Genomic DNA, 55,040 nt, shown 5'->3' with positions numbered 1-55,040 from the left:
TGGGGAGCGAAGCTGCCGGTCGTGCATCGCTGGGCCTATGACTACAGTGTGCCGGGGATAGAACAGGATTTCGTTCCGCAAACAGTCTCCGCCGAGGAGCTGGAGCAGATGCGGCAACTGAGTGCCGGAACCAAGATAGCGGACGTTAAAACATGAGCAGGTTGCTATTGAGAAACGCCGACGGCGCTGACCCCGGCGGCAGCTGGAATCGCGATCCGGAGGGTATTCAGGCCGGCGAGGGTGCCGATCGAAACCAAACCGCAAGAATAGGCCTGCGCTTATTTCTGGTCGTGGTGAGTTCGTTATTCTTTCTCTTCTTGCTCGCCTTTATCGCCCGCTCACAAATGACCGACTGGCTACCCCTGACAGAGCCCTTGGCACCGTTAGCCAATCTCTGGCAGTTATGGCTGAATTCGGCTTTTCTGGTACTCAGTTGCGTCGCACTGCAGTGGTCGCGCATGGCCGCCCGACAGGCTCGACTGGGTGCAACTGTGATTGGGTTTGCATTGGGGGGCGTATTCGCCATTGCTTTTCTGGCGGGACAGATCTGGGTCTGGCAGCAGTTTGTCGCCTGGGGCTACTTTCTCGCCAGCAATCCGGCCAACAGCTTCTTCTACCTGTTGACCGGCCTGCATGCGCTCCACCTGCTGGGCGGGCTGATAGCCTGGGGCATAATCGTTGCTAAATTCCTGCATCGCGTGCCGTTGCCGCAACTCAGCGCCAGCGTAGAGCTGTGTGCCATCTATTGGCATTACTTACTGGGTCTTTGGTTCGTGCTATTCGCTTTGCTGACCAGCACGCCGCAAACCTATGAAGCGATCGCCAAATTCTGCGGCCTGAGGTGAAAAGCCATGGCATCGCACCCACTTGCCCCAGGCGAGTCCAGTTCATCCAATCCACCAGACTCACCACCATCACCGGGATGGCAGGGCATCGCCAGCGACTGGTCCTCGGATAAGGAGGCTTTCAAGCAGGTCTCTTGGGGCAAGGCGATGATGTGGATATTCCTGCTCAGCGATACTTTTATATTCACCTGTTTTTTAACCGGCTACATGTCGGTACGCATGACCATCACCACCGCTTGGCCGAACCCCAGTGAAGTGTTCGCATTGACGATCGGCGGTCAGGCGATCCCACTTATTTTGATCGCCATCATGACCTTTGTGCTGATCAGTAGCAGCGGCACCATGGCCATGGCAGTCAATTTCGCCTATCGCCGTGATCGTGCGAAAACCGCTGCCCTGATGCTGGCGACCGCTGCCTTGGGTGTGGCCTTCGTCGGCATGCAGGCATTTGAATGGAGCAAGCTCATCGCAGAAGGGGTGCGACCCTGGGGGAACCCTATGGGGGCGGCGCAGTTTGGGGCCAGCTTTTTCATGATTACCGGGTTCCACGGACTGCATGTGTCAATCGGCGTCATCTACCTCAGCATTGTGGCGATGAAAGTATTTCGGGGAGATTATGAGCGCTCCGGAAACTATCAGAACGTCGAGATAGCCGGGCTTTACTGGCACTTCGTGGATTTGGTGTGGGTGTTTATTTTTGCTTTCTTCTATTTATGGTAGAGGAGCACGGGTGATGGCACATGCTCAAGGTCAGCAACATCCAATCAGTTTGTACCTTAAAATCTGGGGGCTTTTATTCGTCCTCAGCACGTTGTCGTACCTTGTCGACTATTTTCACGTCCACGGCTACCTTCGGTGGTCCCTGATTATCACGTTCATGTTGTTGAAGGCAGGTTTAATTGTCTCCATCTTCATGCATATGGCCTGGGAACGGTTGGCCATGGTCTACGCCATACTCGTGCCACCGTTGTGTTTGCTGGTACTTGTCGGGCTGATGGCCACCGAGGCGGATTATGTTTTCCTTAGTCGGGTCATTTCCTTCGGCCAGTAAGCAGCTTCCGGATGGCCTTGAGTCTCTAGGGGCTAACCCGATATCACTCGCTTGAACTGATGCCATTTGTGCTGCCAGGCGACTGTCCAGTGGGGGGCTGCCGTTCCCGTACCGGCGATCTCCAGCATTGGATGATGTTCGATAACCCCATCCAATACCGACTCCTGATCCGGCTCGACATCTACGAAGAAAATATGTTTTCCCTCTGCTACCACCTGTTTAAAACTGCGGAAGTGAGTGTTTGGCACCTGGATACCAAAAAAACCGCCTTCCCAGATGCAGAAGCCACATACAACAATGGCAAGAAAGATAAAAGGCATCCAGCCTGCGGCAGATTCGGTCCAGCCCAGCCAATAGGCGCCGCCAAGAACCAGCGCCGCGAGTGGCACACCGATCACTGCACCAATTTCGCCAGAGTGGACAACATCCTGTTCCATTAACGAATTAACTTCGTGAAGGTGATGTTGTTCAACATCGGCAACGTGTTCGCTGAGCACATGAATTTGTTCGGGATTGATACCGCTGGCTTCCAGCTCGTTTTCAACGGCTTCAAGATCGTCGAGATTGTTGCTGATGTAATAGTGTCGATTCATGCCACACCTCCCATCTCGTGCTTGCCGTAGACCTCCTTTGTCTTGCAGCTGCCAGTCGAGATTTGCAGTCGGTAAAAGTACCCGTGGGGAACGTTGCACACTTCATGCAATCCGAAAGAAGTATAGCACCCGCTAGCACGTGGAAAAGGAAGCGTCAAGATCCAAAGGCAGCATCAAGGGGCTGGGGCGCCCCGACAAATTCTGTGTCGAAGTGCCGTCAGAAAATTCGCCCAACGAGGGCGGAAACAGGTGTCAGATACTCAATAAAATTCGGTAACAAACCTTCATCTTGCGAAAAATGTTAACCGGACTTTCAAAGCAGCCACTGCAAGCCCCTAAACCTCAGATACAAAAAAACCGGCCCTTGAGGCTAATGCCAGTCAGCAAGCGTGGCTGCACAAAGAAAGAATCAAACCAGGAATTGGGAACAACAGAGATTTCTTCCATCCATATCCGGGTCAATTTGTCCTATAAGATCGCCAGCTCGCAGCCTTCGTCAGCGCCTCCGACCTACCGAGGTACGAGCTACCGGCTTTTCATTGAACCCAGAATTTAATCAGAATTTTCATCATGCCCGTGCTGTCTGAAAATCAGGCGCATCCCTATAAGGAACACGGCTATGAAATTCGCAAAAGTCGCTCAGAAACTTGCCCTGTGGGCCGGCAGCCCCAAGACGTTCATGGGGGCGATCATTCTGATTTTTCTGTGGGGGCTGAGTGGGCCGATTTTTCACTTCAACGACACCTGGCAGCTGATCATCAATACGTCGACCACCATCATCACGTTCCTGATGGTGTTCCTGATCCAGAACACCCAGAACCGCGACACAGACATTTTGCATTTGAAGGTCGATGAGTTGCTGCGGGTGACGAAGGATGCGCAAAACGCGATGCTGGGGCTTGAGGCGCTGGACCTCAAGCAGTTGGAAGCGCTGAGAAAGCAGTATCGGCAACTTGGCGAGGGCGAAACGATTTCCCTGGACGGTACCGTCGTCCAGGAAAAAGGTAAGCAGGACTTGAATGAATGCTGATCGGGACATCGTGGGTGGCCCGAGGTCACCCGCGTACTTCGTGGGTTAGCGACTGGCTTGCAGCGCCTTGGCCATTTGCAGATGGCTCTGCAATTTGGGCAGGGTTTCTTCGGCGAAGGCTTTGATTTCAGGCACGTCGGTGGTCTGCGCTGCCTGTTGAAGCTGTTCGATGGCTTCCTGGGTGGTTTTCACCTGACTGGCCGCGTAGGCCTGGTCGAAGCTCGCGCCGTCCTTCACTTCCGGCATCAAGGCTTTGGCTTTATCGACGACCTCTTCGCGCGGGGCCACCGGTAAATCGAGCTGCTTGGCGATTTTCGCCAGGTGCTGGTTGGCGGTGGTGCGGTCGTTGATGACGACGATGGTGTAGTCCTTGACCTCTTTGGATTCGGTTTTCTGGTGCGCCAGGCGGCTGGCTTCGATATCGGCCATGCCTTTGGCCGACGCATCGTTAATGAATTCGGCGGGGGACTGGGCAAAGGCACTGCTGGCGCACAGGCCCAGCAACGTGGCAAAACTGGCATTGCGTAATCGGGTGGCCATCCGGCTCATGGTCGCGCCCTCCTCGTAAAAAATTCAAACGGGAGCTTACGCTCCCGCCTCTCAATCAAAACTACCTCAACCACTACTTCGACTTCTGACCACCTTTGCGGCCCATATCGGGCTTCGCAGGCTCTTTATCGACAGTCGTGGTGGTAGTTTTCCCACCTTTGCGACCGGCTTCAGACGCCTTCGTTCGATCGTTGGCGGAGTTTCCCGAGTTCGAGTTTCTTGAGTTAGGCATGATTCTCTACCTCTTGGTGATGATCGCGGCGAGCAGGAGCCCGCATAGAATCAGAATTTCGATCACCGCAAAGGTTTAGAAAAGTTGAAATCGCCGCGACGAACGGTGACGACACTCAGACCCCTGTGCGCAGGTGATGCTGGCGTTTGGCGGTGTACATCGCCTCGTCGGCGTGGCGGAACAACTGCTTTTCTTCGGTGCCGTGGTCGGGGTATCGCGCAACGCCGATGCTCGTCTGGATGATGAGGCTGTGGCCATCCAGGCGAAGGGGTTGAGCCAGGACCTGGCGGATTTTTCCCGCCACGCTGTCGGCGTCTTCCGAGGCATGGATGCTGTGCAACAACACTACAAACTCATCACCGCCGATGCGCGCCACGGTGTCGGTTTCGCGCACGCAGCCTTTGAGCCGATTGGCGACCGCTTGCAGCAGCATGTCGCCGACCGCATGGCCGTGGGTGTCGTTGACTTGCTTGAAGCGGTCGAGGTCGACGTACAGCAGTGCCATTCGGCCGGAGTCCGCCCGGGCCAGCGTCAACGAGGCTTTGAGCCGATCACGGAGTAACTCGCGGTTGGCCAGTTGAGTCAGTGGATCGTACTGGGCCATGCGCTGCAGTCGGGCATGCAATTGCTTGCGCTCGATCGCTGTTGCGATCTGGGCGCAAACGTACTGCAGCAGTTCCTTGTCCTGCTCTGTATAGCGTTCGCCACCCGGCACGCTTTTGACGATCAGCGCGCCGATGGTGCCGTTTTGCGAGTTCAACGGCACACCCAGCCAGCAAGGTGAATGCTGGCCCGCGACCAGCGCCTCAAACCCCGCCGGTGGATTGTCCTGATCCGGGGTCAGCAGAATCGGCTGGCCTTTGCGAATCACCTCGGCGCAGAGGCGCCCGGTGATCGCTCCGGGCTGCTCGGGTTGCAGCTCCAGGTCGCCCACGTGATAAGGGAAATTCAGCTGTGCGCAGTGTTCGTCATACAGCGCCACGGAAAAATTCAGCGCCGGCAGCCATTCACCGATGATCAAATGGATGCGCTTGAACAGCGCCAGTAAATCTTCCGCCGCGTGGGCCGCTTCGGAGATCGCATACAACGCCGCTTGCCGGGATTCGGCCTGCTTGCGCTCAGTGATGTCGCGTGCCACGGCGATGCGCAATTGGTCGACCTCCGACCAGCGTGCCGACCAGAGGATGTGCGCCACTCGGCCATCTTTGCGCAGGTAGCGGTTTTCAAAATTGAGCTTGGGCTCGCCGCCCATGATCTCCCGCGCGGCATCGAGGGTGCGCTGACGATCGGCGGGGTGCACCAGGTCGATCATCGGCTGGCCGATCAGCTCTTCGGGGGTATAACCGAAGATACGCTCGCAGGCCGCGCTGACAAAAACGAAGCGACCTTGTTTGTCGACCGCACAGACGGCGTCCAGCAAGAGATCGATGAAACTCGCCAACGGCGCGGAATTTCTGGTTGCCATAGTGCGGTGAGCGTGTCCGGACAATGCAGCAATAAAGAACCCTCCCTGCCCCATCAATGCAACTGACGCCTCCCTGCGATCAGCCTCACGCCTTGTTCGTCACCAGCCCCGGCAATGCATGCGCCAGGGCATTGATGGCGAATCCGATAAACATCACCCCACACAACCGGGTGATCAACAGCTCATGGCGCTGGTACAACCTGCGCACCTGCCGCGCACCGACAATGCCAATGAGGATAGCGTAGGCCATGAGGCCACCGACGAAGCTCAGGACAATCAGCCACGGCAGCATCGACCAGTGCAGCAATTCGGCACGGCTGGACAGCAGCGCCGTAAAAGTCGCTACCGCCACCGGGTAAGCCTTCGGATTGGTCAAGCCAAACAGAATACCGTGCCAGAACGGCTGCCGCGCCGGGCCCTGTGGTGCTTCGACACTGGTGCGACGGGCACGAACCGCGCGCAGACCGAGCCAAAACAAGTACAGCCCGCTGAGCACGCCCAGCACATCGAACGCAGTACTGCCGATTTCCCGCGCACCGACAATCGCGATCAGCGCGGTGCTGCACCAAACCACATCCCCCAGCAAATGCCCGCAGAGAAACCCCGCCCCTGCCCTCCGACCACGCGCCGCACCGATGCCGAACACCGCCAACACACCCGGCCCCGGCGTGATGCCGTAGATAAAGCCCGAGGCGAGAACAGCCATTAGCAGCGATGGGGTCATTGGAGGTCCTGTTAGCCTTGGTGAATGCACGCAAGTCTATCTCAGGTTCCCGGAACCCGACTTACGGATCGTCGAAGAACTTCATCCCGGCATAAGGCCGCTGCCGACAGGCTGCCAGCCGTGACGTCAGGTCACCGACATGGGCTTCAAGTTTGTGGCAGTTCGGGTCGAGGAAATAGAAGGACGCGCCTTCACTGCGGTTGTCGCGCCATTCCTGTACATGGGCGGCACGCAGACGCTCAACGAGCAGAGGGAAATCCGCTGCGTCGAGGCTGAAGGCATAGTGGGTGTAGTCAGCGGCGGGTTCAGGCTTGCGCAATGGATCGAGGGAAAGGCACAGCCATAGTCCCGGCAGAGAAAGGTAGGCGCCCGTGTCCCAGGTGGCTTCGACGCGAAGTTGCAGCAGATCTTGATAGAACGCCACGCTGCGGTTCAGGTCGGTGACGGCGAGGGTCAGGTGGTTGAGGCCGGTGAGCATTTTTTCAGTAACCTTTGAGTTCTTCAGGCACGACGTAGTGTTTGCCATCGTAGCTCAGCGTGATCTGTGTTTTTTTCAGATCGCTGGTTTTAGAAAGGCACTCCTCGCCTGATTTGAAGTTTTTCAGCACGGTGATGCTTGAAGTGACGATCAAGTCTACAAATCCGTTGTGAGTCGATTTGCCGATTTCGACGGTTCTGCGTATGTCCTGCCCCTGACCTGTGCAGTCGCCCATCCACTCACCCGTGTTCTTGGCAACCACCAGCCCCTCCAGCACTGGACGCAGGGTATTACCCTCCCTGAGGTACAACGCAAGATCGGTTTTGGAGTAGGGCATAGCACTCGATCGGTGACCAAAGTCCGAACGCAGACCAAAGGCCCGGACATCCGACGCCAGCTTGTAGCGCGCCGTATCAATGACAAGACCTTCAAAACCGACTGCGTCGGAATTGTAAGCTTCGTTCTTGCGGTAAGTGGCCAGCGTCTGGTCGTTGGTGGAATTGACGATCGACAGTTCCAGATCGAACATCCCGCCATCGTTTACGTCTTCGGAGACCGGCGTAAATGTCGATTTCGTCGCAATGGCTTGGTCTTTAAAAGCCGGCCATACCTTGCAGCGAGCCAGCGAATGCCCATCGAAGGGCAGTTCTTCGCAGGCCGCTTGAGCGTAGCCAGTCATGGTTAAAACGCTGAAGGCGAGGATTGGGCCGAGCAGTCTGGTGTTGCTAGTCATCACCAAACCACGCAGCGCCGAACATCCCATCAACCCGGACTTCAATGTCATTCCCCTGCTCCTTGTGTGCTTCAAAACCAGACAATTTCAGCAGCGCACTATCCCCGGCTCGGAGTGACCGTTCAACCAATTGTTACGACAGACGAATGGGGGTAGCGTCCTCCCCTGCACGACGCGGTAGTATGTTGTATTACAAACCACTACATCGAGACCGTCATGTCCGTCATGTCTTTACGCTTGCCAGACGAACTGGCCGATACGCTCGCCAACCTTGCCAAGGCCACCGGTCGCAGCAAGTCATTTCTCGCGGTGGATGCTCTGCGTGAGTATCTCGCGCGAGAAGCCTGGCAAATCGAGGAAATTCAGAAAGCGCTGAAAGAAGCCGATGCCGGTGACTTCGCAACGCCGGAAGAAGTGAATGCAATCGCCGACAAGTGGACAGCCAATGCGGGTTGAGTGGCTGCGTACTGCATTAAAGAATCTCGATGACGAAGCCGCGTACATCGCGATGGAAAACCCAAAGGCGGCGGCAGATTTCGTTCAAGCCATTCTCGCCAACGTTGATCACCTTGCTCGATTTCCCGCGACAGGCCGAGAAGGTCGCTTGCCCGGGACTCGTGAATGGGTTTTGCCCGACCGGCCGTATCTGATTCCCTATCGAGTTCGCCAAGGTCGCTTGCAAGCGCTTAGGGTCTTCCATACTCGGCGACTTCCCCCCACCAATTGGTAGATATCAGCGTGCGCCACCCTGAAGATCAATCCTGCCTGATCCCCTCCTCGATCCGCCCATTCAACCAATTCAAAGCCTGATCCCCGCCCCGCCGCTTGTGCCAAACCAACACAAACGTAAACGACGGAATGTGAAACGGCGGCGGGACCACGATCAACGACTGTTCATCGATGTTGAGCAACCCTCGGGAAGCGACGGTGAGGATCAGGTCTGTGCCGCTGATGAGTTCCGGAGCGACGCTCCAGTGCGGCAGGCTGATCGCCACGCGACGGCGTTCACGCAGGGCTGTCAGGGCCCGTTCGATTTCCGGGGTGCCGCTGCCACGCATTTCCAGCAGGACATGGGGGCGGGCGAGGTAGGTCGGCAGGTCGAGCACGCCATCGGCGGGCAGGCTGTTGCGGTCTGCCAGACAGGCGTAGTGCTCTTCGAACAGCGGGGTGCTGCGCAACTCGTTCGGCAACTCTGGAAAGACACCTGCCGCCACGTCGATGTCGCCGTTGAGCACCCCCTCGAGCATGCCTTCGCGGCTGGCATGGCTGATTTGCAGATCGATGCCCGGCGCTTCCCGGCGCAAGGTCCGTATCAACCCCGGCAGGACGATTGCAGCGCCATAGTCGGACATCGCCAGTCGAAACGTGCGCTTGGCGGTGGCCGGATCGAAGGTATTCGGTGCCAGCAGCGATTGCACTTGAGCAAGGGCTTCGGCCAACGGAGCCATCAACTCCAGGGCTCGCGAGGTTGGCACGAGGCTGGCGCCCGCCCGCACCAGCAAAGGATCGCCGAGCAGATCACGCAACCGCGCCAAGGCATGACTGACGGCCGGCTGACTCAGGTGCAGGCGCTCGGCGGCACGGGTCACGTGTTGCTCGCTGAGCAAGGCGTCGAGGATCACCAGTAAATTGAGGTCGACGCGCCGAAGATTATTCATCTGATGCATGTTCTGGATAGCTATTTGGAATTTAAATCTGCGCGACGAATACTCTAGAGTCCAGCAAAACCTGTTGGAGAATCTTCATGAGTACGTTGCATTGGGCCGGGCTGTTGCTACTGGCCGTGATAGCCGGGGCGGTGGTGCCTTTTCAAAGCGCAATCAACGCCAACCTCGGGCGCGGTTTGGGCCATCCGTTGTGGGCGACCCTCGCGTCGTTGTTGGTGAGTATTGTGGTGTTGTTGCCGGTTATGTTGGCGCTGCGTTTGCCGTTGCCGTCGCTGGCGTTCATCAGCAAGGCGCCGCTGTGGATGTGGACCGGTGGCGCGTTTGGGGTGTGCTTTATTTCGTTGGCGCTGATGTTGCTGCCCAAACTCGGGGCATCGGGGTTTATTGCTTTGGCGCTGGCGGGACAGGTGGTTGCCTCGCTGGTGCTGGATCACTTCGGATGGTTTGGGTTGGTGGAGCGGGAGATGAAGTTGCCGCGAATGGTTGGTGCGATTTTGTTGGTGGCTGGAGTGGTGTTGATTCAGTTCGGTACTTCGCCGGCAAAGGCGATCATTGCGACGTCTTGAAGATCAAAAGATCGCAGGCTGCGCCAGCGCCTACAGGGATGCGTGGTCCCTGCACGAACTGGGATAGCCGGCGATCTTTTAAAACTTGTCGAGCGTGCGCAGCTTCTACGGCAACCCCCACAGCAGCAGCGCGACGGCGATCAGTGCCGCGACGCCGATGACATACAGTGCCGGCGTGGTGCTGCCCGTCAGGTCTTTGATCCGCCCCACCATCACCGGGCTGATGATGCCGCCGAACTGGCCAAGGGTGTTGATCACTGCGATCCCGCCCGCAGCCCCTGCGCCGGCACCGGCCAGCAGTTTTGGCGGCAGGGTCCAGAAGCTCGGGATAGACGCGATGATCCCGGCACCAAGCAAGCCCAGCGCGACAATCAGGAAGGTCGTGTGGTTAGCGAAGATCCCCGCACAGAAGAACCCCACCGCGCCCCAAGGTCGACCACGCCATCCAGCACACCCTGAATCACCCCGCTGCTGGGGCGCTCTTCGAGGTCGGTCTTGACCTGAGGATGACGCTCGGAAAAGTCCCGCAGGTCTTCGGGCAGAAACTGAATGATCGCCGACAGGTTGGCGAGCATCCGCACATAACCGCGGATACCGTGGCTGTGTTCGCCCAGTTCGAGCCCCATTTTCTCGACGTTGAACAGCATCTGCCGAGCATGGTGCAACAAGGTTTCACCGGCCGGCGTCAGGGTCATGCCCTTGGCCTGGCGCACGAACAGACTGATGCCCAACGCTTCTTCCAACTCCATCAGCCGCTTGCTGGCCGCCGACACGGCGATGGCTTCACGCGCTGCGGCACGGGTCAGCGTGCCCTCCTCATGAACGGCGACAAACAGCTGGAGAGTGATCAGGTCGAGGCGGCGGATCAGGCTTTTTTGCAGCATTGAGGGGTCGATGACTTCTGTTCGACTGAGTCGGCAGGATAGCCCGGTTTCTACGCGACTCGGCAAAGCAAATTGCCCACAACATCAGGAGGCATCGCCCTACACATAAATCTCTTGTAACACTCAGCCGTACCGGAAACAGCCGATTCAAAGCCTCCGCCGCGCTCTGTAAAGTCTGGAAACACACACGAACTGCAACACACCCATGGATCGTTTCACTCAAGGAAAGTCATTTTCATATGGACCAGACAGCACAGGCGGCAAACCTCTACACCAACTACCGCAAAGTCATCGCGTTGGCCGATCACGATTGGGAGAGCGCTGAAGCCGGGAAAATTTCGGGGCTTAACGTCGAAATCAAAAGTGCCAACCGGATGCTCGATCAGCACGGGCGCGCGTTTCATCATTTCTGCACGACGTCGTACCTGGGCCTGGATCACCATCCCGACATTCTCGACGGCGCCATGAATACCCTGTGGGAAACCGGCACCCTTCGCGTCGCCAACTCAAAGAACCGCTGCAAGCTGGCAATTTTGGAACAGTACGAAACCGAACTGTCCGAGTTGTTCGGCGCCAGTTGCCTGAGCACCTTGTCGTGCAGTGCAGCGAGTGCCGGAATCCTGCCATTGCTGGCCAGCGGCGTGTTCACGGAAAACCGACCTCCCGTGATGGTCTTCGACCGGTTGGCGCATTACTCGATGAATCACCTCAAAGCCGCCTGCGCCGATGAAACCACGGTCGTGACCTGCCCTCATAACGACATGGATTTTCTCGAGAAGCAGTGCCAGCAACACCGCACCATCGCGTATGTCGCCGACGGCGCCTACAGCATGGGCGGGGTCGCGGACATGGACAGTCTTTTGTATCTGAAGGACCGCTACGGGTTGTTTCTCTATCTGGATGATTCCCACGCTCTGTCCGCTGTCGGAACATTCGGCGCAGGCCTCGTGCGCCCCAGGTTGCATGCCCTGGAGGATGACTGCCTGATCGTCGCCTCGCTGGCCAAGTCGTTTGGGGCCAGCGGTGGTCTGGTGATGCTGGGCAATGAACGGCAGAAGAGGCTCATTGCACGTTACGGCGGCCCCAGCAATTGGTCGCAAAGCCTGAACAGTGCAGCCATTGGCGCGGGCAGAGCATCCATCCAGCTTCATCGCACGCCTGAATTTGCCGCGTTACAGGAAAAACTTCAGGTTAATATCCGGCTGTTCGACAGCCTCATCCGAACCGATCAACACAACAGCAACATGGCGATTCGATTGGTCAACTGCGGCGAAGCAGCGCTGGCCAACAGCATTGCCATGGAACTGGCCAATCACGGTTTCTTCACCTCGGCCGTCTTTTTTCCGGTGGTCGCACAAGGCAAGGCAGCCATCAGAATCACCCTGCGCGCCGACATGGAGCCGACGCTGATCCGACACTTTTGTGAACTCATCACCGAGCTTTTACGCACTCGAGGCCGGGACATCGGCTGTTGAACTGAAACCAGGGAAGATTCAATGAAGAGCAGCACCACCCTCCTCGTCACCTGCTGCACGGTTTTCCTCGCGCAATTGGGCATGAGCATTTACCTGCCGGCGCTGCCGGACATGGCCCGGGATTTGTCCGCCGACGCCTCGCAGGTTTCCTGGGGGCTGGCGGTGTATCTGATCGGCATGGCGTTGCCGATGTTGTTTTGGGGCAGCCTTGGCCAGCGCATCGGCCGCAAACCGGTGCTGCTCGCCGCACTCGGCATCTACGGGTTGGGCAATCTGGCGTTGCCCCTGAGCCAGACGCTTGAATCGTTCCTGGCGTTTCGACTGGTTCAGGGCATTGGCGCCAGCGGCATTTCGGTCATGGCCCGGGTGCTGATCCGCGACAGTTTCCGCGGCGACCTGCTGGCCAAGGCGTTGTCCTGGATTTCGATTTCCTTTGTGGTGGCGCTGGGGATCGGCCAATACCTGGGGTCGATCATCCAGGTGGCGCTGGGCTGGCCAGCGATTTTCTACCTGTTGGGTGCTGTGAGTCTGATGATGGGGCTGGTCGTGGCCCGGGTTAGGTTCCCAATGCTGGCCGAGGAGAATGCCCCGTCATCCGCCTGGCCGAGCTATTGGCGCATTTTGCGTCATCGAGCCTTTCTGTTGCCGGCCCTCACCGGCGGCCTTGGGTACGGGGTGATTGTCGCGTTCAACACCGCAGCGCCGCTAATTCTGCAAGGGCCGTTCAACTGGTCGGCCGTGGAATACGGGTTGTTGGGCTGGCCGATCAGCGCGGCCTATTTTCTGGGGGCTTTGGGGGTCAATGGCTTTGTACTTCGCACCGGTCAACGCGGGTTGATAACGGCGGGTGTGGGGCTGGTGCTGGCTGGGAGCGCGGTGATGTTGCTGGGGAGTCTGGCGGGCACTTCAGTGGCGCTGCTGTTCTGGTTGCCCTATTGCGTTGCGGTGTTCGGCCAGTCTTTGACCTATCCGATCAGCCTGTCCCTGGCCAATGACGGTTCGCCGGTCGGCGGTGCGTATGCGATGGCGTTGAGTGGTTTCATTCATCAACTGATGGCTGCCGTTATCGGCGGGATCGCCAGTTTGATCGCGAGCCCGCAAGCATGGCCGTTGTCACTGTTGTGTACCTTGCTGGCGTTGGGCGCGATGCTCTGCGTAATGCTCGCGCCCGGCCGCAAAACTTCCTAAAAGGCGCTGCGGAAAATTTCCTCGATCTGGCGCTGATCCGCCACGCGAGGATTGGTCAGGCCACACGCGTCTTTCAAGGCATTGGTGGCGAGGATCGGGATGTCGTTGAGCTTGGCGCCGAGCTCACGCAAACCGGCGGGAATTTCCACGTCTTTGGACAGGCTGCGGATCGCCACGATGGCCGCCTGGGCGCCCGCTTCCGGGGTGAAACCGTGAACATCGGCGCCCATCGCAAGGGCGACATCGGTGAGGCGATCGGCGCAAACCAGCGCGTTAAAGCTTTGTACGTGAGGCAGCAGGACCGCGTTGCACACACCATGCGGCAAGTCGTAAAACCCGCCCAACTGGTGAGCCATGGCGTGGACATAACCCAGGGAGGCGTTATTGAACGCCATGCCGGCGAGGAACTGCGCGTAGGCCATGTTTTCCCGCGCGGCCATGTCACTGCCGTCGCGGACGGCCAGGCGCAGGTTGTTGCTGATCAACGTAATCGCATTCAGTGCGCAGGCATCGGTAATCGGATTGGCGGCAGTGGAAACGTAGGCTTCGATAGCGTGAGTCAACGCGTCCATGCCGGTGGCAGCCGTCAGGCCCTTGGGCATGGCGACCATCAGCGCCGGGTCGTTGACCGACAGCAGCGGCGTGACGTTGCGATCGACAATGGCCATTTTCACGTGACGGGATTCGTCGGTGATGATGCAGAAACGGGTCATCTCGCTGGCCGTACCGGCCGTGGTGTTGATGGCGATCAGCGGCAGTTGCGGTTGGGTGGATTGATCGACGCCTTCGTAATCGCGAATCTGCCCGCCGTTGGTCGCGCATAACGCGATGCCTTTGGCGCAGTCATGGGGCGAACCGCCGCCCAGGGACACCACGAAGTCACAGCGGGTTTCTTTCAGCAGACCCAGACCGCTCTCGACGTTGGCGATGCTCGGGTTGGGCTTGGCACCGTCGAAAATCACCGAATCGATGTCCTGCATCGCCAGCTTCTCGGCAATCATCTTCGCTACGCCCGCCTTGGCCAGCCCGGCGTCGGTGACGATCAGCGCCTTGCGAAAACCGTACTTGCGAATGGCGTCCATGGCTTCGTCGAGGCAACCGATGCCCATGATGTTCACGGCGGGGATGAAAAACGTGCTGGTCATGAGCGAGTCTCCTGGCTGAGGCCGAATCGGCAGCGCCGAACTGGCGGGTACCCACAGGATCGACCTATCGGTCATGAAGTAACTTGATCTGGCTCAAGTCTTGGGCGTGATAAAGTCGCCGCCCATCAGACCTTCTGCTTTGAGACTTTGAACGCAATGACCGATTTCCAGGATGTTGATGCCCAACTTGAAGACTGGAACGCCTTGCGCGCCACCGCCTCGTTCAGCGGCCTGCTGGTGGGCAACGGCGCCAGCCGCGCCGTGTGGGACGACTTCGGCTACGACTCGCTGTTCGAAAACGCCCGTACCGTGGAAGAAAAACCCCTGAGCCAGTCCGAGCTGAGCGTGTTTGACGCCCTGCAGACACGCAGCTTCGAACAGGTGCTCAGCGCACTGAAAACCACCAGCCGGGTCAACAAGGCCCTGGCCGTGAGCTCCGCCGCGCCGCGCAATCGTTACTACGCGATCAAGGAAGCGCTGATCAACACCGTGCACGCGGTGCACATCCCGTGGCGGCTGGTGGTGCCTTCGACGCTGGCGACAATCAATCAGGAACTGGGCCGCTACCGGACCGTGTTCACCACCAACTACGACCTGCTCAACTACTGGGCGACTCAACACCAGCCTGATGCGATCAGCGACCTGTTTCAGGGTGCAGAATCAAGCTTTGATCTGAGCGCCACGGCGACCGATAAAACCCGGCTGCTTTACCTGCATGGCGGGTTGCATCTGGTGCGCAATCAGGACGGTACGGCGCGCAAACTGATGTCGACCGAGGGCACGTTGCTCGGCAGTTTCGCGATCAACAACACGATCAAGACCCTCGACGACGTGCCGCTGTTCGTCAATGAAGGTCCGGCGCAGGACAAGCTCAAAACCATTCGCAGCTCGGACTATCTGTCGTTCTGCTACGACCAGTTACTTGGCCATGGTGACGGGTTGTGCCTGTTCGGTCATGCCTTGGGTGAGCAGGACAGCCACATCATCCACGCTTTGCGCGAGGCGAAACCGCAAGTGGTGGCGATCTCGATTTATCCGCGCAGCAAGGCGTTCATTCAGCACCAGAAGCGGCACTACGCGAAGGTGTTTGAAGGAACCGGGAGTGAGTTACGGTTTTTTGATTCGAAGACGCATGCGTTGGGTAGTCCGAAGCTGACGGTGCCGGTCGAGGTCTGAAGACCGTAAAGATCGTTCCAACGCGCTGCGTGGGAACGATCAGCGGTGTGTTTAGAGCACCGGCAAGGTCTTGTCCTTGATCACTGTGGTCGGCCCGTTGGTTTTTACGCTGGCGATGCCTTTCTCCAGCGCGGCAGCGGAGGTGTAAGCCTCGCTGCTACCGATGATCTCGTGGTTACCAGCCTTGAGGTTGAAGTAAGGATGGCCATCCTTGGTGGTTTTCTTCTCGTAGCGTTCATCCTTCGGGCTGTTGCTCTGAACCGACACGATGCCTTTTTCAGCGGCAGCACGGGTGGTGTACAGCTCGCTGGTCAGAATGGTTTCCGCGTTAGCGGCCTTCAGTACAAATTTGAACTGACCATTGCTGCTTTTGCTCACTTCATACCATCCAGACATGCTCTTTCTCCTAAGCAATTGAGAGGTTTCGCGCTTCAGAGTAAAGACCAACCTGCCCTACTTCACCACCGCACGCACCACCGATAACTCCGGCGCCTGCACCCGTCGCTGACTCAGATACCGCGTACAACTGACCCGCAAAAACGAGGCGAAATTCACCACCTCGCCGCGGTAGTCCATCACCTCTTCATACAGCTTGGCGATCAACTGGTTGGTGGTCATGCCGTCGACCTCGGCGATTTCGCTGAGGATGTCCCAGAACTGATTCTCCAGCCGCAGGGTGGTGACCACCCCGCAGATGCGCAGCGAGCGGGAGCGCGATTCGTAGAGAATCGGATCGGCTTTGACGTAGAGCTCGCACATGGAAAGGTCCCTCGTTACAGCGTGATTTTGGTGCCCAGCAACCCGAGGAAACCGGCGAGCCAGCTTGGGTGCGCCGGCCAGGCTGGCGCAGTGGCCAGATTGCCCTGAACGTGACCTTCCGTCACCGGGATATCGATGAACGTACCACCGGCCAGGCGCACTTCCGGGGCACAGGCCGGGTAGGCGCTGCACTCGCGACCTTCGAGAATTCCCGCGGCTGCCAGCAATTGAGCACCGTGACACACAGCAGCGATCGGTTTGCCGGCCTTGTCAAACGCGCGCACCAGTTCCAGGACTTTTTCGTTCAGACGCAGGTACTCCGGCGCACGACCGCCCGGCACCAGCAGGGCGTCATAGTCCTCGGACTTGACCTTGGCGAAGTCGAAGTTCAGGGCAAACAGGTGACCGGGTTTTTCGCTGTAGGTCTGGTCGCCTTCGAAGTCATGGATCGCCGTGCGTACGGTCTGACCAGCGGTTTTGTCCGGGCAAACGGCGTGCACCGTGTGGCCGACCATCAGCAGCGCCTGAAACGGCACCATCACTTCGTAGTCTTCGACGTAATCGCCGACCAGCATCAGAATTTTTTTAGCCGCCATGGGGAGGACTCCTCTGGGAAATACGTGGGCCTGCAGGAGTATTCAAGGTAGTCCTTATCCGCAGGGTCGGGTAATAACCAGCTACTACCGCGTTATCGTTCTTCGCGAGCAGGCTCGCTCCCACATTGGAATGCGTTCCCCTGTGGGAGCGAGCCTGCTCGCGAAAAGGTCCTCAAACTGTACGGATAACTCTACGCCTAGCTGTAACAGAGCGATTCCCGCGGTTTATGGCTAGATGAAGATCTTCCCGCCACCCTAGATCTGGTTGCCATCATGTCCTCGCGCGAAAACACCGGCATGGCCCTCGGCTTGCTCGGCGTTGTGATCTTCAGCCTCACCCTGCCCTTCACACGGATCGTCGTGCAGGAACTCCATCCTCTGCTCAACGGCCTGGGCCGTGCGCTGTTCGCGGCAGTTCCGGCGGCGATGTTGTTGCTGTGGCGCCGGGAAAAGTGGCCGACGTGGATACAGGTCAAAGGCCTGACCCTGGTGATTGCCGGGGTGATCCTCGGCTTCCCGGTGTTGTCGGCCTGGGCCATGCAAACCTTGCCGGCGTCTCACGGAGCACTGGTCAACGGCCTGCAACCGCTGTGCGTGGCGCTGTACGCCGCGTGGTTGTCCCACGAACGACCATCGAAAGCCTTCTGGGCTTGCGCCGCGCTGGGCAGTGCGCTGGTGCTGGGTTATGCGCTGATCAGCGGGGCCGGCAGCATTCAGGCCGGTGATTTGCTGATGCTCGGGGCGATTGCCGTGGGCGGTCTGGGATACGCCGAGGGCGGCCGATTGGCCAAGGAGATGGGCGGTTGGCAGGTGATCTGCTGGGCGTTGGTGCTGTCGACGCCGTTGCTGATCGGGCCGGTGGTGTACCTGGCGCTGCAACATCAGGGCGAGATTTCGGCCAAGACCTGGTGGGCCTTCGGTTACGTCTCGCTGTTCTCGCAGTTCATCGGTTTCTTCGCCTGGTACGCCGGGCTGGCGATGGGCGGCATCGCCCGGGTCAGCCAGATCCAGCTGTTGCAGATCTTCTTCACCATCGCTTTTTCGGCGCTGTTCTTCGGCGAACACATCGAGCCGATCACCTGGCTGTTTGCCGCCGGGGTGATCGTGACCGTGATGATGGGACGCAAGACCGCCATCAAACCCCATGTGGGAGCGAGCCTGCTCGCGAAGGGGCCGTAACATCCAACATCTGAGTTGGCTGTCAGCCGCCTTCGTCGGAACGCCGCCCGGAGCAGGCTCGCTCCCACAGGGATCAGAGGTAGCCATCGGCCCGCAGCAGCGTTTCGAGGCAATGTTCGCTGATGTGGTAGAAATCCTTCAGTTCCTGAGTCTTCACAAGCAGCTGAGTCGGATCAACCGGCTCGGCACGTTTGACCGCCAGGATCATCTTGTTCTTGTTGGTGTGGTCCAGTGAAATGAACTCGAACACCTTGGTCTCGTAACCGCAGGCTTCCAGGAACAACGCACGCAAACTGTCGGTGACCATTTCCGCTTGCTGGCCCAAATGCAGACCGTATTGCAGCATCGGCTTGAGCAGCGCCGGGCTCTGGATTTGCAGGCGGATCTGCTTGTGGCAGCACGGCGAGCACATGATGATCGAGGCGCCGGAACGAATGCCGGTGTGAATCGCATAGTCGGTGGCGATGTCGCAGGCATGCAGTGCGATCATCACGTCCAGCTCGCTCGGCGCCACGCTGCGCACATCGCCGCACTTGAACACCAGCCCCGGATGTTCGAGCTTTGCGGCCGCGGCGTTGCACAAATTTACCATCTCTTCGCGCAACTCGACGCCGGTCACCACGCCTTCGGCCTTCAAGGTATTGCGCAGGTAGTCATGAATCGCGAACGTCAGGTAACCCTTGCCCGAGCCGAAATCCGCCACCTGAACCGGCTTGTCCAGCGCCAGCGGTGAGGTGGTCAGCGCATGGCTGAAGACCTCGATGAACTTGTTGATCTGCTTCCACTTGCGCGACATCGCCGGGATCAACTCATGTTGCTTGTTGGTCACGCCGAGGTCGGCGAGGAACGGCCGGCTCAGGTCGAGGAAGCGGTTCTTCTCGCGGTTGTGCTCAGCGGATGGCATTTCACGCAATTGCTGAGGTTTGCTCTTGAACAGCGAAGACTTGCCCTTTTTGCTGTATTCCAGCTGAGCTTCATCAGTCAGCGACAGCAAATGCGCATTTTTAAACGATGCCGGCAAGAGTGCGGCGATGGTCGCTACGCCCTCGGCAATCGGCAAATTCTTGGTGATGTCGCGCGTCTTGTAGCGGTAGACGAAGGACAGACAGGGCTGATCCTTGACCGTCAGCTGCTTGATGATCAGCCGCTGCAAGTCCACTTCAGTGCCGACGTACTTGGCCAGCACCAGTTTGATGAAGGCGTTCTGGTCAAGGCTGGACTGCAGCAGCTCGATGAACTGGGCGTGATGATCCGGCGCGAGGCTGGCGGGAGTGGCGGTGACAGACATGGGAAAAACGGCCTCGGGCGGTGCGGATCGGGGAATGGCGGGTATTTTAGGGGGGATGGGGATTGAGGGCACGGGTAATTTCCCGAACGGTGCGATCTGTAGCAGCTGGCGCAGCCTGCGTTCGGCTGCGCAGCAGTCGTAAAATCAGCACACGCGGTGCAACAAGAAGACCGTGAATACCGGATTTACGACTGCTTCGCAGCCGAACGCAGGCTTCGCCAGCTGCTACAGGGAATGCGTCGCGGCTTGGATTTAGCCCAACACCACCAACCGATTCGGCAACTCATTCCTCACATGCGTCACCGGCACATGCACCTTGAGCAACTCGCCACACGCCTCCACACACGTCACAAACCCCTGCAACGTCTGCCCTTGCTTCACCTGCTGAGTGAACGCCGCAACAATTCCATCCCAGTTCTTGTTGTCCAGCCGTTTCGAAATCCCTTCATCCACCAGAATTTCCACATAGCGTTCAGCCTCGCAGACGAAAATCAGCATCCCGGTGCTGCCCACTGTGTGGTGCAGGTTCTGCTCCAGAAACTGCCGGCGCGCCAGGTTCGAGGCGCGCCAGTGACGCACCGAGCGCGGGATCAGGTGCGTGGTGATTTTCGGAATCCGGAACACCAGGCACAGCACGATGAACGTGATCCATTGCACCAGCAGCAAGCTGTGCAGGTTCAGCCAGCCAGTCAGGTAATGCACGACACCCGGCACCACCAGCGCCAGCAGGCTGGCCCAGAGCAGCGGGATGTACGCGTAGTCGTCGGCGCGGGCCGCGAGCACGGTCACCAGTTCGGCGTCGGTGTCGCGCTCGACCCGGGCAATCGCCTCGGCAACTTTGCGTTGTTCGTGTTCAGTCAGTAATGCCATGTTTAAGAATGCCCACTCGCTATTGTTGTGTGATCACCAGCCGCCCGACGAACCACCGCCCCCGAAACTGCCCCCGCCACCGCTGAAGCCCCCGCCTCCACCGCCGCCACCAAAACCTCCACCGCCGAAACCGCCGCTCGAACCGCCTCGCACACTGCCACCGCTGGGCAGGATCCCGAGCATCTGGCAGACAAACATCGTCAGGATGAACAGCATCACCAGAAACACGAATACCCCCGGATACCGCGAAACGAAGTCGCTGTCCTGATTGCCTCCGGAGTCATACACAGTGGACGGCTCATCCAGCGGATTGCCGCCCAGTACCACGAGCATCGCCGCGACCCCGTCGCTGATGCCCTTGCTGAAGTTGCCGGTTTTGAACGCCGGGGTGATCACCTGATTGATGATCACAGAACTCTGCGCATCGGTCAGACGAGCTTCCAGGCCATAACCGACTTCAATCCGCAGCTTGCGATCGTCACGCGCAACGATCAGCAGCGCGCCAGTGTTCTTGTCCTTCTGGCCGATGCCCCAGTAGCGCCCCAGTTGATAACCGAAGTCCGCAATGTCGGTGCCCTGTAAATCCGGCAACGTGACCACCACCAGCTGCTCGCCGGTGGCTTTTTCATGGGCCTGTAGCTGTTGCGTCAGCTGCTCACGCACCGCAGGCTCGATCATCTGGGCGTTATCGACCACCCGCCCGGTCAGTTCCGGAAACTTCAACGCGGCCTGGGCCGTCAGGGCAAACACCCAGAGCAACAGCATCAGGCCAACTTTCAACACACGCATTGGCAACCTCATCCGTGGTGACGCTTTAAACCCGTCCCGGCGCTTACTGGAACTTCACTTGAGGCGCTTTTTCCGCATCGGGACTGGTGGCCTCGAAGGTTTCGCGAATCGGCAAATCGCTGTACATCACCGTGTGCCACAGGCGACCGGGGAAGGTACGAAGTTCCGTGTTGTATTTCTGCACGGCGAGGATGAAGTCACGACGCGCCACGGCGATGCGGTTCTCGGTGCCTTCAAGTTGCGATTGCAGCGCCAGGAAATTCTGGTTGGCCTTGAGGTCCGGGTAACGCTCGGACACCACCATCAAACGGCTCAAGGCACCGGTCAGCTGATCCTGGGCCTGCTGGAACTGTTTGAGCTTTTCTGGATTGTCGAGCGTGCTGGCGTCCACCTGGATCGAAGTGGCCTTGGCCCGGGCTTCGATCACCGCGGTCAGGGTTTCCTGCTCATGCTGCGCGTAGCCCTTGACGGTTTCCACCAGATTGGGGATCAGGTCGGCGCGGCGCTGGTACTGGTTCTGCACCTGGCCCCACGCGGCCTTGGCCTGTTCGTCGAGGGTCGGGATCGTGTTGATGCCGCAGCCGGCCAGCAGTGTGGTCAGCAACATCAAGACTGCAACCTGCAGGCTCGACCGATAGTGGTGTCGTACATTCATCTGGTTGATGCTCCCTTGCACATTCCGTTGAAAAACAACCTTCGAACTTTGAACCCGGCTCTTCGGGCATAATCTGCCGCCGCCACTGGATTGCATCGCGCCAATGGGCTAAAAGATGCCCCAGCGCGAAAACACGCAGAAGTGTGCTGCATTTACCTGAACAACAATAGTCGCTCCCTAAATTTTGGCTGACCGGCGCGTATTCACTGCCGTTTAGGCTTTTGAGAAAACTATTCATGAAGAAGCTGTGTTTGCTGGGCCTGTTCGTCAGCCTGGCCAGTCATACCGTATTGGCCGCCACGACGCCCGCACCTCTGGAAAACAAGGACGCTTTCATCAGCAACCTGATGAAGCAGATGACCCTCGATGAAAAGATCGGCCAGTTGCGCCTTATCAGCATCGGCCCGGAAATGCCTCGGGAGACGATCCGCAAGGAAATCGCTGCCGGCAACATCGGTGGCACGTTCAACTCGATCACCCGCCCGGAAAACCGTCCGATGCAGGACGCGGCCGTGCGCAGCCGGCTGAAGATCCCGATGTTCTTCGCCTATGACGTGATCCACGGCCACCGCACCATTTTCCCGATCCCGATAGCCCTGGCTTCGAGCTGGGACATGGACGCCATCGGCCTGTCCGGGCGCATCGCCGCCAAGGAAGCCGCGGCTGACAGCCTGGACATCACCTTCGCGCCAATGGTCGACATCTCCCGTGACCCGCGCTGGGGCAGGACTTCCGAAGGCTTCGGTGAAGACACGTATCTGGTGTCGCGCATCGCCGGCGTGATGGTCAAAGCCTTCCAGGGCACGGGCGCGAACGCGGCCGACAGCATCATGGCCAGCGTCAAGCACTTTGCCCTGTACGGCGCGGTCGAAGGCGGTCGCGACTACAACGTCGTCGACATGAGCCCGGTCAAGATGTTCCAGGACTACCTGCCACCCTACCGTGCGGCTATCGACGCCGGTGCTGGCGGGGTAATGGTCGCGCTGAACTCGATCAACGGCGTCCCGGCCACCGCCAACACTTGGCTGATGAACGACCTGTTGCGCAAGCAATGGGGTTTCAAAGGCCTGGCCGTCAGCGACCACGGGGCGATTTTCGAGCTGATCAAACACGGCGTCGCCCGTGACGGTCGCGAAGCCGCGAAGCTGGCGATCAAGGCTGGCATCGACATGAGCATGAACGACACCCTCTATGGCAAAGAGCTGCCGGGGCTGTTGAAGGCGGGTGAAATCCAGCAAAGCGACATCGACAACGCGGTGCGTGAAGTGCTCGCCGCCAAGTACGATATGGGCCTGTTCAAGGACCCGTACCTGCGCATCGGCAAGGCTGAAGATGATCCGGCCGACACGTACGCCGAGAGCCGGATGCACCGCACCGAGGCCCGTGACGTCGCGCGCCGCAGCATGGTGTTGCTGAAGAACCAGGGCGAAACCCTGCCGCTGAAGAAAACCGCGAAAATCGCATTGGTCGGTCCGCTGGCCAAGGCACCGATCGACATGATGGGTAGCTGGGCCGCCGCGGGTAAACCCGCGCAATCGGTGACTCTGTTCGACGGCATGACCACTGCACTGGGCGCGCAATCGACGCTGATCTACGCTCGAGGCGCCAACATCACCAGCGACAAGAAAGTTCTGGATTACCTGAACTTCCTCAACTTCGACGCACCTGAAGTGGTGGACGATCCGCGTTCGGCCCAAGTGCTGATCGACGAAGCCGTGAAAGCCGCCAAGGATGCCGATGTGGTGGTGGCAGCGGTGGGCGAGTCCCGTGGCATGTCCCACGAATCGTCGAGCCGCACCGACCTGAACATCCCGGCCAACCAGCGCGATTTGATCAAGGCGCTGAAAGCCACCGGCAAACCGCTGGTGCTGGTGTTAATGAACGGCCGTCCGCTGTCGATTCTCGAAGAGAAGGAACAGGCTGACGCGATTCTGGAAACCTGGTTCAGCGGCACCGAAGGCGGCAACGCCATCGCCGACGTACTGTTCGGCGACTACAACCCGTCGGGCAAATTGCCGATCACCTTCCCGCGCTCGGTAGGCCAGATTCCGACCTACTACAACCACCTGAGCATTGGCCGGCCGTTCACGCCGGGCAAACCGGGCAACTACACCTCGCAGTATTTCGATGACACCACCGGGCCGCTGTTCCCGTTTGGTTTCGGCCTGAGCTACACCGATTTCAGCCTGAGCGACATGGCGCTGTCGTCGACCACGTTGAACAAAACCGGCAAGCTCGACGCCAGCGTCATGGTGAAAAACACCGGCAAGCGTGACGGCGAAACCGTGGTGCAGTTGTACATCCAGGACGTGACCGGCTCGATGATCCGCCCGATCAAGGAACTGAAGAACTTCCAGAAAGTCATGCTCAAGGCCGGCGAACAGAAAGTCGTGCGCTTCACCATCACCGAGGATGACCTGAAGTTCTACAACACCCAGCTCAAGTTCGCTGCCGAGCCGGGCAAGTTCAACGTGGAGATCGGTCTGGATTCACAGGACGTGACGCAGCAGAGCTTTGAACTGCTGTAACCCCTGGCACACCGCAATAAAACTGTGGGAGCGAGCCTGCTCGCGATGAGGCCATAACACTCAGCATCTTTGTAGAATGTTATGCCGCCATCGCGAGCAGGCTCGCTCCCACAGTAGATTAGGGTGTTGCGGAGATTGGGCTCAGCCCCGTCGATCCAGCAGATTCACCACCAGCCGATCCACCCATCCCCAAATCCTCTGCTTCACCCGCCGCCACAGCGGCCGGCGTTGCCATGCCTCCAGACTGACTTCCTGGCTCTGCGCAAAGTCCCTCTCGAAACTCGCCGCCACCGCCCGCGTCAGCCCCGGGTCCAGCGCCTCAAGGTTGGCTTCCAGGTTGAAGCGCAAATTCCAGTGATCGAAATTGCACGAGCCGATGCTCACCCAGTCGTCGACCAGGACCATTTTCAGGTGCAGGAAACACGGCTGGTATTCGAAGATCGTCACCCCGGCCTTGAGCAATCGCGGGTAGTAGCGATGCCCGGCGTAGCGCACCGACGGGTGATCGGTGCGTGGCCCGGTCAGCAGCAGGCGCACATCGACACCTCGGGCGGCAGCCCGGCGCAGTGAGCGGCGGACTTTCCAGGTCGGCAGGAAATACGGCGTCGCCAGCCAGATCCGCTGCTGGCCGCTGTTCAACGCGCGAGTCAACGATTGCAGGATGTCCCGGTGCTGGCGGGCGTCGGCATAGGCGACCCGACCCATGCCCTCGCCCATGGACGGCACGCGTGGCAGACGCGGCAAGCCGAAATGCGAAGCGGGTTTCCAGGCGCGCCGATGCCGGTTGGCGATCCATTGGCGGTCGAACAGCAACTGCCAGTCGATGACCAAGGGGCCGGTGATTTCCACCATCACTTCGTGCCATTCGCTGGTGTCTTCGCCCGGCGTCCAGAACTCATCGGTCACCCCGGTGCCACCCACCACGGCCTTGCTCTGATCGACCAGCAACAGCTTGCGGTGATCGCGGTAGAAGTTGCCCACCCAGCGCCGCCAGCTCAGGCGATTGTAAAAGCGCAGCTCCACGCCCGCTGCCATCAAACGCTGACGCAAAGCCAGGGTGAACGCGAGGCTGCCGTAATCATCGAACAGGCAGCGCACGCGCACGCCACGTTCTGCGGCCTGGACCAACGCCTGAACCATCGCCTCGGCACAGGCACCCGCCTCCACCAGGTACAGCTCCAGCTCGACCTGCTCTTCGGCGCGGGCAATCGCGACCAACATCCGTGGAAAAAACTGCGGACCGTCGATCAACAGTTCAAAACGGTTGCCTTCACGCCAGGGGAAAATCGCGCCGGCCATGTCAGCGCGCCGTGAAAATCAGTACCGCACTCACCGGCACCGACAAACTGATGGCCGACAAACCGGCGACCTTGCGCAAACTTTCCAGGCCGGGGGTAAAGTCGAAATCCGCAGCGTTGATCACCAACGGCTCGAGTGTCACCACCTGGAAGCGCCGGTCATCGAGACGGGTTGCCAGCAGTTCAGCGTTGTATTCGTGTTGTTTACCATGGAGGTTGACGGTCAGCGGCAGGCGCAATTCAAGTTGCGCGCCGGGCGCGAGGTCGTTGATCGGCCGCAGATCGATCTGCGCGGTAATCAGCGCTTCGGGGAAGGTCTGGATTTCAAACAGGTCCTTGCGCATGCGTTCATCGCGCAACGGAATGCCGCTGTTGACCGAGTCCAGCTCGACTTCGACCTGAGCCAGCCCCTTGGGATCGACCTTGCCGTGCAGCACCAGAAAGCGTTGCACTTCTGAAATGTTGACGTTTTTTGTGCTGACGAACGACAAACGCGAGGACTCGCCATCCAGATACCAATCGGCGTGGACCGACAACGTGGCGCTGGCCAACAGCAGGAAGGCGAGGGTTTTGCAGAGGAAGCGGTTGAACATAGAGACTCGTGGGGCAGATAAACCTGCACGAACCTTAACCGCCCGTGAGCCAATTGCAAACTTGTGTAGCAGCTGCCGAAGGCTGCGTTCGGTTCGGGCCGCGTTCGGACGAAGCAGTCGCCAATCCAGCCACCTCGGTCTCCCTGTAAAACCGCAGCGCCTGATTTCACGACTGCTTCGCAGCCGAACGCAGGCTTCGCCAGCTGCTACAAGGACAGTGGTGTTCAGGGATTCAGGCGGCAACCCTGGCGCTCGCCGCCCCAGGTGGCGCTATTGCTGCGGCCCATGCCGCTGACGGTGACGCGCTTGCCGGCGGGTTCATCGGTAAAGCCACTGCTCGGCAACCACTGTTTCACATAGTCGTGGCAGTACTCGGCCGGGTAATTCATCACGTAACGGCACGAACAATATTCCTTGGCGGTGTAGGCACTGAGGATGTCCGGGAATGCCCACAACGCCACGCGCTCCTTCCAGATCCAGCCGAGCAAGGCGATCAGCAGGATCAACAACAACGTGCTGAACGGTCGGCGACGAACAAGGCTGCGGCGGTTCATGGCTGCACCTTCGCGGCAAATGCCTTGAGCGCGAGTTTGAGCAACTCGTTGTGCCGGTAGCTGCCGTCGCGGTCATCGCCGTAGCGCACGATCACCTGGTTTTCGCTGGGAATCACGTACATCGCCTGGCCCCAATGACCCAGCGCGGCGAAGGTGTCGGCAGGTGCATCGGGCCAGGGTTTTGCCGCACCTTCCACCGCGCGGTTAAGCCACCAATGGCCGCCGGGCACGGCGTCGTCTTGATTGACTTGATAATGGGCGAACGGTTCGCGGTTGAAAGTGACCCAGTCCTTGGGCAGCAATTGCCGCTCGCCCCAGCGGCCGTCGCGTGCCATCAGCAGACCAACTCGCGCGAGGTCCCGGGCGGTTAGGTAGGCATAGGACGAAGCGACGAAGGTTCCCGTGGCATCGCTTTCCCAGACGGCGTGGCGAATCCCCAAAGGCTCGAACAGCGCAGTCCATGGATAATCCGGATAGCGGGTCGGGCCGACGATGTTTTTCAGCGCGGCGGACAATAGATTGCTGTCGCCACTGGAATAACGGAATGCCTCACCGGGTTTGGCGTATTCAGCGTGATCGGCGGTGAACGCGGCCATGTCCGGGTGACCACGGGTGTAGAGCATCGCGACCACCGAGGATTTCAATGGCGCGTATTCATAGTCTTCCTGCCAGTCCAGTCCCGAGGCCCAGTGCAGCAGGTCGGCCATGGTCATCGTCGGGTGCTTTTCCAGCGGTGGATAAAATTTCTGCACCGGGTCCTGGAGCTTGAACAGACCTTCGCCATAGGCCACGCCGAGGACCGCGGCCATCAGGCTTTTGCTGATGGACCAGGTCAGGTGTGGGGTGTCGGCGGTGGTCGGATCGGCGTAGCGTTCGTAGATCAACTGGCCGTCGCGGATCACCAGCAAGGCGTCAGTGCGGATGCCTTTTCGGGTGGCCTCATCACGGGGTGGGAAGGCGTAAGTCTCCAGGGCTTGAAGCGCCGGCCCGGTGACTGTCGGGGCGGTCGACCATTGCTCGGCAGGCCAGTATTCGGCGTGAGCCGTGAGGCTGAACAACAGCCCGAAAGTCAGGGACACGCCTTTGAACATGGTGGGGGCTCGGAAGGATGAACCTGCTGAGCCTAGTCGAGCTTGATGACAGTTTTTGAGTTTGCATTGTTCTTGAGGACGCCTTCGCGAGCAGGCTCACGCCCACATTTGAAATGCATTCCCCTGTGGGAGCGGGCTTGCTCGCGAAGGGGCCGGTCAACCCTGCGAAGATCCCGCGAGTGCCTTTGCCAACCGCTTCCCCCGCGCACCCGCCGCCAAACCCATCACGCCCTGATCGCGCTGCCACATCGCCGCCCATTGCTGCGGACCATCGGCCAGTGCCTGAGCCACCTCAGCCTTGAGCCCATCGAACTGCGCAAACAAGCCACCGAGTAACACATGCCCGGACGGATTATTCGGCGCCTGCCGGCTGACTTCCGCACACCCGGCCAGCAGCGCCAGCAAACGCAGTTGCAAGGCTTGCGGCCAGTCGCTGTCCTGACCGATGCCGTACAGCCAGGCGGTCATGGCGCTCAGAACGTAAATGTCTTCAAGGGTGCGAAACGGTTTGATGTAAGCATCCCAGCCATCCCCCGCCAACAGCTCGCACTGAGCGTTATCGAGAAACAGCCGACCATGGCTGATGTCTGGCATCAACGGGATCGCCGGCAGTTTCTCCAGACGCACGCCCGGTTCATCGGGATAAACCACCGCCAGACTCAGGCGCGGTTTTTCGTCGGGAGCTTCACTGCGGGCCGCAATCAGCAGCCAATCGGCGGCATCGCCTGCGGTGACAAAATCCTTGCGCCCGCTCAGACGCAAATCGTGCAGACGAGTCTGCATATCCGCCACCCGCAAGCTGCGCTGTTCGGTCGCGCACAAGGCGCCAAGGCTCAGCGGCGCGCTCGGCCAAAGCATGCGCAACGCCGCTTGATAGCCCACCAGAAACGCCAGCCCCGGCGTCGACATCAAACGCCCGCCGGCCACCGCCAGTTCGAACGGCGTGACGTTGCCCAACTGGTGCAACAAGGTCGCGAACCCCTCGCCCAGGTCCGGGTTGGCGGGCAGACGATCGCGGCGGCGCAGCAGGTTTTGCCAGGGCATAAGAGGCTCCTCAAAGGCTGTCATATAAGCATCACCAAAGCTTCATGGCGATGACACCGGGGCTACATAGCCTGACTTTGCACAACACGGCTGCATAAAGAAAGTCGATCGGCTGCAACCCAAGACGGGTGACCGGCCCGTATGGAGATTCGCAATGACTCAGATCGCCCGCATCAGCGACACCGGCAATGAACGCCGCCTGCAAGCCGAACGCCTGGTGGGCGCCGAGGCCTTGCAGGAAGCCCAGGCCCTGCGCTTCAACGTGTTCAGCGGCGAATTCAACGCCAAGCTGAAAGGCGCGGAGCTGGGTCTGGACATGGATGACTATGATGTTCACTGCGCCCACATCGGCGTGCGTGACTTGAACACCGGGCGTCTGGTGGCGACCACCCGTTTGCTCGACCACACGGCCGCCAGCAGCCTGGGCAAGTTCTACAGCGAAGAAGAATTCAGCCTGCATGGCCTGGTCCATCTGAAAGGCCCGATCCTGGAAATCGGCCGCACTTGCGTCGACCCGGCCTACCGCAACGGCGGGACCATCGCCGTACTCTGGGGCGAACTGGCCGAAGTGCTGAACCAGGGCGGCTACAGCTATTTGATGGGTTGCGCGAGCATCCCGATGCAGGACGGCGGCATCCAGGCCCACGCGATCATGCAGCGCCTGCGCGAACGCTACCTGTGCACAGAACACCTGCGGGCAGAACCGAAAAAACCGCTGCCGAGCCTCGCTATTCCGTCCAACGTCATCGCCGAAATGCCACCGTTGCTCAAGGCCTACATGCGCCTCGGCGCGAAAATCTGTGGCGAGCCGTGCTGGGATGAAGACTTCCAGGTCGCCGACGTGTTCATTCTGCTCAAGCGCGACGAACTCTGCCCGCGTTATGCCAAGCACTTCAAGGCGGCCGTGTGATGAGTCAGTTACGGGTGTACGCGCGGATTGCGCGAGTGTTGGTGGTGGTGGCGCTGGGTTTGAGCATGGCCAGTGTGTTTGGGTTGTTCGAACGTTTGGGGATTGCTCATTCGATGGTCCGTCGCCAGCGCTGGTCGCGATTTTTCATGGCGCGCCTGAGCAATGCCCTGCCCTTTCGCGTGACCGTGCAGGGTGAATTGCCGAAGGCGCCGATGCTCTGGGTCAGCAACCATGTGTCCTGGACCGACATTCCACTGCTGGGCATGCTCACGCCGCTGTCGTTCCTGTCAAAGGCCGAAGTGCGCACCTGGCCGGTGGCGGGCTGGTTGGCGGCCAAGGCTGGCAGTTTGTTCATTCGTCGCGGGTCAGGCGACAGCCAGTTGATCCGCAAACAGATGACCCGTCATCTGGAGCAGGAACATCCGCTGCTGATGTTCCCGGAAGGCACCACCACCGATGGCCGCTCGCTGCGCACTTTCCACGGTCGATTGCTGTCTGCGGCGATCGACTCCGACGTGAAGTTGCAGCCGGTGGCGATTCGTTATCTGCGCGACGGAAAGCTCGATTCACTGGCGCCGTTCATTGGCGATGATGATTTGCTCTCGCACTTGATGCGCTTGTTTGCCAATGATCGGGGGGAGGTGGAGATTCATTTGCTCAAGCCGATCGCGTGTGAAGGCCGCGAGCGTGCGGCACTGGCGTTTGAGGCGCAGCAGGCGGTGCAGAAGGCGTTGTTTGGGGCGATTCCGGAAACACAGCAAGTCCCAATGCGACCCGCCATTGCGGCCTGACACCTATCTACTGAAGGAACAAAAATCCCCTGTGGGAGCGAGCCTGCTCGCGAAAGCGGTATGCCATTCAGCATCTTCGTTGAATGTTAAGCCGCTTTCGCGAGCAGGCTCGCTCCCACAATAGGTTTATGTCGTTGGATAGTTTTGGGCAAACTGCTGAAGCTGCGGATAGAACAACCGGAAGTCATCACTCAACGGCTCATACAACACCCGCAACTCCTGCATCGCTGCGGCCAGTTCCTCCGGCCGCGTCAACCGCCGCGAAATCCCCCGCAGCACCTGCTCAAGCACCGCGAACTCCCGATAAGAACCCAACCAGTCATTGGCCACCATGTGCGGCGCGATCTGCGCCAGACGTTCCGGCAATTGCGCCTCGGCGGACAGCACCCGGTACACGCCCGAAGTGAATTGCTCCAGTGGCTGGTCGGCGTACAGCGTCCAGTCACGCGCCAGGCAATGGTCGAAAAACACGTCGAGCACAATCCCGGCGTAACGCCGGCGGGTGATGGAAAACCGTGACAACGAGACGTCCACCAACGGATGGCGGTCGGTAAAGACATCGATGCTGCGATGCAGCTGGATGGCCGCTTCGATCTCCGGATCGAACTGCCCTTGCAGCCGCCCTTTGACGAAATCGCCATACAGACTGCCGAGCAATTGACCGGGGCGCTGGCCACCGAGGTGCAGATGTGCGAGATAGTTCATGCCGCGCAGCTTAGCACTACGCCCCACATATCGTTATAACTCGATATACCGAATTACTCGGTCGCCAGACCAAAATCATATTGGTATATCGCGAAGTACCGATTTAAAGTTCGCCTCATCGCGATATAGCGTTTTACTCATCACGAGCCCAAACCATGACCATCGACCTCGACGAAATAATAAAAGCCCTGGCACACCCAGTACGCCGAGACATCCTCATCTGGCTGAAAGATCCCAAAGCCCAGTTCCCGGAACAGATCCACAACCACGAGTACGGCATTTGCGCCGGACAGATCGATCAACGCTGCGGCCTGTCGCAGTCGACCGTGTCCGCCCATTTGGCGAACTTGCAACGTGCGGGACTGATCAGCAGCCAGAAAGCCGGTCAATGGCACTTTTTCAAACGCAACGAGGACGTGATTCAGGCGTTCCTCGATGCCATCGTCAAGGAGCTCAGCGCTCCGACTAGGAATTAAACAATGCCCCTCTCGCTACTCATTCTGGCCTTGAGCGCCTTCGCCATCGGCACCACCGAGTTCGTCATCATGGGCTTGTTGCCCGATGTGGCAGCGGACCTCGGTGTATCGATCCCCGGCGCCGGCTGGCTGGTGACCGGTTACGCCCTGGGCGTGGCCATCGGTGCGCCATTCATGGCACTGGCGACCTCTCGATTGCCGCGCAAGGCCGCACTGGTAGCGTTGATGGGCATCTTCATCATTGGCAACCTGCTCTGCGCAATGGCTACCGACTACAACGTGCTGATGTTTGCCCGTGTGGTGACCGCCCTCTGCCACGGTGCGTTCTTCGGCATCGGCTCGGTGGTGGCGGCAGGTCTGGTGCCTGCGAACAAACGCGCTTCGGCCGTGGCCCTGATGTTCACCGGCCTGACCCTGGCCAACGTGCTCGGCGTTCCGCTGGGCACCGCGCTCGGTCAGCAAGCCGGCTGGCGTTCGACCTTCTGGGCGGTGACCGTGATGGGTGTGATCGCGTTGATCGGCCTGATCCGCTTCCTTCCGGCCAAGCGTGATGAAGAGAAACTCGACATGCGCGCCGAACTGCGCGCCCTCAAAGGCGCCGGGATCTGGCTGTCGTTGAGCATGACCGCGTTGTTCGCTGCTTCGGTCTTCACCCTGTTCACCTACGTCGCCCCGCTGCTCGGCGATGTCACTGGCGTCTCGCCCAAAGGCGTGACCTGGACCCTGATGCTCATCGGGCTGGGCCTGACGGTGGGCAACATCATCGGCGGCAAGCTGGCTGACAAAGGCATGGCCGCAACGTTGATCGGCGTCTTTATCTCGATGGCCGTGATCTCGACCGTAATGACTTGGACCAGCGTTGCGCTGATTCCTACCGAAATCACCCTGTTCCTCTGGGCCACCGCGTGCTTTGCCGCCGTGCCGGCCCTGCAAGTGAACGTCGTGACCTACGGCAAGGCCGCACCGAACCTGGTGTCGACCCTGAACATCGGCGCTTTCAACATCGGCAACGCACTGGGTGCCTGGGTCGGTGGCAGCGTCATCGCCCACGGTTTCGGCTTGACCAGCGTTCCTCTCGCGGCAGCCGCACTGGCGCTACTCGCCCTGCTGGTGACCCTGATTACTTTCCGTCAGAGCGGCAATCCCGAACTGGCCCCTGCTACCCACTGATCTCTACAAGAGAGCTATTTCATGACGACTATTTTCGATCCGATCAAACTGGGCGACCTTGAGTTGGCCAACCGCATCATCATGGCGCCGCTGACCCGCTGCCGCGCCGACGAAGGCCGCGTACCAAACGCGCTGATGGCCGAGTACTACGTACAACGCGCCTCGGCCGGCCTGATCCTCAGCGAGGCCACGTCGGTCACGCCGATGGGCGTCGGCTACCCGGACACCCCGGGTATCTGGTCCAACGATCAAGTGCGTGGCTGGGCCAACGTGACCAAGGCTATTCACGGCGCGGGCGGCAAGATTTTCCTGCAACTGTGGCACGTCGGCCGTATTTCCCACGGGTCGTACCTGGGCGGTGAAGCGCCGGTCGCACCAAGCGCCATTCAGCCAAAAGGTCATGTCAGCCTGGTTCGCCCACTGGCCGACTTCCCAACCCCACGCGCCCTGGAAACCGCTGAAATCGCCGACATCGTCGACGCCTACCGCGTCGGTGCCGAGAACGCCAAGGCGGCCGGTTTTGACGGTGTGGAAATCCACGGCGCCAACGGTTACCTGCTCGACCAGTTCCTGCAAAGCAGCACCAACCAGCGCACCGACAACTACGGCGGTTCCGTGGAAAATCGTGCGCGCCTGTTGTTGGAAGTGACCGATGCCGCGATCGAAGTCTGGGGCGCGGGCCGTGTAGGTGTGCACCTGTCACCCCGTGCCGATCTCCATGACATGGGCGACGACAACCTGTCCGAGACCTTCACTTACGTCGCTCGCGAACTAGGCAAACGTGGCATCGCGTTCATCTGCTCCCGCGAGAAAGAAGAAGGCGACAGCCTGGGTCCACAATTGAAAGAAGCGTTCGGCGGCCCGTACATCGTCAACGAACGCTTCACCAAAGACAGCGCCAACGCCTGGCTCGCCAGCGGCAAGGCCGATGCGGTGGCCTTCGGCGTGCCGTTCATTGCCAACCCGGACCTGCCGGCACGTTTGAAGGCCGATGCGCCGCTGAACGAGCCACGTCCTGAGCTGTTTTATTCCAAGGGCGCGGTTGGCTACATCGACTACCCGGTGTTGTAAGCGTCCCCCCTTGAAACGCAAAAGCCCCGACTCGAAAGAGCCGGGGCTTTTGCATATGGAAGATCAAAGGATCGCTGCTTTCGGCAGCACAGAGTGTAAGCCATTCGAATAATGTAGGCGCTATCGAAGGCTGCGATCTTGTCAGCGCTTGCGCTGTCTCCAGGCCACCGCAAGACCGCTGAGGCAAATCACCGCAATCCCGATCACGCCGAAGCTGTCCGGGGTATGGTCAAAGATCAAATACCCGTACATCCCGGCAAACAGGATCTGTCCGTAACTGAAGGGGGCCAGCATCGCCGGTGCCGCATGGCGGAAGGCCTGGGTCAGCAACATGTGGCCGAGCATGCCGCAAGTACCCAGGCCAATCATGAACAGGCCGTGCAGCAACGTCGGCGTACTCCAGAAAAACGGCAACAGCGCACTCATGATCAGGCTGTTGAGAATGCCGGTCAGAAAGTTGCTGGTGGTCGGGCTGTCGATACCGCTGAGCAGGCGGGTGAGCAATTGATAGAAGCCAAAACACAAGGCCGAGCACAGAGGCAACAAGATCGCCGGGGTGAACAGAGCACCGCCGGGCCGCACGACGATCAACACGCCGACAAATCCACCCAGTACCGCCAGCCACTGATTGCGTGTTACCCGCTCATGCAGCAACGGTACAGACAATGCGGTCACTAATAACGGTGCAAGAAAGGTGACGGCCGTGGCCTCAGCCAAGGGGATGTAACGCAGACCGGTGGTGAAAAACAAGCTGGTGCCGATCAAACACAGGGCGCGTAATAACTGCAGTCCGGGACGCTTGGTGCGCACCACCGCCGAAAAACCACTGCGCGGCACGAACATCACCAGCATCAACAAGGTGTGCACCACGTAGCGCGCCCAAACCACCATCACGATCGGGTAGAAGCCGGACAGGTACTTGGACAACGTGTCGTGGCTGGCGAACAACAAAACCGCCAGACAGATCAGCGCTATGCCCTTGATCGGCTGCTCGACGCCCTTGTAGCCCGGGTCGTTCACACTCATTCACACACTCGACACAAAATCCCTACAAAATACGTAGCTCGCTACCTATCAACCCGGCGAACGTACGTATATAAAAGCACCCCATTACAGAAAGGCGAGCGAAGCAGGGATATTCCCCGCTTCAAGTCTTGACACAAACGGATCCAATTACACACTTTGTTTCATTTGCGCAGGCTTGGGCTGAAGCGCAGCATGTCCAGCCCGGTATCGACCCAACGCTCGGCTTCGATGTGCAGTTCAAAGCTGTCGGGCGCCAACAGCCACTGATACAGGATGCCGTCGATGTACGCATGCAGGCTGATGGCTGCGCGGGCCGTATCGAGGTTTTCCGGTAACTGCCCCCGATTGACCGCATTACTCAGCGCCAGAGCGATTCGCACATTGCAATCAAGGCTGACCTCTCGGCGCTGCTGGCGCAGGTCGCACATTTCATCGGTGAATTCGCACTTATGAAACAGAATCTCATTGATGCGTCGGGTTTTCGGGTCCAGGGCAACTTGATGAAACAAATGAATCAGCAGCTTGCGCATGCAGCCGAGAGGGTCGAGTTCATCTTCGCTTTCACTGGCCTTGGCCTTGGCCATTTCATCCAGCGGCTCTTGCAAGGTGTCAAGCATGGCCTGCACCAAATCCGCCTTGTTGCTGAAATGCCAATAGATGGCCCCGCGCGTGACCCCGGCCAGGGTAGCGATATCCGCCAGTGTCGTGCGCGCCACGCCCCGCTCAAAAAAGGCTTTTTCTGCCGCTTCGAGTATCTGGCTACGGGTTTCTTGAGCTTCCTCTTTGGTACGACGAACCATGGCAGTACAACCTCAATCAGGATGCTTCAGCGATTTCTGATTATTCGCTGAACAAAAGTGGGGCAAGCGCTCTTAGGCGTCGTCCCCGGCCTACTATTCGGATCTTTGAACGGCTTTTGTAACGGTCTGGATACGCGGTCGGGGTGTTTACAAACAACCATGAACGTAAGTATATTGCTTAGCAAGCTACTTATCCACTCAGCGCACACTTTTTACCTTTCCACCTTTCGAGTGCGCAATTTGCGCGCCTGACCCGAGGATTTTCATGCAATTCAAGCCAGCTGTTACCGCTCTGGTCACCGCCCTCGCCTTGGCATCGCTGCTCAGCGGATGCAAAAAGGAAGAGGCGGCACCTGCCGCACCACCCCCTCAGGTCGGCGTCGTTACTCTGCAACCTCAAGCTTTCACCCTGACCTCCGAGCTTCCGGGCCGTACCAGCGCGTACCGCATCGCCGAAGTTCGCCCTCAGGTTAACGGCATCATTCTCAAGCGCCTGTTCAAGGAAGGCGGCGACGTCAAGGCCGGCCAGCAGCTGTATCAGATCGATCCGGCCGTTTATGAAGCCACCCTGAAAAGCGCCCAAGCGAACTTGCAGCAGACCAAATCGATTTCGGATCGCTACAAGCAACTGGTCAGCGAACAGGCTGTGAGCCGTCAGGAATACGACACGGCCCTGGCCAACCGGTTGCAATCGGAAGCATCCCTGCAGAGCGCCCAGATCAATGTGCGTTACACCAAGGTTTACGCGCCACTCTCCGGCCGCATCGGCCGCTCGACCGTGACCGAAGGCGCGCTGGTTACCAGCGGCCAGGTCGACGCGATGGCGGTGATTCAGCAACTGGACCCGATCTACGTCGACGTCACCCAGTCTTCGGTAGAGCTGCTGGAATTACGCCGTGAACTGGAAAGCGGTCGTTTGCAAAAATCTGGCGACAACGCGGCCAAGGTCAAGCTGACCCTCGAAGACGGCAGCCAGTACAAACAGGAAGGCAAGCTCGAGTTCTCGGAAGTCTCGGTGGACCAGACCACCGGTTCCGTGACCTTGCGTGCGGTATTCCCCAACCCTGACCACACCCTGCTGCCAGGCATGTTTGTACACGCCCAATTGCAGGCCGGTGTGAACAGCGCGGCGATCCTCGCGCCGCAACAAGGCGTGACCCGTGATCTCAAAGGCACCCCGACCGCGCTGGTCGTCGGTCCAGACAACAAGGTCGAACTGCGTCAGCTCAAGGCCAGCCGCACTGTCGGCAGCCAGTGGCTGATCGAAGACGGTCTGAAGGCCGGCGATCGACTGATCACCGAAGGGCTGCAATACGTCAAACCTGGCGTTGAAGTAAAAGCCAGTGAAGCGACTAACGTTGGCGCAAAGAACCCGGCCCCCGCACAGGCAGCTAACAAGGCTTCCAGCGGCAAAGGGGAGTAAATCATGTCCAGATTTTTTATCGACCGTCCGATTTTTGCCTGGGTAATTGCCCTGGTGATCATGCTGGTCGGGGCACTATCGATCCTCAAACTTCCGATCAACCAATACCCGAGCATTGCGCCTCCGGCCATTGCGATCCAGGTGACCTACCCGGGCGCGTCCGCACAAACCGTGCAGGACACCGTGGTGCAGGTGATCGAGCAACAGCTCAACGGTATCGATAACCTGCGTTATGTTTCCTCGGAAAGTAACTCCGACGGCAGCATGACCATTACCGCGACCTTCGAGCAGGGCACCAACTCCGATACCGCGCAGGTTCAGGTCCAGAACAAGCTGAACCTGGCCACCCCGCTGCTGCCGCAAGAAGTGCAGCAACAGGGTATCCGCGTGACCAAGGCAGTGAAAAACTTCCTGATGGTGATCGGCGTGGTCTCGCGCGACGGCAGCATGACCAAGGACGACTTGGCCAACTACATCGTGTCGAACATGCAGGACCCGGTCTCGCGGACCGCCGGTGTCGGTGACTTCCAGGTCTTTGGTGCGCAGTACGCGATGCGGATCTGGCTCGACCCGGCCAAGTTGAACAACTACAACCTGACCCCGGTGGACGTGAAAACCGCCATCGCCGCGCAGAACGTCCAGGTGTCGTCCGGTCAACTCGGCGGTTTGCCTGCCGTGGCAGGCCAACAGCTGAATGCGACGATCATCGGCAAGACCCGCCTGCAGACTGCCGAGCAGTTCAAGGCGATCCTGCTCAAGGTCAACAAGGACGGTTCGCAAGTGCGTGTCGGCGACGTTGCGGATGTCGGTCTGGGCGGTGAAAACTACTCGGTCAGTGCCCAGTTCAACGGCAGTCCGGCCTCCGGTCTGGCGGTGAAACTGGCCAACGGTGCCAACGCCCTCGACACTGCAAAAGCCCTGCGCAAGACCATCGAAACCCTCAAGCCGTTCTTCCCGCAAGGGATGGAAGTGGTGTTCCCGTACGACACCACTCCGGTGGTGACCGAATCGATCAAGGGTGTGGTTGAAACCCTGGTCGAAGCGATCGTACTGGTGTTCCTGGTGATGTTCCTGTTCCTGCAAAACTTCCGCGCCACTGTCATCACCACGATGACCGTGCCCGTCGTATTGCTGGGTACCTTCGGGATCCTCGCGGCGTTCGGTTTCAGCATCAACACCCTGACCATGTTCGGCATGGTACTGGCCATCGGTTTGCTGGTGGACGACGCCATCGTCGTGGTGGAAAACGTCGAACGGGTCATGAGCGAAGAAGGCCTGTCACCCAAGGAGGCCACCAAGAAATCCATGGGGCAGATCCAGGGTGCTCTGGTCGGTATCGCCCTGGTGCTGTCGGCCGTACTGCTGCCGATGGCGTTCTTCAGCGGTTCCACCGGTGTGATCTACAAGCAGTTCTCGATCACCATCGTCTCGGCCATGGCCCTGTCGGTACTGGTCGCGCTGATCTTCACCCCGGCGCTCTGCGCAACCATGCTCAAGGCGATTCCGAAAGGCGAGCACGGCGTGCCGAAACGCGGCTTCTTCGGCTGGTTCAACCGCAATTTCGACCGTGGCGTCAAAAGCTACGAGCGTGGCGTGGGCAACATGCTCGCGAACAAGGCCCCGTACTTGCTGGCCTACCTCATCATCCTGGTCGGCATGATCTGGCTGTTCACCCGCATCCCAACGGCGTTCCTGCCGGAAGAAGACCAGGGCGTATTGTTTGCTCAGGTGCAAACCCCGGCCGGCTCGAGTGCCCAGCGCACGCAAGTGGTCGTGGATGAAATGCGGGAATTCCTGCTGCGTCCGAGCAAGGACGGCGGTGAAGGCGATGCGGTGGCCTCGGTGTTTACCGTGACCGGCTTCAACTTCGCCGGCCGTGGCCAGAGCTCGGGTATGGCGTTCATCATGCTCAAACCGTGGGACGAACGTAACGCCGAAAACAGCGTGTTCAAACTCGCGGCCCGTGCCCAGCAGCACTTCTTCACCTTCCGTGACGCCATGGTGTTTGCGTTCGCACCTCCGGCGGTGCTGGAGCTGGGTAACGCCACCGGTTTCGACGTGTTCTTGCAAGACCGTGCCGGTATCGGTCACGACGCACTAATGGCTGCACGCAACCAGTTCCTCGGCATGGCGGCGCAAAGCAAGGTTCTCTCGCAAGTTCGCCCGAACGGCCTGAACGACGAACCACAATACCAACTGGAAATCGATGACGAGAAGGCCAGTGCCTTGGGCATCACCCTCACCGACATCAACAACACTCTGTCGATTGCCTTGGGCAGTAGCTACGTCAACGACTTCATCGACCGCGGTCGGGTGAAGAAGGTGTATGTGCAAGGCGAGCCGGGCGCGCGCATGAGTCCTGAAGACGTCAAGAAATGGTATGTGCGCAACAGCGCCGGCACCATGGTTCCGTTCTCGGCGTTCGCCAAGGGTGAGTGGATCTACGGTGCACCGAAGCTGTCGCGTTACAACGGCGTCGAAGCGATGGAAATCCTCGGTGCCCCGGCGCCCGGTTATTCCACCGGTGAAGCCATGCTCGAAGTCGAAGCCCTGGCCAAGAAACTGCCGGCCGGTGTGGGTATTTCGTGGACCGGCCTGTCATACGAGGAACGGTTGTCCGGTTCGCAAGCGCCAGCGTTGTACGCGTTGTCACTGCTGATGGTGTTCCTGTGTCTGGCAGCGCTGTACGAAAGTTGGTCGATCCCGATTGCGGTGATGTTGGTGGTGCCGCTGGGGATCATCGGTGCACTGATGGCGACCAGCCTGCGCGGCCTGTCCAACGACGTGTACTTCCAGGTGGGCTTGTTGACGACCATCGGTCTGGCGGCAAAAAACGCCATTTTGATTGTCGAATTTGCCAAGGAACTGCATGAACAAGGGCGTAGCCTGCGCGATGCCGCGATTGAAGCCTGCCGGATGCGTTTGCGACCGATCATCATGACCTCGCTCGCTTTCGTCCTCGGTGTGGTGCCACTGGCAATTTCCACGGGTGCCGGTTCAGGCAGCCAACATGCGATCGGTACCGGGGTAATTGGCGGTATGCTCACGGCCACGATCCTGGCGATCTTCTGGGTCCCGCTGTTTTTCGTCACCGTGTCGGCCATGGGGCAGCGCAAAACCGCTGACCAGGACGACGCTATTGAACCTTCTAAAGAGGCTGGCTAATGAGCAAGTCGCTACTCTCCCTGGCTGTTGCCGCCTTCGTGCTCGGCGGCTGCTCGCTGATTCCCGATTATCAGCAGCCTGAAGCACCGGTGGCGGGCCAGTACCCGCAAGGTCCGGCGTATTCGCCGGCCCAGGCGCCTGCCCAGGCTGCCGCCGAACAGGGCTGGAAGCAGTTTTTCCATGACCCGGCGCTGCAACAGCTGATCCAGGTCGCCCTGGAAAACAACCGTGATCTGCGAGTCGCGGCGCTGAACATCGACGCCTTTGCGGCTCAATACCGCATCCAGCGGGCCGATCTGTTCCCGGCCGTGTCGGCCAACGGCACCGGCAGCCGCCAGCGGGTCCCGGCTCGGGCCTCGCAGACCGGCGAAGCAGGCATCACCAGTTCCTACTCGGCCACGGTCGGCATCAGCGCCTATGAACTCGACCTGTTCGGTCGGGTTCGCAGCCTGAGCGAAGAAGCGCTGCAGAAGTACTTCGCCACTGAAGAAGCGCGCCGCAGTACCCAGATCAGCCTGGTGGCCAGTGTGGCCAATGCCTACCTGACCTGGCAGGCCGACAAGGAGCTGCTGAAACTGACCCAGGACACCCTGGGTGCATTCGACGAGAGCTACAAGCTCACCGCCCGCAGCAACGAAGTGGGTGTAGCCTCGGCCCTGGACCTGGCCCAGTCGCGTACCTCGGTGGAAAACGCCCGCGCGCAAATGGCCAAGTACACCCGTCAAGTCGCCCAGGATGAAAACAGCCTGGTGTTGCTGCTCGGCACTGGCGTCCCGGCCAATCTGCAAGCGGCCAAGCCATTGGCTGACGACCTGCTGAGCGAAGTGCCGGCCGGTCTGCCATCGGACTTGCTGCAACGTCGTCCGGACATCCTTCAGGCCGAATACAACCTGAAAGCCGCCAACGCCAACATCGGCGCGGCACGGGCGGCGTTCTTCCCGAGCATCAGCCTGACGGCCAACGCCGGGACCCTGAGCCCGGACCTGTCCGGTCTGTTCAAGGGCGGTTCGGGCACCTGGCTGTTCCAGCCGCAGATCAACCTGCCGATCTTCAATGCCGGCAGCCTGCGCGCCAGCCTGGACTATTCAAAAATCCAGAAAGACATCGGCGTGGCGAACTACGAGAAGTCCATTCAGACGGCCTTCCAGGAAGTCGCCGATGGCCTGGCCGCCCGCCAGACCTACACAGATCAGTTGCAGGCCCAGCGTGATTTCGTCACCGCGAACCAGGACTACTACCGTCTGGCCGAGCGTCGTTACCGCATTGGTGTCGACAGCAACCTGACCTTCCTCGATGCCCAGCGCCAGCTGTTCAGTGCTGAACAGGTACTGATCACCGACCGCCTGGCGCAACTGGTCAGTGCCGTCAATCTGTACAAGGCACTGGGCGGTGGCTGGAACGAGCAGACCGCGAAGAACGAGCCGTTGAAAGAAGAAGCGCCGAAGCTGAAGTTGTTCTGATAGCGCTATGAACACGAAGCCCACCTTTGGGTGGGCTTTTTGTTGCTCAAGATCAAAAGATCGCAGCCTCCGGCAGCTCCAGGAATCGCGTCCAATGTGAGCTGCCGGAGGCTGCGATCTTTTGATTTTGGCGTTCGATAATCGCCCAAAACCCGCTTTCCCCAATTGAATCACCCCGCCCATCCCCCGCACCATTCGTCGCACAAGACCAATAACAACAGGTTCGACACCATGCCCCCGCGCCCTGCCCTGTCCGGCTGATCCCGTTCGTTCTTGTCCTGATTTCAAATTTTTGTCTGCAACCCCAGGTTGCGGCAGCGCCCCGTTTCACCCCTAAAAACTAGAGAGACCCGAGCACATGACACCTTCCAATACTCAATACTGGTTCCCCAGCCTCATCGCCGTTGCACTGGTCAGTACGGCTCTGCCCGCCATGGCCGAGGAGTCAGGCTTTGTCGAAGGTGCCAAGGTCAACCTGAACCTGCGCAACTTCTACATCAATCGCAATTTCACCAACCCGACCAAAACCCAAGGCAAGGCAGAAGAGTGGACGCAAAGCTTCATCCTCGACGCTAAGTCCGGGTTCACCCAGGGCACCGTCGGGTTCGGCATGGATGTGCTGGGGATGTACTCGGTGAAACTCGACGGCGGTAAAGGCACGGGCGGTACGCAGTTGTTGCCGCTGGATCACGACGGTCGCCCGGCGGACAACTTCGGTCGCACCAACGTGGCGTTCAAGGCCAAGCTGTCGCAGACCGAAGTGAAGGTGGGCGAATGGATGCCGGTGCTGCCGATCCTGCATTCGGACGACGGTCGCTCCCTGCCGCAGACGTTCCGTGGTGGTCAGATCACCTCGAAGGAAATCAACGGCCTGACGTTCTACGGCGGCCAGTTCCGCGCCAACAGCCCGCGCGACGACAGCAGCATGAGCGACATGTCGATGATCGGCAAACCGGCGTTTACCTCCGACCGTTTCAACTTCCAGGGCGGTGAATACGCCTTTAACGAGAAGCGCACCCAGATTGGTTTGTGGAATGCCAAGCTATGACAATGCCAAAGAAAAATCCTGGCAGGTACGTCATGACTACAACTTCGTCGCCCTCGGCATTCCCGGCCTGACCCTGATGAACCGCTACATCAGCGGCGACAACGTCCACACCGGCACCGTCACCGACGGCAAGGAATGGGGCCGCGAAAGCGAATTGGGTTACACCGTGCAGAGCGGCGCGCTCAAAGACCTCAACGTCAAATGGCGCAACTCGACCATTCGCCGTGACTTCAGCAACAACGAGTTCGATGAGAACCGGTTGATCGTCAGCTATCCGATCAGCTTGCTATAGCGCTTGCCATAGCGGAGCTCAGGCAGCGACCGCAGGATGAAAACGGTCGGATGCCTCTCACCGCCGGTCGGTACAAACTGGCGCTTTGTGTGTTCACAGATACAGTCAAGAAGCGTGTTTAATTCTCCATCCTGATGTAGGAGTCCCTTTTTTCTTCCGTTATCTCCGGATGCTGTACGCGAAGCTGCCATGACCACGGAGGTCAGGTATGAGCAAGCGAATAGTTATTGTCGGTGGCGGCGTAGGTGGAACCATGTTGGCCAATCAACTGGCCAGCAAGCTGTATCCAGAAATCCTGCGCGGCGAAGTCTCGATTGCACTACTGTCCAATTCCCCCGATCACTACTACAAACCTGCGTTCATGTACGTGGCGTTCAATCAGTTCTTTGAAGAAGAACTCAAGCGCCCGGAACGTTCACTGTTGCGTCCGGAAATCAGCTTCTACGTCGAAGAAGTCACGCGTTTCGATTTCCCCGGGCAATGCCTGAAAACCCGTAGCGGCAAGCGTTATGGCTATGACTTTCTGGTCATTGCCACCGGCTGCGTGCCCGCGCCGGAGCGCATTGAGGGCTTGAAAGAAGCCGGCGACCACTTCTACCAATATCAGCCCGCCCGGCAGTTGGCAGAACGGCTGAGCACGATCAAAAAAGGCCGGATCTTCATCACGGTGTCTTTCCCGCAGACACCCAACGTGCCGCACCAATGCGGCATTGCACCGGTAGAAACGACGTTGATGCTCGACGACTTCCTGCGTCGTCGGGGCGTGCGGGACCAGGTGGAAATCGTCTACACCTACCCGACCACGGCTCAGTTGCTGCGTAACTGCCTGTTTCTGCAACGCCCCACCGGGGAAATCCTGCCCGGAATTTTCGAGCAGAAGAACATCCGCTTCCAACGCGGTTTCACCCTCAGCCGTGTCGACCCCGAACGAAAAATCGCCTACTCCGAAGAAGGCGAAGAGCAACCCTTCGACATCCTGATGGCGACACCGCCGATCCGCGCCGTCGATGCCGTGCTGGAGTCCGGAGCGTCTCAAGCGCCCAACAACGAAGGTTGGTTGCCGACCCATCACGAGACCCTGCAGGTCTATGGCCTGGAACACGTCTACGTGATTGGCGACACCGTCGATCTGCCGGTGAGCAAGGCCGGTGGTGCCTGCCATAACCAGGCACCCGTCATCGCCAACAACATCGCCGCCGAGATTCGCCTCGGTGCGCCCAACAGCGTCTACGACGGACGGGTTCAGGCCGTGGCGCAGATGGGTCTCAACGCCGGTATGCCGCTGTGGTACGACTACGCCCATGACGTCCTGCCGACACCGCCGACCAAGCTCGGCGGCCTGCTGAGAAATGGCTTCAATCGTGGTCTGTACTGGGCGGTTGCCCGTGGAATGCTTTGATCTGCTCAGGGAGGAGTAAACCGTGACGAACCTATCAGATGAAACGCTGGCGACCAGCGCTGCCGGCATGCCAGCGACGCCGGGACTCGCCGCCTTGATGGCGAAAATTCAACCGCTGATCGACGGCGGTCGGCTGGACAACATTGTCGATGTGCTATCGCTGGTCTCGGACATGACCGACCTGCTGGACGCAGCGATGGTGGAAAAACTGGCGCGGCTGTTCGAAAACGCTACGGCGGCCACCTGGACTGTCAGTAACGCCGTGCGCCTGGCCAAGGCCGAGGTCGCCGCCGCCCCCGAGCCGCCGGGAGCCTATGCCTTGTTCAAACTGCTGAACGAGCCGGACACGCGCAAAGGCGTGGCGGTTGTCCTGAAAACACTGAACGTCATCGGAAGGCAGCTGTAACCGCCAGAGAGGATCACCTCATGCGCGTCAAACTTGAATCGGCAGGGAAAGCCTGCACCGACTGGGACGCCAAGGCGTACCAGCAGTTTTCCCGCCTCAGGCAACGACCGGTCAATGAATTGCTCGACCGTGTCGAACTCAAACAGCCCAAGCGTATCTACGACCTGGGATGCGGCACCGGCATCGCCACGCAACTTTTGGCCAAGCGTTGGCCTCGAGCGCAGTTGCAGGGCATCGACAGTTCCGGGCAAATGCTGGACGAAGCCCGTTGCCTGCCGATCAAGGCGTTGTGGAAACAGTGCGATCTACTCGACTGGCAACCCGAACAACCGGCGGACCTGCTGTTCGCCGCCGCCGTACTGCACTTCGTCAGTGGTCACGAACAGCTATTGCCGCGACTGCTCGGCCAGCTCAATCCGGGTGGATGCCTGGCGGCGCACATGCCCGACTGGCGGGATGCGCTGTGGTATCAACTGATGCTCGACACCCTTGAAGAGGCAGGCCCCGGTGGCAAACCACTCGGCACCCCGCAGTTGCGCGAGGCCATGGCTGCGCGGCCGCTGTTGTCTTTGGAAAGTTACTATCGGTTGCTCTCTCCGATTACCCGGACACTGGATATCTGGGAGACCGAACAGCTACAGGTTGTCGACGGCAAGTCGCCGATCTATGACTGGGTCAAAGTCTCGGCGCTGCGGCCGGTGATGCAGGGGTTGAAGGATGATGAACAGGCGCGGTTCATCTACCACTACCTGATGCGCGTGCATGCGCATTACCCGCCAGAGAGCGACGGGCACACGTTGTTTCCGTTCAAACGAATTTTCATCGTCGCCACCGTTTAAACGTGTGGGAGCGAGCCTGCTCGCGAAGGCGTGTTCTCAGCCAACACGTGTATTAAGGCTGCTACCGCTTTCGCGAGCAGGCTCGCTCCCACAGGTATTCATCTCTCCCGCGATTCAACCCCCAACTCATCCCACACCGACTCCGCCAGATGGAACGTCGCATTCGCTGCCGGAATGCCGCAGTAGATCGCGCTCTGCATGATCACTTCCTTGATCTCGCCGCGGGTCACGCCGTTGTTGGCGGCGGCGCGCAGGTGCAGTTTGAGTTCTTCGTTGCGGTTCATGCCGATCAGCATGGCAATCGTGATCAAGCTGCGGGTATGACGCGGCAGTCCCGGGCGGGTCCAGATGTCGCCCCAGGCGTGACGGGTGATCATCTCCTGAAACTCCGAGTTGAACTCGGTCAGCGCGTTCAGGCTGCGGTCGACGTGAGCGTCGCCGAGTACCGCGCGGCGGACTTTCAGGCCTTCGTCGTAACGTTGTTTCTCGTCCACAACAATCCCCTTAATGAGCTGACAAAAACGTCACTACCCGGTCACTGAACGCAGCACCGGCCTGGACGTTGGACAAGTGCGCGGCGTAGAACTCGGCGTACTCGGCGTCCTGCACATGCTCCTGAATGAAGTGCCCACCGGACGGCGGCGTGACCGCGTCTTGGGTGCCGGCGATGACCAGCAGCGGCACCTTGATCGAGGACAGCTGATCGCGAAAATCGGCATCGCGCACGGCGGCACAGTTCGCCGCATACCCTTCAGGCGAGGTGGCCGCGAGCATGTCAGTAATCTTCTTCGCGGCAGCAGGATTGGCTTCAGCAAAATCCGCGGTAAACCAGCGCGCAATCGACGCATCGCGCAAGGCGACCATGGCGGCCGGACCGTCACGCAGCACGGTTTCAATGCGTGGGTTCCACACCGACGGATCACCGATTTTCGCCGCGGTGTTGCACACCACCAGTTTGTTCAGGCGATCACCAGCGTTGATCCCCAGCCACTGGCCAATCAGCCCGCCCATGGACAGACCGCAGAAATGCGCGCGTTCGATGTGCAACGCATCCAGCAGCGCCAGCACGTCATGGCCCAGTTGCTCAATGTTGTACGGCCCCGGCGTGACCAGCGATTTGCCATGACCACGGGTGTCGAAACGCAGCACCCGGAAATGCTCGGTGAACGCCGCAATCTGCGCGTCCCACATGTGCAGGTCAGTGCCCAGCGAGTTGGACAGCACCAGTACCGGCGCATCCGCCGGGCCATCGAGTTGCGGCCCTTGAATTTGGTAGTGCAGTTCGCCCTCGGCGAGTTGTACGAAAGCCACAGCAATCTCCTTCAGGCAGTCAACGCAGAATGTTCAGCCACCGCTCGCTCGACCCAGGTATGGGCCTGACCGAGGTAATGGGCGGGGTCCAGCAGATGATCGAGTTCAGCATCCGACAGTTCGGCGGTCACTTGCGGCTCGTCGCCGAGTACCGCTCGCAGATGACGTTGTTCAGCCACTGCGCGCTTGCAGCATTGCTCCAGCAAATGGTGCGCAGTATCGCGGCCGACCCGTTGGGCGAGGACGATGCTCACCGCTTCGGCGAGCACCAGCCCTTGGGTCAGATCGAGGTTACGGGTCATGCGCTCGGCGTCCACTTCCAATCCATCCGCCACCAGCATCGCTTGTTTCAGGCTGCCGGACACCAGGCAGCAAATCTCCGGCAGGGTTTCCCACTCGGCATGCCACAGACCCAGGCTACGCTCGTGTTCTTGAGGCATGGCGCTGAACAGCGTCGAGAGCAAACCGGGTACGCGAGTCGCCGCACTGATCAGTACCGCCGCACCTACCGGATTGCGTTTGTGCGGCATGGTCGAAGAACCGCCCTTGCCCGGCGCAGAAGGCTCGAACACCTCCCCCGCTTCGGTCTGCATCAACAGGCTGATGTCGCGCCCCAGTTTGCCGAGGCTGCCGGCGATCAATCCCAGTACCGAGCCGAACTCCACCAAGCGATCTCGCTGGGTGTGCCAAGGTTGATCCGGCAGTGTCAGTTTCAATTCTTCAGCCAGCGCCTGGGCAATCGGCATCGCCTGCTCGCCGAGGGCCGCGAGGGTTCCGGAGGCGCCGCCGAATTGCAGCACCAGCAGCCGCGGTTTGAGTTCGCGCAGACGCTGACGACTGCGAGTGACAGCGCCCAGCCAACCGGCGATCTTCATGCCGAGGGTGACAGGCGTCGCGTGCTGCAACCAGGTGCGCCCGGCCAGCGGTGTGGCGACGTAGCGCAACGCCTGGGTCGCCAGCGTTTCGCCCAGTTGCGCCAGATCGCTTTCGATCAGCTCCAGCGCACCACGCAGTTGCAACACCAGACCGGTGTCCATCACGTCCTGGCTGGTCGCGCCCAGATGCACATAACGCTCGGCTTCGGCATGGTTGGCCGCGATCTGTTTACCCAGCGCCTTGACCAACGGAATTGCCGAATTGCCGGCCGTGGCAATCGCCTCGCCGAGAGCAGCGAAGTCGTAATGCCCGGCCTGACAGGCCGCTTCAATCGGCGCGACAGCCGTTTGCGGAATCAGCCCGACTCGCGCCTCGGCCCGGGCCAGTGCCGCTTCGAAATCAAGCATCGCTTGAACCCGACCCTCATCGCAGAACACCTCACGCATGTCGCGGGCAGTGAAATAGGCATCGAATAATTGATTGCCCGGTCGCTCGTTCATAAACAGTCCCTGGAGGCGTGGGCCGGTCAGGCCCACGGGTAAAGATCAAAGGTCGTTATGCAAGTACTTCGCCTGTTTCGGCAAGCCAGGCCGACACCCAATGCGCGCACTTGCGGCGGGAACATTTCGGCTTTTACCAGGCCACTGATGGAGGTGTAAAAACTGACGATCGCCAGCGCCACGGTAATCAGCACGAACGCCAGGAACGGACTGCTGACACTTTTTAGGCTCAGCAGGATCGGCACGGTGAACAACGTCCCCAGAGCGCCGAACCACAGCATCGAGTTCCGTCGGCCGATCTTGTCGGCGAGCATGCGGTTGGAGTCAATAATCGAAGAACACTGTCTCGGCATCGGTGCCCTGCAGAATCACATTCCACTGGTACACACCGGACGCATCCTTCTTCGCCAGCAACGTACCGCGGCGTTCAGCCGGCACACATTCCAGCAGCGGGTCCGCCACGTTGGCCGGTTCGCCATCAAAGTAGATCCGCGTCAGCAAGTGCTTCACCAACCCGCGAGCAAACACCAGCACCACCAGATGCGGCGCCTGGATCGTGCCTTTCAAGCCTTCCACCTTGCCTGGCTTGATCGTGGTGAAACGAAAGCGCCCTTCGGCATCCACCGGTACCCGGCCAAACCCTTCGAAGTTCGGGTCCAGGGGTTTTTCCTGATCGTCTTCGGGGTGGTCATACTTGCCGGCGGCGTTGGCTTGCCAGACTTCCAACATTGCGTCGTTGACGATGTCGCCGTTGCCATCGATGACTTGCCCGGTGATCGCCACACGCTCGCCCAGGGTTTGTTCGACGGTCAGGTCTTCGCGGTTCAGCCAGGTCAAACCGATGTGGTAATACGGCCCGACGGTGTGGGATGTGGTCGCGTTCAGCGTCATCTTATTTCTCCATCGGCGTGGCTTCGCGGCCGCGCAAGACGATGTCCCAGCGATAACCGAGGGCATAGGAAGGGATGGTTTTTTCCAGGTCGAAACTGGCGATCAAACGCTCTTTGGCGCTGGTATCCGGTACGCAGTTATAGATCGGGTCATAGGCCAGCAACGGATCGCCCGGGAAATACATCTGCGTGACCAGGCGCGTCAGAATGCTCGGCCCGAACAGTGAGAAATGGATGTGCGCCGGGCGCCACGCGTTGTGGTGGTTGCCCCATGGATAGGCGCCGGGCTTGATGGTCTGGAACTGGTACCAGCCATCAGCGTCGGTCACGGTACGGCCGGTACCGGTAAAGTTCGGGTCCAGCGGCGCGTCGTGCAGGTCACGGTCATGGTTGTAGCGACCGGCGGCATTGGCCTGCCAGATCTCCACCAGAATCCCCGGCACCGGTAAGCCATCTTCATCCAGCACGCGGCCGTGAATGATGATGCGCTCACCCAATGGCTCACCCTTGTGCTGGGCGGTCAGGTCGTTGTCCTGCGCTTGAATGCGCTCGGCACCGATGGTCGGACCGGTAATTTCCGACAGCGAATGGGGCAAAAACACCAACGGCTTGGACGGCGAGCGACGGTTGGTGGATTGATAGGCCGGGTGCAGGTATTCCGGCTGGGTGCCCTCTTGCGGGCGGCGGTAACCAGGCTTGTCAGTCATGAAGCATTCCTCAGTTCTTATTCATCAACGCTGCGCGTCAGACCCGTTCGATCGCCAAGGCCAGACCCTGGCCCACGCCGACGCACATGGTCGCCAGACCTTTCTTGCCGCCAGTCTTTTCCAGCTGATGCAGCGCGGTCATTACCAGGCGCGCGCCGCTCATGCCCAACGGATGGCCCAAGGCAATGGCGCCACCGTTCGGGTTGACCTGGGCAGCGTCGTCCGCCAGCCCCAGTTCCCGCAGCACCGCCAAACCCTGGCTGGCGAACGCTTCGTTGAGTTCGATCACGTCAAAATCACTGACGGCCAGACCGAGACGTTCGGTCAATTTGCGCACCGCCGGCACCGGGCCGATGCCCATGACCCGTGGTGCGACACCGGCACTGGACATGCCCAGCACTTTGGCGCGGGCGGTCAGACCGTGCTGTTTCACCGCTTCGGCCGAGGCCAGAATCAACGCCGCCGCACCGTCGTTCACCCCGGAAGCATTGCCGGCAGTGACGGTTTTGTCGGGACCATTGACCGGTTTCAGTTTGGCCAGGGTTTCCAGCGTGGTGTCGGCGCGAGGATGCTCATCCTGGCTGACGACACTTTCACCCTTCTTGTGGGCAATGCGCACTTCAACGATTTCTTCGGCGAAAAATCCTGCGGCTTGCGCGGCGGCTGTCCGCTGCTGACTGCGCAGTGCGAAAGCGTCCTGATCGGCGCGGGAAACTTCGTAATCGTCAGCCACGTTGTCGGCGGTCTGCGGCATCGCATCCACGCCGTATTGGGCTTTCATCAACGGGTTGATGAAGCGCCAGCCGATGGTGGTGTCTTCCAGCTTCATGTTGCGCGAGAACGCCGCATCGGCCTTGCCCATCACAAACGGTGCGCGGGACATCGACTCGACGCCGCCGGCAATCGCCAGTTCCATCTCGCCACTGGCGATCGCCCGAAATGCAGTGCCGATGGCATCCATACCCGAGGCGCAGAGGCGATTGAGGGTCACGCCCGGAATGGTTTCCGGCAGCCCCGCCAGCAACAACGCCATGCGCGCCACGTTGCGGTTGTCTTCGCCGGCCTGGTTGGCGCAACCGAGAAACACCTCGTCCACCGCGTTCCAGTCCACCGAAGGATTGCGCTCCATCAACGCCTTGATCGGCACGGCGGCCAGGTCGTCGGCGCGAACCGCCGACAGGCCACCGCCGAAACGGCCGATGGGGGTGCGAATCGCGTCGCAGATATAAACGTCACGCATCAGGCTTCTCCGGGTGCTTGGCCGTGGGCCGCGGCAGTGCGGGCTTCCAGATCCCTGAGTGCCTTCAGTTCGACATCCGTTGGCTCGGCTGTGTTTTCAACATTTTCTGCAAAACGAACAGCCCAACCGGTAGCCGCGGTCACTTGTTCACGGGTCACGCCTGGGTGCAGCGCGGTGACCACGAATTCATGGGTGTTGGCTTCCGGTTCCATGATGCACAGATCAGTAATGATGCCGACCGGACCGGCGCCCGGCAGGCCGAGACGCTTGCGCGAATCACCGCCCTCGCCATGGCCGACCGAGGTAATGAAGTCGAGTTTGTCGACAAAGGAACGCGCCGACTGCTTGAGGATGATCAGCACGCTTTTGGCCGAGCCAGCGATCTCCGGCGCACCGCCGGCACCCGGCAGGCGGACTTTCGGCGCGTGGTAATCGCCAACGACCGTGGTGTTGATATTGCCGAAGCGGTCGACTTGCGCGGCACCGAGGAAACCGACGTCGATGCGCCCGCCCTGCAACCAGTAGCGAAAAATCTCACCGGTCGGGACGACGGTGTCGGCGGTTTCCGCCAGTTCACCGTCACCGATCGACAGCGGCAGTACGCTCGGCTTGGCACCGATCGGACCCGATTCGTAGATCAGGACGACATCCGGCGAGGAAGTCAGACGCGCCAGGTTGGCGGCTTTCGACGGCAGGCCGATGCCGACGAAGCACACCGAACCGTTTTTCAAACGGCGGGCAGCGGCGACGGTCATCATTTCATTGGTGGTGTAAGTCATTACTTGGCCTCCGAAGCAGCGGCCAGTTTGGCCTGGAACTCGCTGAAGTCAGCGCAGCCGTGGATGTACTCGTTGATCCACGCGGTGAAGGTTTCACGGTCGCGGGCAATCGGGTCCCAGGCCTGGTAGAAACGGTTATCACGCTCGTTGTAGCCGTGAGCGTAGGACGGATGCGCACCACCGGGAACGTGGCAGACCGCGCTCAAGGCCCAGGTCGGCAGAACGCAGGAGTTCATCGGTGCATTGAGGTCGTCGACGATTTCCTCGACGGTGACGATGCAGCGCTTGGCGGCCAGTGCGGCTTCTTTCTGCACGCCGAGAATGCCCCAGAGCAACACGTTGCCTTTGCGGTCGGCTTTCTGTGCGTGAATCACGGTGATGTCCGGTCGCACCGAAGGCACGGCCGCCAATACTTCGCCGGTGAATGGGCAGGTGACGGTTTTGATCAGCGGGTTGACCTTCGGCAGGTCGGAGCCGGCGTAGGCACGCAGCACCGCGAACGGTAGGCCGGAAGCGCCAGCGACGTAGGCATTGGCCAGGTCGGCGTGGCTGTGTTCTTCGATTTCCAGCGCGTGTGGCCACTGCTTCTCGACGGCGTCACGCAAGCGATGCAGCGAACCGACGCCCGGGTTACCACCCCAGGAGAAAATCAGCTTGCGAGCACAACCGGCGCCGATCAACTGGTCGTAGATCAGGTCAGGCGTCATCCGCACCAGGGTCAGGTCTTTCTTGCCCTGGCGAATGATTTCGTGACCCGCCGCCGTAGGGATCAGGTGAGTGAAGCCTTCGAGCGCGACCGTATCGCCGTCGTTTACGAATTGCTTCACCGCGTCGTGCAGCGAAAGGATTTCAGCCATGGGGCAGGCTCCCGTTTTGTTATGAACCGACAGTGGAAGAAAAAGGCGCGATGCGCAGCGCCGGAATGACTGAAGAGTAAGCCCCTGAAAATCGTCAAACAATCCGATAATCGACTGAGTGTTCGTTTATCGAACAGATTGTTGTCTCGCTACCGATCATCACCTGCCCTCAGGTCGCATCCGCATGGCTGACCATGCCCTTGATCACCACCGCCGTGGTCGCCAATGCCGCTGGAATCACCAGCGCTGTCAGTACCTGCTCGAAATTCCAGCCCAGCCCCAGTAACGTTGCGCCCATCCACGCACCAAGGATCGCGCCAAAGCGGCCAATCCCGAGCATCCACGACACCCCGGTCGCCCGCCCCTGCGTCGGATAAAACCGCGCCGCCAGGGAAGGCATCGCCGATTGCGCACCGTTGACGCACATCCCGGCCACCAGCACCAACGTCGCCAATAGCGTGATGTTGCCCAGGCTCTGCCCTACCGCGTAGGCAAACACCCCGGCGAATAGATAGAAAATGCCGATAACCTTGTGCGGATTGAACCGGTCCATCGCCCAGCCCACGCCCACCGCGCTCAATACCCCGCCAAACTGGAACAACGCGCCGATGAATGCCGACTGCTCCATGCTCGCGCCACTGTCACGCATCAGCGTCGGCAGCCAACTTGTCAACAGATAAACGATCACCAGCCCCATGAAGTAGGTCAGCCACAGCAACAAGGTGCCAGTGCTGTAGGTGCCGGAGAAGATCACCGCGAATACGTTGCGGGCCTTCACGGTTTTCTGTTCTGGCACGCTGAAGCTGGAAGCCTGAGCGACGACGGTTGGATCGATGGGCGCCAGGGTCTTGCGCACTTTGTCAGTGCCGCGATTGCGGACGACGAGGTAGCGCGCCGATTCCGGCAGCCAGAACAGCAATACGACGGCGAGGATCAGCGGCAAAATCCCGCCGATCATCAGCAGACTGTGCCAGCCAAACGCCGGGATCAGTTTGGCGGAAATGAAACCGCCGCCCGCCATGCCAAGGTTGAAGCCGCAGAACATGCTGGTCACCAGCAGGGATTTCTTGCGCTCCGGGGTGTATTCGGACAGCAGCGTCGTGGCGTTCGGCATGCCGGCGCCAAGGCCCAGGCCAGTGAGGAAACGCAGCACCAGCAGCTGATCGACGTTGGTGCTATAAGCCGAGGCCAGGCTGAACGCGCCAAACAACAACACCGCGCCCACCAGTACGATTTTTCGCCCGAAGCGGTCAGCCAATGGGCCAGAACCCAGTGCGCCAAAGACCATACCGATCAACGCCGCGCTCATCACCGGGCCGAGACTGGCGCGGTCGATGCCCCAATCCTGAGACAGGGCGGGCGCGATGAAACCCATGGCCGCCGTGTCGAGGCCATCGAGGAAAACAATCAGGAAACACAGGATCACCACTCGCCATTGGTAGCGCGAAATGGGTTGAGCATTGATGAAGGACTGCACGTCGAGGCAGTTTCCTACAGCAGACTGGGGCTGGTTCATTATTTTTATTCCACGCAAAGAACGCAGTCGGATAGGAGCCAGCCAAGGCTGGCGCTGCCGCGACATTAGTGATCTTGGGGAAAGAGCGTCAATTCGATAAATGCGAGTCTGTGCGTTTATCGAACAGCTTAGGCAAATGGCTTACGCAAAGAGTTGCGCGCTGAGGTCGCGACTCGCGCTCAGAAGGCCAGGCAGGAAACGTTGTTCCAGCTCGTTGCGGCTGACTCGGCCAGCGTGGGTACTGACATTTAGCGCCGCGACCACTTGGCCGGAAGCGTCGTACACCGGAACGGCAATCGAGCGAAGACCCTGCTCCAGTTCCTGATCGACGATGCACC

The 55,040-nt window shown here is 59.7% G+C and carries 58 protein-coding genes and 4 pseudogenes (2 of these 62 only partly in view); 25 read left to right on the top strand and 37 right to left on the bottom strand.

Annotated elements, in window-relative coordinates; genetic code table 11:
• The 4 genes in view from ctaD to QFX16_RS06990 are tightly spaced (at most 13 nt apart) and all read left to right on the top strand, a layout consistent with a single transcriptional unit that may run on beyond the window.
• A protein-coding gene (gene ctaD, locus QFX16_RS07005; protein WP_283184529.1) for a cytochrome c oxidase subunit I crosses the window boundary here: on the top strand, positions 1–156 show its 3' end. Its footprint begins 1,620 nt before the window's first position; 156 of the gene's 1,776 nt are visible here — the last part of the coding sequence; the start codon falls outside the window, past its left edge; its stop codon occupies positions 154–156.
• A complete protein-coding gene (locus tag QFX16_RS07000) occupies positions 153–845 on the top strand; it encodes a cytochrome c oxidase subunit 3 (RefSeq protein WP_283183349.1) in 693 nt (230 codons plus the stop codon). Before ctaD ends, QFX16_RS07000 begins: the two co-directional genes overlap by 4 nt.
• Before the next feature lie 6 nt (positions 846–851).
• Entirely contained in the window at positions 852–1,565 is a 714-nt protein-coding gene (locus QFX16_RS06995) for a heme-copper oxidase subunit III family protein (protein ID WP_283183348.1), read from the top strand.
• Positions 1,566–1,578: 13 nt separating this feature from the next.
• Positions 1,579–1,896 carry a cytochrome C oxidase subunit IV family protein gene (locus QFX16_RS06990; protein ID WP_283183347.1) on the top strand — a complete coding sequence of 106 codons (318 nt, stop codon included), beginning with the start codon at positions 1,579–1,581 and terminating at the stop codon, positions 1,894–1,896.
• Between the two features lie 32 nt (positions 1,897–1,928).
• On the opposite strand, the gene QFX16_RS06985 is transcribed toward QFX16_RS06990, so the two are convergent.
• On the bottom strand, positions 1,929–2,489 hold the full coding sequence (locus tag QFX16_RS06985) for a magnesium transporter (RefSeq protein ID WP_283183346.1): 561 nt from the start codon (positions 2,487–2,489) through the stop codon (positions 1,929–1,931).
• Between the two features lie 619 nt (positions 2,490–3,108).
• Here QFX16_RS06985 and QFX16_RS06980 point away from each other — a divergent pair.
• Entirely contained in the window at positions 3,109–3,519 is a 411-nt protein-coding gene (locus tag QFX16_RS06980) for a low affinity iron permease family protein (RefSeq protein WP_283183345.1), read from the top strand.
• Positions 3,520–3,564: 45 nt separating this feature from the next.
• Here the strand turns inward: QFX16_RS06980 and QFX16_RS06975 are convergent, their stop codons facing one another.
• The 6 genes from QFX16_RS06975 to QFX16_RS06950 all read right to left on the bottom strand — a co-directional run bounded on the left by QFX16_RS06975 (position 3,565) and on the right by QFX16_RS06950 (position 7,751).
• Positions 3,565–4,068, bottom strand: a complete 504-nt coding sequence (locus QFX16_RS06975; protein ID WP_283183344.1) for a DUF4142 domain-containing protein — start codon at positions 4,066–4,068, stop codon at positions 3,565–3,567.
• A gap of 73 nt (positions 4,069–4,141) precedes the next feature.
• On the bottom strand, positions 4,142–4,300 hold the full coding sequence (locus tag QFX16_RS06970; RefSeq protein WP_283183343.1) for a KGG domain-containing protein: 159 nt from the start codon (positions 4,298–4,300) through the stop codon (positions 4,142–4,144).
• A 115-nt stretch (positions 4,301–4,415) separates the two neighbouring features.
• Complete coding sequence (locus tag QFX16_RS06965) at positions 4,416–5,765, bottom strand: sensor domain-containing protein (RefSeq protein ID WP_283183342.1); 1,350 nt, start codon at positions 5,763–5,765, stop codon at positions 4,416–4,418.
• An 85-nt stretch (positions 5,766–5,850) separates the two neighbouring features.
• A complete protein-coding gene (locus QFX16_RS06960) occupies positions 5,851–6,489 on the bottom strand; it encodes a LysE family translocator (RefSeq protein ID WP_283183341.1) in 639 nt (212 codons plus the stop codon).
• A gap of 61 nt (positions 6,490–6,550) precedes the next feature.
• Positions 6,551–6,967 carry a fosfomycin resistance glutathione transferase gene (gene fos / locus QFX16_RS06955; protein ID WP_283183340.1) on the bottom strand — a complete coding sequence of 139 codons (417 nt, stop codon included), beginning with the start codon at positions 6,965–6,967 and terminating at the stop codon, positions 6,551–6,553.
• Between the two features lie 4 nt (positions 6,968–6,971).
• Positions 6,972–7,751: a PA3715 family protein gene (locus tag QFX16_RS06950; protein WP_349294209.1), complete on the bottom strand. Its 780-nt coding sequence runs from the start codon at positions 7,749–7,751 to the stop codon at positions 6,972–6,974.
• Between the two features lie 165 nt (positions 7,752–7,916).
• Here QFX16_RS06950 and relB point away from each other — a divergent pair, with 165 nt between their 5' ends.
• Positions 7,917–8,156 (top strand): type II toxin-antitoxin system RelB family antitoxin, encoded by a 240-nt coding sequence (gene relB / locus QFX16_RS06945; protein WP_283183339.1) that lies wholly within the window; start codon positions 7,917–7,919, stop codon positions 8,154–8,156.
• Positions 8,146–8,430, top strand: a complete 285-nt coding sequence (locus QFX16_RS06940) for a type II toxin-antitoxin system RelE/ParE family toxin (protein ID WP_283183338.1) — start codon at positions 8,146–8,148, stop codon at positions 8,428–8,430. Before relB ends, QFX16_RS06940 begins: the two co-directional genes overlap by 11 nt.
• Positions 8,431–8,455: 25 nt before the next feature.
• Here QFX16_RS06940 and QFX16_RS06935 read toward each other — a convergent pair whose 3' ends face one another.
• Positions 8,456–9,367, bottom strand: a complete 912-nt coding sequence (locus tag QFX16_RS06935; protein ID WP_283183337.1) for a LysR family transcriptional regulator — start codon at positions 9,365–9,367, stop codon at positions 8,456–8,458.
• A gap of 77 nt (positions 9,368–9,444) precedes the next feature.
• Between QFX16_RS06935 and QFX16_RS06930 the strand changes: the two genes are divergently transcribed.
• The gene (locus QFX16_RS06930) at positions 9,445–9,933 is read left to right on the top strand and encodes a DMT family transporter (protein WP_283183336.1); all 489 of its coding nucleotides are present in this window, start codon (positions 9,445–9,447) and stop codon (positions 9,931–9,933) included.
• Between the two features lie 105 nt (positions 9,934–10,038).
• Here QFX16_RS06930 and QFX16_RS06925 read toward each other — a convergent pair.
• Both QFX16_RS06925 and QFX16_RS06920 read right to left on the bottom strand, forming a co-directional pair.
• Positions 10,039–10,359, bottom strand: a pseudogene (locus tag QFX16_RS06925) (MFS transporter); the annotation flags it as partial.
• Positions 10,359–10,817: pseudogene (locus QFX16_RS06920) on the bottom strand (LysR family transcriptional regulator); the annotation flags it as partial. The pseudogenes QFX16_RS06925 and QFX16_RS06920, both read right to left, overlap by 1 nt.
• A gap of 239 nt (positions 10,818–11,056) precedes the next feature.
• Between QFX16_RS06920 and QFX16_RS06915 the strand changes: the two are divergent.
• Entirely contained in the window at positions 11,057–12,292 is a 1,236-nt protein-coding gene (locus QFX16_RS06915) for an aminotransferase class I/II-fold pyridoxal phosphate-dependent enzyme (protein ID WP_283183335.1), read from the top strand.
• 21 nt (positions 12,293–12,313) lie between these two features.
• On the top strand, positions 12,314–13,480 hold the full coding sequence (locus QFX16_RS06910) for an MFS transporter (RefSeq protein WP_283183334.1): 1,167 nt from the start codon (positions 12,314–12,316) through the stop codon (positions 13,478–13,480).
• Here QFX16_RS06910 and yiaY read toward each other — a convergent pair.
• On the bottom strand, positions 13,477–14,625 hold the full coding sequence (yiaY, locus tag QFX16_RS06905; RefSeq protein WP_283183333.1) for an L-threonine dehydrogenase: 1,149 nt from the start codon (positions 14,623–14,625) through the stop codon (positions 13,477–13,479). The two genes, QFX16_RS06910 and yiaY, sit on opposite strands and share 4 nt — an antisense overlap.
• A gap of 156 nt (positions 14,626–14,781) precedes the next feature.
• Between yiaY and QFX16_RS06900 the strand changes: the two genes are divergently transcribed.
• Positions 14,782–15,801 (top strand): DUF4917 family protein, encoded by a 1,020-nt coding sequence (locus QFX16_RS06900; RefSeq protein ID WP_283183332.1) that lies wholly within the window; start codon positions 14,782–14,784, stop codon positions 15,799–15,801.
• A gap of 51 nt (positions 15,802–15,852) precedes the next feature.
• On the opposite strand, the gene QFX16_RS06895 is transcribed toward QFX16_RS06900, so the two are convergent.
• Genes QFX16_RS06895 through QFX16_RS06885 form a run of 3 tightly spaced genes read right to left on the bottom strand, consistent with a single transcriptional unit; the run spans position 15,853 to position 17,156 of the window.
• Positions 15,853–16,197, bottom strand: coding sequence for a YegP family protein (locus QFX16_RS06895; RefSeq protein WP_283183331.1), 345 nt, complete (start codon positions 16,195–16,197; stop codon positions 15,853–15,855).
• Positions 16,198–16,254: 57 nt separating this feature from the next.
• Positions 16,255–16,560, bottom strand: a complete 306-nt coding sequence (locus tag QFX16_RS06890; RefSeq protein WP_008025707.1) for a ribbon-helix-helix domain-containing protein — start codon at positions 16,558–16,560, stop codon at positions 16,255–16,257.
• 14 nt (positions 16,561–16,574) lie between these two features.
• Positions 16,575–17,156, bottom strand: coding sequence for a DJ-1/PfpI family protein (locus tag QFX16_RS06885; RefSeq protein WP_008152949.1), 582 nt, complete (start codon positions 17,154–17,156; stop codon positions 16,575–16,577).
• Positions 17,157–17,429: 273 nt separating this feature from the next.
• On the opposite strand from QFX16_RS06885, the gene QFX16_RS06880 reads away from it, so the two are divergent.
• On the top strand, positions 17,430–18,335 hold the full coding sequence (locus tag QFX16_RS06880; RefSeq protein ID WP_283183330.1) for a DMT family transporter: 906 nt from the start codon (positions 17,430–17,432) through the stop codon (positions 18,333–18,335).
• Between the two features lie 73 nt (positions 18,336–18,408).
• Here the strand turns inward: QFX16_RS06880 and QFX16_RS06875 are convergent, their stop codons facing one another.
• The 4 genes from QFX16_RS06875 to QFX16_RS06860 form a co-directional block, all read right to left on the bottom strand.
• On the bottom strand, positions 18,409–19,623 hold the full coding sequence (locus QFX16_RS06875; RefSeq protein ID WP_283183329.1) for a class I SAM-dependent methyltransferase: 1,215 nt from the start codon (positions 19,621–19,623) through the stop codon (positions 18,409–18,411).
• A 252-nt stretch (positions 19,624–19,875) separates the two neighbouring features.
• Positions 19,876–20,493: a TPM domain-containing protein gene (locus QFX16_RS06870; protein ID WP_283183328.1), complete on the bottom strand. Its 618-nt coding sequence runs from the start codon at positions 20,491–20,493 to the stop codon at positions 19,876–19,878.
• 33 nt (positions 20,494–20,526) lie between these two features.
• Positions 20,527–21,282 (bottom strand): TPM domain-containing protein, encoded by a 756-nt coding sequence (locus QFX16_RS06865; RefSeq protein WP_283183327.1) that lies wholly within the window; start codon positions 21,280–21,282, stop codon positions 20,527–20,529.
• Between the two features lie 43 nt (positions 21,283–21,325).
• Entirely contained in the window at positions 21,326–21,937 is a 612-nt protein-coding gene (locus tag QFX16_RS06860) for a LemA family protein (RefSeq protein ID WP_283183326.1), read from the bottom strand.
• Positions 21,938–22,173: 236 nt separating this feature from the next.
• Between QFX16_RS06860 and bglX the strand changes: the two genes are divergently transcribed.
• Positions 22,174–24,465 (top strand): beta-glucosidase BglX, encoded by a 2,292-nt coding sequence (gene bglX / locus QFX16_RS06855; protein WP_283183325.1) that lies wholly within the window; start codon positions 22,174–22,176, stop codon positions 24,463–24,465.
• Between the two features lie 141 nt (positions 24,466–24,606).
• Here the strand turns inward: bglX and QFX16_RS06850 are convergent, their stop codons facing one another.
• From QFX16_RS06850 to QFX16_RS06830, 5 genes are all read right to left on the bottom strand, one after another.
• Entirely contained in the window at positions 24,607–25,764 is a 1,158-nt protein-coding gene (locus tag QFX16_RS06850; RefSeq protein ID WP_283183324.1) for a phospholipase D-like domain-containing protein, read from the bottom strand.
• A gap of 1 nt (position 25,765) precedes the next feature.
• Positions 25,766–26,356: a YceI family protein gene (locus QFX16_RS06845; protein WP_283183323.1), complete on the bottom strand. Its 591-nt coding sequence runs from the start codon at positions 26,354–26,356 to the stop codon at positions 25,766–25,768.
• A 224-nt stretch (positions 26,357–26,580) separates the two neighbouring features.
• Positions 26,581–26,910 (bottom strand): amidase, encoded by a 330-nt coding sequence (locus QFX16_RS06840; protein WP_283183322.1) that lies wholly within the window; start codon positions 26,908–26,910, stop codon positions 26,581–26,583.
• Complete coding sequence (locus tag QFX16_RS06835; protein ID WP_283183321.1) at positions 26,907–28,001, bottom strand: serine hydrolase domain-containing protein; 1,095 nt, start codon at positions 27,999–28,001, stop codon at positions 26,907–26,909. The genes QFX16_RS06840 and QFX16_RS06835 overlap by 4 nt, the downstream gene beginning before the upstream one ends.
• A 156-nt stretch (positions 28,002–28,157) precedes the next feature.
• Positions 28,158–29,045 carry an acyl-CoA dehydrogenase middle domain-containing protein gene (locus QFX16_RS06830; protein ID WP_283183320.1) on the bottom strand — a complete coding sequence of 296 codons (888 nt, stop codon included), beginning with the start codon at positions 29,043–29,045 and terminating at the stop codon, positions 28,158–28,160.
• A gap of 154 nt (positions 29,046–29,199) precedes the next feature.
• On the opposite strand from QFX16_RS06830, the gene olsB reads away from it, so the two are divergent.
• Both olsB and QFX16_RS06820 read left to right on the top strand, forming a co-directional pair.
• A complete protein-coding gene (gene olsB / locus QFX16_RS06825; protein WP_283183319.1) occupies positions 29,200–29,955 on the top strand; it encodes an L-ornithine N(alpha)-acyltransferase in 756 nt (251 codons plus the stop codon).
• Complete coding sequence (locus QFX16_RS06820) at positions 29,955–30,746, top strand: lysophospholipid acyltransferase family protein (protein WP_283183318.1); 792 nt, start codon at positions 29,955–29,957, stop codon at positions 30,744–30,746. The genes olsB and QFX16_RS06820 overlap by 1 nt, the downstream gene beginning before the upstream one ends.
• Positions 30,747–30,872: 126 nt before the next feature.
• Here the strand turns inward: QFX16_RS06820 and QFX16_RS06815 are convergent, their stop codons facing one another.
• Positions 30,873–31,451: an acyl carrier protein phosphodiesterase gene (locus tag QFX16_RS06815; protein WP_283183317.1), complete on the bottom strand. Its 579-nt coding sequence runs from the start codon at positions 31,449–31,451 to the stop codon at positions 30,873–30,875.
• A 155-nt stretch (positions 31,452–31,606) separates the two neighbouring features.
• Here QFX16_RS06815 and QFX16_RS06810 point away from each other — a divergent pair, with 155 nt between their 5' ends.
• The 3 genes from QFX16_RS06810 to QFX16_RS06800 are packed head-to-tail and all read left to right on the top strand — an operon-like array spanning position 31,607 to position 34,168.
• Positions 31,607–31,927, top strand: coding sequence for an ArsR/SmtB family transcription factor (locus QFX16_RS06810; protein ID WP_129441841.1), 321 nt, complete (start codon positions 31,607–31,609; stop codon positions 31,925–31,927).
• A 3-nt stretch (positions 31,928–31,930) separates the two neighbouring features.
• Positions 31,931–33,097 carry an MFS transporter gene (locus QFX16_RS06805; protein WP_283183316.1) on the top strand — a complete coding sequence of 389 codons (1,167 nt, stop codon included), beginning with the start codon at positions 31,931–31,933 and terminating at the stop codon, positions 33,095–33,097.
• A 21-nt stretch (positions 33,098–33,118) separates the two neighbouring features.
• Entirely contained in the window at positions 33,119–34,168 is a 1,050-nt protein-coding gene (locus QFX16_RS06800) for an alkene reductase (RefSeq protein ID WP_283183315.1), read from the top strand.
• Positions 34,169–34,309: 141 nt separating this feature from the next.
• Here the strand turns inward: QFX16_RS06800 and QFX16_RS06795 are convergent, their stop codons facing one another.
• Both QFX16_RS06795 and emhR read right to left on the bottom strand, forming a co-directional pair.
• Complete coding sequence (locus QFX16_RS06795; RefSeq protein ID WP_283183314.1) at positions 34,310–35,194, bottom strand: DMT family transporter; 885 nt, start codon at positions 35,192–35,194, stop codon at positions 34,310–34,312.
• 161 nt (positions 35,195–35,355) lie between these two features.
• A complete protein-coding gene (gene emhR / locus QFX16_RS06790; RefSeq protein WP_283183313.1) occupies positions 35,356–35,994 on the bottom strand; it encodes an efflux system transcriptional repressor EmhR in 639 nt (212 codons plus the stop codon).
• A 265-nt stretch (positions 35,995–36,259) separates the two neighbouring features.
• On the opposite strand from emhR, the gene emhA reads away from it, so the two are divergent.
• The 7 genes and pseudogenes from emhA (at position 36,260) to QFX16_RS06755 (ending at position 46,026) form a co-directional block, all read left to right on the top strand.
• A complete protein-coding gene (gene emhA / locus QFX16_RS06785) occupies positions 36,260–37,417 on the top strand; it encodes an efflux RND transporter periplasmic adaptor subunit EmhA (RefSeq protein WP_283183312.1) in 1,158 nt (385 codons plus the stop codon).
• A 3-nt stretch (positions 37,418–37,420) separates the two neighbouring features.
• Positions 37,421–40,582: an efflux RND transporter permease subunit EmhB gene (gene emhB / locus QFX16_RS06780; protein WP_283183311.1), complete on the top strand. Its 3,162-nt coding sequence runs from the start codon at positions 37,421–37,423 to the stop codon at positions 40,580–40,582.
• Complete coding sequence (gene emhC, locus QFX16_RS06775; RefSeq protein ID WP_283183310.1) at positions 40,582–42,042, top strand: efflux RND transporter outer membrane subunit EmhC; 1,461 nt, start codon at positions 40,582–40,584, stop codon at positions 42,040–42,042. The genes emhB and emhC overlap by 1 nt, the downstream gene beginning before the upstream one ends.
• 358 nt (positions 42,043–42,400) lie before the next feature.
• Positions 42,401–43,382 (top strand): annotated as a pseudogene (locus QFX16_RS06770) (OprD family outer membrane porin).
• Positions 43,383–43,590: 208 nt separating this feature from the next.
• Positions 43,591–44,781 carry an NAD(P)/FAD-dependent oxidoreductase gene (locus QFX16_RS06765; protein WP_283183309.1) on the top strand — a complete coding sequence of 397 codons (1,191 nt, stop codon included), beginning with the start codon at positions 43,591–43,593 and terminating at the stop codon, positions 44,779–44,781.
• 22 nt (positions 44,782–44,803) lie between these two features.
• A complete protein-coding gene (locus QFX16_RS06760) occupies positions 44,804–45,187 on the top strand; it encodes a DUF1641 domain-containing protein (RefSeq protein WP_283183308.1) in 384 nt (127 codons plus the stop codon).
• 20 nt (positions 45,188–45,207) lie between these two features.
• Entirely contained in the window at positions 45,208–46,026 is an 819-nt protein-coding gene (locus QFX16_RS06755; RefSeq protein ID WP_283183307.1) for a methyltransferase domain-containing protein, read from the top strand.
• Positions 46,027–46,124: 98 nt separating this feature from the next.
• On the opposite strand, the gene pcaC is transcribed toward QFX16_RS06755, so the two are convergent.
• The 11 genes and pseudogenes from pcaC to pcaR form a co-directional block, all read right to left on the bottom strand.
• Positions 46,125–46,520, bottom strand: coding sequence for a 4-carboxymuconolactone decarboxylase (gene pcaC, locus QFX16_RS06750; protein WP_283183306.1), 396 nt, complete (start codon positions 46,518–46,520; stop codon positions 46,125–46,127).
• Positions 46,521–46,530: 10 nt separating this feature from the next.
• On the bottom strand, positions 46,531–47,337 hold the full coding sequence (gene pcaD / locus QFX16_RS06745; protein ID WP_283183305.1) for a 3-oxoadipate enol-lactonase: 807 nt from the start codon (positions 47,335–47,337) through the stop codon (positions 46,531–46,533).
• An 11-nt stretch (positions 47,338–47,348) separates the two neighbouring features.
• A complete protein-coding gene (locus QFX16_RS06740) occupies positions 47,349–48,713 on the bottom strand; it encodes a 3-carboxy-cis,cis-muconate cycloisomerase (RefSeq protein WP_283183304.1) in 1,365 nt (454 codons plus the stop codon).
• An 83-nt stretch (positions 48,714–48,796) separates the two neighbouring features.
• Positions 48,797–49,027 (bottom strand): annotated as a pseudogene (locus QFX16_RS06735) (MFS transporter); the annotation flags it as partial.
• A gap of 10 nt (positions 49,028–49,037) precedes the next feature.
• Positions 49,038–49,604 (bottom strand): protocatechuate 3,4-dioxygenase subunit alpha, encoded by a 567-nt coding sequence (pcaG, locus tag QFX16_RS06730; protein WP_283183303.1) that lies wholly within the window; start codon positions 49,602–49,604, stop codon positions 49,038–49,040.
• A gap of 1 nt (position 49,605) precedes the next feature.
• A complete protein-coding gene (pcaH, locus tag QFX16_RS06725) occupies positions 49,606–50,310 on the bottom strand; it encodes a protocatechuate 3,4-dioxygenase subunit beta (protein ID WP_074874186.1) in 705 nt (234 codons plus the stop codon).
• Positions 50,311–50,347: 37 nt separating this feature from the next.
• Entirely contained in the window at positions 50,348–51,553 is a 1,206-nt protein-coding gene (gene pcaF, locus QFX16_RS06720; protein WP_283184527.1) for a 3-oxoadipyl-CoA thiolase, read from the bottom strand.
• Positions 51,550–52,329, bottom strand: a complete 780-nt coding sequence (locus tag QFX16_RS06715; RefSeq protein WP_283183302.1) for a CoA-transferase subunit beta — start codon at positions 52,327–52,329, stop codon at positions 51,550–51,552. The genes pcaF and QFX16_RS06715 overlap by 4 nt, the downstream gene beginning before the upstream one ends.
• Positions 52,329–53,186: a CoA transferase subunit A gene (locus QFX16_RS06710; protein ID WP_007947285.1), complete on the bottom strand. Its 858-nt coding sequence runs from the start codon at positions 53,184–53,186 to the stop codon at positions 52,329–52,331. Before QFX16_RS06710 ends, QFX16_RS06715 begins: the two co-directional genes overlap by 1 nt.
• A 169-nt stretch (positions 53,187–53,355) precedes the next feature.
• On the bottom strand, positions 53,356–54,702 hold the full coding sequence (gene pcaK, locus QFX16_RS06705) for a 4-hydroxybenzoate transporter PcaK (protein WP_283183301.1): 1,347 nt from the start codon (positions 54,700–54,702) through the stop codon (positions 53,356–53,358).
• A gap of 141 nt (positions 54,703–54,843) precedes the next feature.
• Positions 54,844–55,040 carry the final stretch of a pca regulon transcriptional regulator PcaR gene (gene pcaR, locus QFX16_RS06700; protein ID WP_283183300.1) on the bottom strand. 646 nt of this gene lie beyond the right edge of the window, so 197 of the gene's 843 nt are visible here — the last part of the coding sequence; its start codon lies beyond the right edge, outside the window; it ends in the stop codon at positions 54,844–54,846.

The organism is Pseudomonas svalbardensis (assembly GCF_030053115.1).
In the GTDB taxonomy this organism is placed as follows: domain Bacteria; phylum Pseudomonadota; class Gammaproteobacteria; order Pseudomonadales; family Pseudomonadaceae; genus Aquipseudomonas; species Aquipseudomonas svalbardensis.
Note: the sequence above shows the minus strand (reverse complement) of the source record. Positions and strands in the feature narration are given on the sequence as shown.

What these genes read in the sequence shown, in the direction of transcription:
- QFX16_RS07000 (WP_283183349.1), top strand. Translation starts at nt 153, where the DNA reads ATGAGCAGGTTGCTATTGAGAAACGCCGACGGCGCTGACCCCGGCGGC.
- QFX16_RS06995 (WP_283183348.1), top strand. Translation starts at nt 852, where the DNA reads ATGGCATCGCACCCACTTGCCCCAGGCGAGTCCAGTTCATCCAATCCA.
- QFX16_RS06990 (WP_283183347.1), top strand. Translation starts at nt 1,579, where the DNA reads ATGGCACATGCTCAAGGTCAGCAACATCCAATCAGTTTGTACCTTAAA.
- QFX16_RS06985 (WP_283183346.1), bottom strand. Translation starts at nt 2,489, where the DNA reads ATGAATCGACACTATTACATCAGCAACAATCTCGACGATCTTGAAGCC.
- QFX16_RS06980 (WP_283183345.1), top strand. Translation starts at nt 3,109, where the DNA reads ATGAAATTCGCAAAAGTCGCTCAGAAACTTGCCCTGTGGGCCGGCAGC.
- QFX16_RS06975 (WP_283183344.1), bottom strand. Translation starts at nt 4,068, where the DNA reads ATGAGCCGGATGGCCACCCGATTACGCAATGCCAGTTTTGCCACGTTG.
- QFX16_RS06970 (WP_283183343.1), bottom strand. Translation starts at nt 4,300, where the DNA reads ATGCCTAACTCAAGAAACTCGAACTCGGGAAACTCCGCCAACGATCGA.
- QFX16_RS06965 (WP_283183342.1), bottom strand. Translation starts at nt 5,765, where the DNA reads ATGGCAACCAGAAATTCCGCGCCGTTGGCGAGTTTCATCGATCTCTTG.
- QFX16_RS06960 (WP_283183341.1), bottom strand. Translation starts at nt 6,489, where the DNA reads ATGACCCCATCGCTGCTAATGGCTGTTCTCGCCTCGGGCTTTATCTAC.
- fos (WP_283183340.1), bottom strand. Translation starts at nt 6,967, where the DNA reads ATGCTCACCGGCCTCAACCACCTGACCCTCGCCGTCACCGACCTGAAC.
- QFX16_RS06950 (WP_349294209.1), bottom strand. Translation starts at nt 7,751, where the DNA reads ATGACATTGAAGTCCGGGTTGATGGGATGTTCGGCGCTGCGTGGTTTG.
- relB (WP_283183339.1), top strand. Translation starts at nt 7,917, where the DNA reads ATGTCCGTCATGTCTTTACGCTTGCCAGACGAACTGGCCGATACGCTC.
- QFX16_RS06940 (WP_283183338.1), top strand. Translation starts at nt 8,146, where the DNA reads ATGCGGGTTGAGTGGCTGCGTACTGCATTAAAGAATCTCGATGACGAA.
- QFX16_RS06935 (WP_283183337.1), bottom strand. Translation starts at nt 9,367, where the DNA reads ATGCATCAGATGAATAATCTTCGGCGCGTCGACCTCAATTTACTGGTG.
- QFX16_RS06930 (WP_283183336.1), top strand. Translation starts at nt 9,445, where the DNA reads ATGAGTACGTTGCATTGGGCCGGGCTGTTGCTACTGGCCGTGATAGCC.
- QFX16_RS06915 (WP_283183335.1), top strand. Translation starts at nt 11,057, where the DNA reads ATGGACCAGACAGCACAGGCGGCAAACCTCTACACCAACTACCGCAAA.
- QFX16_RS06910 (WP_283183334.1), top strand. Translation starts at nt 12,314, where the DNA reads ATGAAGAGCAGCACCACCCTCCTCGTCACCTGCTGCACGGTTTTCCTC.
- yiaY (WP_283183333.1), bottom strand. Translation starts at nt 14,625, where the DNA reads ATGACCAGCACGTTTTTCATCCCCGCCGTGAACATCATGGGCATCGGT.
- QFX16_RS06900 (WP_283183332.1), top strand. Translation starts at nt 14,782, where the DNA reads ATGACCGATTTCCAGGATGTTGATGCCCAACTTGAAGACTGGAACGCC.
- QFX16_RS06895 (WP_283183331.1), bottom strand. Translation starts at nt 16,197, where the DNA reads ATGTCTGGATGGTATGAAGTGAGCAAAAGCAGCAATGGTCAGTTCAAA.
- QFX16_RS06890 (WP_008025707.1), bottom strand. Translation starts at nt 16,560, where the DNA reads ATGTGCGAGCTCTACGTCAAAGCCGATCCGATTCTCTACGAATCGCGC.
- QFX16_RS06885 (WP_008152949.1), bottom strand. Translation starts at nt 17,156, where the DNA reads ATGGCGGCTAAAAAAATTCTGATGCTGGTCGGCGATTACGTCGAAGAC.
- QFX16_RS06880 (WP_283183330.1), top strand. Translation starts at nt 17,430, where the DNA reads ATGTCCTCGCGCGAAAACACCGGCATGGCCCTCGGCTTGCTCGGCGTT.
- QFX16_RS06875 (WP_283183329.1), bottom strand. Translation starts at nt 19,623, where the DNA reads ATGTCTGTCACCGCCACTCCCGCCAGCCTCGCGCCGGATCATCACGCC.
- QFX16_RS06870 (WP_283183328.1), bottom strand. Translation starts at nt 20,493, where the DNA reads ATGGCATTACTGACTGAACACGAACAACGCAAAGTTGCCGAGGCGATT.
- QFX16_RS06865 (WP_283183327.1), bottom strand. Translation starts at nt 21,282, where the DNA reads ATGCGTGTGTTGAAAGTTGGCCTGATGCTGTTGCTCTGGGTGTTTGCC.
- QFX16_RS06860 (WP_283183326.1), bottom strand. Translation starts at nt 21,937, where the DNA reads ATGAATGTACGACACCACTATCGGTCGAGCCTGCAGGTTGCAGTCTTG.
- bglX (WP_283183325.1), top strand. Translation starts at nt 22,174, where the DNA reads ATGAAGAAGCTGTGTTTGCTGGGCCTGTTCGTCAGCCTGGCCAGTCAT.
- QFX16_RS06850 (WP_283183324.1), bottom strand. Translation starts at nt 25,764, where the DNA reads ATGGCCGGCGCGATTTTCCCCTGGCGTGAAGGCAACCGTTTTGAACTG.
- QFX16_RS06845 (WP_283183323.1), bottom strand. Translation starts at nt 26,356, where the DNA reads ATGTTCAACCGCTTCCTCTGCAAAACCCTCGCCTTCCTGCTGTTGGCC.
- QFX16_RS06840 (WP_283183322.1), bottom strand. Translation starts at nt 26,910, where the DNA reads ATGAACCGCCGCAGCCTTGTTCGTCGCCGACCGTTCAGCACGTTGTTG.
- QFX16_RS06835 (WP_283183321.1), bottom strand. Translation starts at nt 28,001, where the DNA reads ATGTTCAAAGGCGTGTCCCTGACTTTCGGGCTGTTGTTCAGCCTCACG.
- QFX16_RS06830 (WP_283183320.1), bottom strand. Translation starts at nt 29,045, where the DNA reads ATGCCCTGGCAAAACCTGCTGCGCCGCCGCGATCGTCTGCCCGCCAAC.
- olsB (WP_283183319.1), top strand. Translation starts at nt 29,200, where the DNA reads ATGACTCAGATCGCCCGCATCAGCGACACCGGCAATGAACGCCGCCTG.
- QFX16_RS06820 (WP_283183318.1), top strand. Translation starts at nt 29,955, where the DNA reads ATGAGTCAGTTACGGGTGTACGCGCGGATTGCGCGAGTGTTGGTGGTG.
- QFX16_RS06815 (WP_283183317.1), bottom strand. Translation starts at nt 31,451, where the DNA reads ATGAACTATCTCGCACATCTGCACCTCGGTGGCCAGCGCCCCGGTCAA.
- QFX16_RS06810 (WP_129441841.1), top strand. Translation starts at nt 31,607, where the DNA reads ATGACCATCGACCTCGACGAAATAATAAAAGCCCTGGCACACCCAGTA.
- QFX16_RS06805 (WP_283183316.1), top strand. Translation starts at nt 31,931, where the DNA reads ATGCCCCTCTCGCTACTCATTCTGGCCTTGAGCGCCTTCGCCATCGGC.
- QFX16_RS06800 (WP_283183315.1), top strand. Translation starts at nt 33,119, where the DNA reads ATGACGACTATTTTCGATCCGATCAAACTGGGCGACCTTGAGTTGGCC.
- QFX16_RS06795 (WP_283183314.1), bottom strand. Translation starts at nt 35,194, where the DNA reads ATGAGTGTGAACGACCCGGGCTACAAGGGCGTCGAGCAGCCGATCAAG.
- emhR (WP_283183313.1), bottom strand. Translation starts at nt 35,994, where the DNA reads ATGGTTCGTCGTACCAAAGAGGAAGCTCAAGAAACCCGTAGCCAGATA.
- emhA (WP_283183312.1), top strand. Translation starts at nt 36,260, where the DNA reads ATGCAATTCAAGCCAGCTGTTACCGCTCTGGTCACCGCCCTCGCCTTG.
- emhB (WP_283183311.1), top strand. Translation starts at nt 37,421, where the DNA reads ATGTCCAGATTTTTTATCGACCGTCCGATTTTTGCCTGGGTAATTGCC.
- emhC (WP_283183310.1), top strand. Translation starts at nt 40,582, where the DNA reads ATGAGCAAGTCGCTACTCTCCCTGGCTGTTGCCGCCTTCGTGCTCGGC.
- QFX16_RS06765 (WP_283183309.1), top strand. Translation starts at nt 43,591, where the DNA reads ATGAGCAAGCGAATAGTTATTGTCGGTGGCGGCGTAGGTGGAACCATG.
- QFX16_RS06755 (WP_283183307.1), top strand. Translation starts at nt 45,208, where the DNA reads ATGCGCGTCAAACTTGAATCGGCAGGGAAAGCCTGCACCGACTGGGAC.
- QFX16_RS06740 (WP_283183304.1), bottom strand. Translation starts at nt 48,713, where the DNA reads ATGAACGAGCGACCGGGCAATCAATTATTCGATGCCTATTTCACTGCC.
- pcaG (WP_283183303.1), bottom strand. Translation starts at nt 49,604, where the DNA reads ATGACGCTGAACGCGACCACATCCCACACCGTCGGGCCGTATTACCAC.
- pcaH (WP_074874186.1), bottom strand. Translation starts at nt 50,310, where the DNA reads ATGACTGACAAGCCTGGTTACCGCCGCCCGCAAGAGGGCACCCAGCCG.
- QFX16_RS06715 (WP_283183302.1), bottom strand. Translation starts at nt 52,329, where the DNA reads ATGACTTACACCACCAATGAAATGATGACCGTCGCCGCTGCCCGCCGT.
- QFX16_RS06710 (WP_007947285.1), bottom strand. Translation starts at nt 53,186, where the DNA reads ATGGCTGAAATCCTTTCGCTGCACGACGCGGTGAAGCAATTCGTAAAC.
- pcaK (WP_283183301.1), bottom strand. Translation starts at nt 54,702, where the DNA reads ATGAACCAGCCCCAGTCTGCTGTAGGAAACTGCCTCGACGTGCAGTCC.